At 62.5% G+C, this 55,501-nt stretch carries 54 protein-coding genes (2 of these 54 cut by a window edge); 32 read left to right on the top strand and 22 right to left on the bottom strand.

Going from position 1 to position 55,501, the window contains the following annotated elements; genetic code table 11:
- The 3 genes in view from yjgA to AC1D0O_RS18175 are tightly spaced (each overlapping or abutting the next) and all read left to right on the top strand, a layout consistent with a single transcriptional unit that may run on beyond the window.
- Positions 1 to 550 carry the 3' portion of a ribosome biogenesis factor YjgA gene (gene yjgA / locus AC1D0O_RS18185; protein ID WP_477654905.1) on the top strand. The gene continues 59 nt to the left of window position 1, outside the view, so only the last 550 of its 609 coding nucleotides appear in the window; its start codon lies off the left edge, out of view; the stop codon is at positions 548 to 550.
- On the top strand, positions 547 to 1,143 hold the full coding sequence (mog, locus tag AC1D0O_RS18180; RefSeq protein ID WP_477654904.1) for a molybdopterin adenylyltransferase: 597 nt from the start codon (positions 547 to 549) through the stop codon (positions 1,141 to 1,143). Before yjgA ends, mog begins: the two co-directional genes overlap by 4 nt.
- The gene (locus tag AC1D0O_RS18175; protein WP_477654903.1) at positions 1,140 to 2,411 is read left to right on the top strand and encodes an amidase; all 1,272 of its coding nucleotides are present in this window, start codon (positions 1,140 to 1,142) and stop codon (positions 2,409 to 2,411) included. Before mog ends, AC1D0O_RS18175 begins: the two co-directional genes overlap by 4 nt.
- A gap of 125 nt (positions 2,412 to 2,536) precedes the next feature.
- Here the strand turns inward: AC1D0O_RS18175 and cysE are convergent, their stop codons facing one another.
- From cysE to AC1D0O_RS18160, 3 genes are read right to left on the bottom strand one after another with little or no spacing between them, the layout of a single operon-like run.
- Entirely contained in the window at positions 2,537 to 3,313 is a 777-nt protein-coding gene (gene cysE, locus AC1D0O_RS18170) for a serine O-acetyltransferase (protein WP_477654902.1), read from the bottom strand.
- A gap of 9 nt (positions 3,314 to 3,322) precedes the next feature.
- Entirely contained in the window at positions 3,323 to 4,114 is a 792-nt protein-coding gene (locus AC1D0O_RS18165) for an RNA methyltransferase (protein ID WP_477654901.1), read from the bottom strand.
- A gap of 14 nt (positions 4,115 to 4,128) precedes the next feature.
- Positions 4,129 to 4,989, bottom strand: coding sequence for a LysR substrate-binding domain-containing protein (locus AC1D0O_RS18160; protein WP_477654900.1), 861 nt, complete (start codon positions 4,987 to 4,989; stop codon positions 4,129 to 4,131).
- A 102-nt stretch (positions 4,990 to 5,091) separates the two neighbouring features.
- Here AC1D0O_RS18160 and AC1D0O_RS18155 point away from each other — a divergent pair, with 102 nt between their 5' ends.
- The 5 genes from AC1D0O_RS18155 to AC1D0O_RS18135 all read left to right on the top strand — a co-directional run bounded on the left by AC1D0O_RS18155 (position 5,092) and on the right by AC1D0O_RS18135 (position 11,890).
- Positions 5,092 to 5,379 (top strand): DUF1330 domain-containing protein, encoded by a 288-nt coding sequence (locus AC1D0O_RS18155; RefSeq protein ID WP_477654899.1) that lies wholly within the window; start codon positions 5,092 to 5,094, stop codon positions 5,377 to 5,379.
- Positions 5,380 to 5,513: 134 nt separating this feature from the next.
- Positions 5,514 to 6,503, top strand: a complete 990-nt coding sequence (locus tag AC1D0O_RS18150; RefSeq protein WP_477654898.1) for an inositol monophosphatase family protein — start codon at positions 5,514 to 5,516, stop codon at positions 6,501 to 6,503.
- Positions 6,504 to 6,582: 79 nt separating this feature from the next.
- Positions 6,583 to 8,901 carry an FUSC family protein gene (locus AC1D0O_RS18145; RefSeq protein WP_477654897.1) on the top strand — a complete coding sequence of 773 codons (2,319 nt, stop codon included), beginning with the start codon at positions 6,583 to 6,585 and terminating at the stop codon, positions 8,899 to 8,901.
- A gap of 353 nt (positions 8,902 to 9,254) precedes the next feature.
- Complete coding sequence (locus tag AC1D0O_RS18140; protein WP_477654896.1) at positions 9,255 to 10,442, top strand: phospholipase D family protein; 1,188 nt, start codon at positions 9,255 to 9,257, stop codon at positions 10,440 to 10,442.
- Positions 10,443 to 10,456: 14 nt separating this feature from the next.
- Positions 10,457 to 11,890 (top strand): AbiJ-related protein, encoded by a 1,434-nt coding sequence (locus AC1D0O_RS18135; RefSeq protein ID WP_477654895.1) that lies wholly within the window; start codon positions 10,457 to 10,459, stop codon positions 11,888 to 11,890.
- Positions 11,891 to 12,661: 771 nt separating this feature from the next.
- Here AC1D0O_RS18135 and AC1D0O_RS18130 read toward each other — a convergent pair.
- Together AC1D0O_RS18130 and AC1D0O_RS18125 are read right to left on the bottom strand one after the other, a co-directional pair.
- The gene (locus AC1D0O_RS18130; RefSeq protein ID WP_477654894.1) at positions 12,662 to 13,492 is read right to left on the bottom strand and encodes a hypothetical protein; all 831 of its coding nucleotides are present in this window, start codon (positions 13,490 to 13,492) and stop codon (positions 12,662 to 12,664) included.
- Position 13,493: 1 nt separating this feature from the next.
- Positions 13,494 to 13,919: a hypothetical protein gene (locus tag AC1D0O_RS18125; protein WP_477654893.1), complete on the bottom strand. Its 426-nt coding sequence runs from the start codon at positions 13,917 to 13,919 to the stop codon at positions 13,494 to 13,496.
- 828 nt (positions 13,920 to 14,747) lie between these two features.
- Here AC1D0O_RS18125 and mutS point away from each other — a divergent pair.
- From mutS to AC1D0O_RS18110, 3 genes are read left to right on the top strand one after another with little or no spacing between them, the layout of a single operon-like run.
- Positions 14,748 to 17,330, top strand: a complete 2,583-nt coding sequence (gene mutS / locus AC1D0O_RS18120; protein ID WP_477654892.1) for a DNA mismatch repair protein MutS — start codon at positions 14,748 to 14,750, stop codon at positions 17,328 to 17,330.
- Between the two features lie 59 nt (positions 17,331 to 17,389).
- Positions 17,390 to 18,217 carry a proteasome-type protease gene (locus AC1D0O_RS18115; RefSeq protein WP_477654891.1) on the top strand — a complete coding sequence of 276 codons (828 nt, stop codon included), beginning with the start codon at positions 17,390 to 17,392 and terminating at the stop codon, positions 18,215 to 18,217.
- A gap of 3 nt (positions 18,218 to 18,220) precedes the next feature.
- Positions 18,221 to 19,063, top strand: coding sequence for an alpha/beta hydrolase (locus tag AC1D0O_RS18110; protein WP_477654890.1), 843 nt, complete (start codon positions 18,221 to 18,223; stop codon positions 19,061 to 19,063).
- A 637-nt stretch (positions 19,064 to 19,700) separates the two neighbouring features.
- On the opposite strand, the gene AC1D0O_RS18105 is transcribed toward AC1D0O_RS18110, so the two are convergent.
- From AC1D0O_RS18105 to AC1D0O_RS18085, 5 genes are all read right to left on the bottom strand, one after another.
- Positions 19,701 to 20,420 carry an SDR family NAD(P)-dependent oxidoreductase gene (locus AC1D0O_RS18105; protein WP_477654889.1) on the bottom strand — a complete coding sequence of 240 codons (720 nt, stop codon included), beginning with the start codon at positions 20,418 to 20,420 and terminating at the stop codon, positions 19,701 to 19,703.
- Between the two features lie 25 nt (positions 20,421 to 20,445).
- Positions 20,446 to 20,973, bottom strand: coding sequence for a 2,4'-dihydroxyacetophenone dioxygenase family protein (locus tag AC1D0O_RS18100; RefSeq protein ID WP_477654888.1), 528 nt, complete (start codon positions 20,971 to 20,973; stop codon positions 20,446 to 20,448).
- A 203-nt stretch (positions 20,974 to 21,176) separates the two neighbouring features.
- Positions 21,177 to 21,572, bottom strand: a complete 396-nt coding sequence (locus AC1D0O_RS18095) for a DUF3597 domain-containing protein (protein WP_477654887.1) — start codon at positions 21,570 to 21,572, stop codon at positions 21,177 to 21,179.
- Positions 21,573 to 21,671: 99 nt separating this feature from the next.
- Positions 21,672 to 22,880: a dienelactone hydrolase family protein gene (locus AC1D0O_RS18090; RefSeq protein WP_477654886.1), complete on the bottom strand. Its 1,209-nt coding sequence runs from the start codon at positions 22,878 to 22,880 to the stop codon at positions 21,672 to 21,674.
- Between the two features lie 12 nt (positions 22,881 to 22,892).
- Positions 22,893 to 23,726 carry an undecaprenyl-diphosphate phosphatase gene (locus AC1D0O_RS18085; protein ID WP_477654885.1) on the bottom strand — a complete coding sequence of 278 codons (834 nt, stop codon included), beginning with the start codon at positions 23,724 to 23,726 and terminating at the stop codon, positions 22,893 to 22,895.
- A gap of 141 nt (positions 23,727 to 23,867) precedes the next feature.
- On the opposite strand from AC1D0O_RS18085, the gene AC1D0O_RS18080 reads away from it, so the two are divergent.
- The 6 genes from AC1D0O_RS18080 (at position 23,868) to AC1D0O_RS18055 (ending at position 29,568) form a co-directional block, all read left to right on the top strand.
- The gene (locus AC1D0O_RS18080; protein WP_477654884.1) at positions 23,868 to 24,893 is read left to right on the top strand and encodes an alpha/beta hydrolase family protein; all 1,026 of its coding nucleotides are present in this window, start codon (positions 23,868 to 23,870) and stop codon (positions 24,891 to 24,893) included.
- A 230-nt stretch (positions 24,894 to 25,123) separates the two neighbouring features.
- On the top strand, positions 25,124 to 26,287 hold the full coding sequence (locus AC1D0O_RS18075; protein WP_477654883.1) for a branched-chain amino acid ABC transporter substrate-binding protein: 1,164 nt from the start codon (positions 25,124 to 25,126) through the stop codon (positions 26,285 to 26,287).
- Between the two features lie 18 nt (positions 26,288 to 26,305).
- On the top strand, positions 26,306 to 26,953 hold the full coding sequence (locus tag AC1D0O_RS18070; RefSeq protein ID WP_477654882.1) for a DUF924 family protein: 648 nt from the start codon (positions 26,306 to 26,308) through the stop codon (positions 26,951 to 26,953).
- Positions 26,954 to 27,212: 259 nt separating this feature from the next.
- Positions 27,213 to 27,764 (top strand): DUF3455 domain-containing protein, encoded by a 552-nt coding sequence (locus AC1D0O_RS18065; RefSeq protein WP_477654955.1) that lies wholly within the window; start codon positions 27,213 to 27,215, stop codon positions 27,762 to 27,764.
- 405 nt (positions 27,765 to 28,169) lie between these two features.
- Complete coding sequence (locus tag AC1D0O_RS18060) at positions 28,170 to 28,760, top strand: DUF3455 domain-containing protein (RefSeq protein ID WP_477654881.1); 591 nt, start codon at positions 28,170 to 28,172, stop codon at positions 28,758 to 28,760.
- 229 nt (positions 28,761 to 28,989) lie between these two features.
- Positions 28,990 to 29,568, top strand: coding sequence for a DUF3455 domain-containing protein (locus AC1D0O_RS18055; protein WP_477654880.1), 579 nt, complete (start codon positions 28,990 to 28,992; stop codon positions 29,566 to 29,568).
- A 68-nt stretch (positions 29,569 to 29,636) separates the two neighbouring features.
- On the opposite strand, the gene AC1D0O_RS18050 is transcribed toward AC1D0O_RS18055, so the two are convergent.
- Positions 29,637 to 30,041, bottom strand: coding sequence for a hypothetical protein (locus AC1D0O_RS18050; protein WP_477654879.1), 405 nt, complete (start codon positions 30,039 to 30,041; stop codon positions 29,637 to 29,639).
- A 132-nt stretch (positions 30,042 to 30,173) separates the two neighbouring features.
- Between AC1D0O_RS18050 and AC1D0O_RS18045 the strand changes: the two genes are divergently transcribed.
- The 5 genes from AC1D0O_RS18045 to AC1D0O_RS18025 all read left to right on the top strand — a co-directional run bounded on the left by AC1D0O_RS18045 (position 30,174) and on the right by AC1D0O_RS18025 (position 38,420).
- Positions 30,174 to 32,018 carry a glutamine--tRNA ligase/YqeY domain fusion protein gene (locus AC1D0O_RS18045; RefSeq protein WP_477654878.1) on the top strand — a complete coding sequence of 615 codons (1,845 nt, stop codon included), beginning with the start codon at positions 30,174 to 30,176 and terminating at the stop codon, positions 32,016 to 32,018.
- 67 nt (positions 32,019 to 32,085) lie between these two features.
- Positions 32,086 to 33,156, top strand: coding sequence for a GmrSD restriction endonuclease domain-containing protein (locus AC1D0O_RS18040; RefSeq protein WP_477654877.1), 1,071 nt, complete (start codon positions 32,086 to 32,088; stop codon positions 33,154 to 33,156).
- Positions 33,157 to 34,390: 1,234 nt separating this feature from the next.
- Positions 34,391 to 35,230: a hypothetical protein gene (locus tag AC1D0O_RS18035; protein ID WP_477654876.1), complete on the top strand. Its 840-nt coding sequence runs from the start codon at positions 34,391 to 34,393 to the stop codon at positions 35,228 to 35,230.
- Positions 35,231 to 35,809: 579 nt separating this feature from the next.
- On the top strand, positions 35,810 to 36,394 hold the full coding sequence (locus AC1D0O_RS18030) for a pseudouridine synthase (protein ID WP_477654875.1): 585 nt from the start codon (positions 35,810 to 35,812) through the stop codon (positions 36,392 to 36,394).
- A 154-nt stretch (positions 36,395 to 36,548) separates the two neighbouring features.
- The gene (locus AC1D0O_RS18025) at positions 36,549 to 38,420 is read left to right on the top strand and encodes a M48 family metallopeptidase (protein ID WP_477654874.1); all 1,872 of its coding nucleotides are present in this window, start codon (positions 36,549 to 36,551) and stop codon (positions 38,418 to 38,420) included.
- A gap of 53 nt (positions 38,421 to 38,473) precedes the next feature.
- Here AC1D0O_RS18025 and AC1D0O_RS18020 read toward each other — a convergent pair whose 3' ends face one another.
- The gene (locus AC1D0O_RS18020; protein ID WP_477654873.1) at positions 38,474 to 39,379 is read right to left on the bottom strand and encodes a helix-turn-helix transcriptional regulator; all 906 of its coding nucleotides are present in this window, start codon (positions 39,377 to 39,379) and stop codon (positions 38,474 to 38,476) included.
- Positions 39,380 to 39,456: 77 nt separating this feature from the next.
- On the opposite strand from AC1D0O_RS18020, the gene AC1D0O_RS18015 reads away from it, so the two are divergent.
- Both AC1D0O_RS18015 and AC1D0O_RS18010 read left to right on the top strand, forming a co-directional pair.
- Positions 39,457 to 40,347: an SDR family oxidoreductase gene (locus AC1D0O_RS18015; protein ID WP_477654872.1), complete on the top strand. Its 891-nt coding sequence runs from the start codon at positions 39,457 to 39,459 to the stop codon at positions 40,345 to 40,347.
- A 73-nt stretch (positions 40,348 to 40,420) separates the two neighbouring features.
- On the top strand, positions 40,421 to 41,026 hold the full coding sequence (locus tag AC1D0O_RS18010; RefSeq protein ID WP_477654871.1) for a DUF938 domain-containing protein: 606 nt from the start codon (positions 40,421 to 40,423) through the stop codon (positions 41,024 to 41,026).
- Here the strand turns inward: AC1D0O_RS18010 and AC1D0O_RS18005 are convergent.
- Genes AC1D0O_RS18005 through AC1D0O_RS17995 form a run of 3 tightly spaced genes read right to left on the bottom strand, consistent with a single transcriptional unit; the run spans position 41,023 to position 42,206 of the window.
- On the bottom strand, positions 41,023 to 41,373 hold the full coding sequence (locus AC1D0O_RS18005) for a DUF2200 domain-containing protein (protein WP_477654870.1): 351 nt from the start codon (positions 41,371 to 41,373) through the stop codon (positions 41,023 to 41,025). The two genes, AC1D0O_RS18010 and AC1D0O_RS18005, sit on opposite strands and share 4 nt — an antisense overlap.
- Before the next feature lie 22 nt (positions 41,374 to 41,395).
- On the bottom strand, positions 41,396 to 41,752 hold the full coding sequence (locus AC1D0O_RS18000) for an ArsR/SmtB family transcription factor (RefSeq protein ID WP_477654869.1): 357 nt from the start codon (positions 41,750 to 41,752) through the stop codon (positions 41,396 to 41,398).
- Complete coding sequence (locus AC1D0O_RS17995) at positions 41,733 to 42,206, bottom strand: SRPBCC family protein (RefSeq protein ID WP_477654868.1); 474 nt, start codon at positions 42,204 to 42,206, stop codon at positions 41,733 to 41,735. The genes AC1D0O_RS18000 and AC1D0O_RS17995 overlap by 20 nt, the downstream gene beginning before the upstream one ends.
- Positions 42,207 to 42,497: 291 nt before the next feature.
- Here AC1D0O_RS17995 and AC1D0O_RS17990 point away from each other — a divergent pair, with 291 nt between their 5' ends.
- From AC1D0O_RS17990 to AC1D0O_RS17980, 3 genes are all read left to right on the top strand, one after another.
- On the top strand, positions 42,498 to 42,716 hold the full coding sequence (locus AC1D0O_RS17990; RefSeq protein WP_477654867.1) for a hypothetical protein: 219 nt from the start codon (positions 42,498 to 42,500) through the stop codon (positions 42,714 to 42,716).
- Positions 42,717 to 42,723: 7 nt separating this feature from the next.
- Positions 42,724 to 43,605 (top strand): peptidoglycan DD-metalloendopeptidase family protein, encoded by an 882-nt coding sequence (locus tag AC1D0O_RS17985; RefSeq protein WP_477654866.1) that lies wholly within the window; start codon positions 42,724 to 42,726, stop codon positions 43,603 to 43,605.
- A gap of 742 nt (positions 43,606 to 44,347) precedes the next feature.
- A complete protein-coding gene (locus AC1D0O_RS17980; RefSeq protein ID WP_477654865.1) occupies positions 44,348 to 44,860 on the top strand; it encodes a hypothetical protein in 513 nt (170 codons plus the stop codon).
- 88 nt (positions 44,861 to 44,948) lie between these two features.
- On the opposite strand, the gene AC1D0O_RS17975 is transcribed toward AC1D0O_RS17980, so the two are convergent.
- Positions 44,949 to 45,593: a hypothetical protein gene (locus tag AC1D0O_RS17975; protein WP_477654864.1), complete on the bottom strand. Its 645-nt coding sequence runs from the start codon at positions 45,591 to 45,593 to the stop codon at positions 44,949 to 44,951.
- 237 nt (positions 45,594 to 45,830) lie between these two features.
- The gene (locus AC1D0O_RS17970; protein ID WP_477654954.1) at positions 45,831 to 46,400 is read right to left on the bottom strand and encodes a DUF2242 domain-containing protein; all 570 of its coding nucleotides are present in this window, start codon (positions 46,398 to 46,400) and stop codon (positions 45,831 to 45,833) included.
- Positions 46,401 to 46,522: 122 nt separating this feature from the next.
- Here AC1D0O_RS17970 and trxC point away from each other — a divergent pair, with 122 nt between their 5' ends.
- The 3 genes from trxC to AC1D0O_RS17955 all read left to right on the top strand — a co-directional run bounded on the left by trxC (position 46,523) and on the right by AC1D0O_RS17955 (position 49,123).
- Positions 46,523 to 46,960 carry a thioredoxin TrxC gene (gene trxC, locus AC1D0O_RS17965; RefSeq protein ID WP_477654863.1) on the top strand — a complete coding sequence of 146 codons (438 nt, stop codon included), beginning with the start codon at positions 46,523 to 46,525 and terminating at the stop codon, positions 46,958 to 46,960.
- 85 nt (positions 46,961 to 47,045) lie between these two features.
- Entirely contained in the window at positions 47,046 to 48,413 is a 1,368-nt protein-coding gene (locus AC1D0O_RS17960; protein WP_477654862.1) for a TAXI family TRAP transporter solute-binding subunit, read from the top strand.
- Positions 48,414 to 48,463: 50 nt separating this feature from the next.
- Positions 48,464 to 49,123, top strand: a complete 660-nt coding sequence (locus AC1D0O_RS17955) for a GDSL-type esterase/lipase family protein (protein ID WP_477654861.1) — start codon at positions 48,464 to 48,466, stop codon at positions 49,121 to 49,123.
- Between the two features lie 649 nt (positions 49,124 to 49,772).
- Here AC1D0O_RS17955 and AC1D0O_RS17950 read toward each other — a convergent pair.
- The 4 genes from AC1D0O_RS17950 to ylqF form a co-directional block, all read right to left on the bottom strand.
- Positions 49,773 to 50,342 carry a hemerythrin domain-containing protein gene (locus AC1D0O_RS17950; RefSeq protein WP_477654860.1) on the bottom strand — a complete coding sequence of 190 codons (570 nt, stop codon included), beginning with the start codon at positions 50,340 to 50,342 and terminating at the stop codon, positions 49,773 to 49,775.
- 146 nt (positions 50,343 to 50,488) lie between these two features.
- Positions 50,489 to 51,061: a ferritin-like domain-containing protein gene (locus AC1D0O_RS17945; RefSeq protein ID WP_477654859.1), complete on the bottom strand. Its 573-nt coding sequence runs from the start codon at positions 51,059 to 51,061 to the stop codon at positions 50,489 to 50,491.
- Between the two features lie 50 nt (positions 51,062 to 51,111).
- Entirely contained in the window at positions 51,112 to 51,828 is a 717-nt protein-coding gene (locus AC1D0O_RS17940; protein WP_477654858.1) for an RNA polymerase sigma factor, read from the bottom strand.
- Positions 51,829 to 51,985: 157 nt separating this feature from the next.
- Positions 51,986 to 52,951, bottom strand: coding sequence for a ribosome biogenesis GTPase YlqF (gene ylqF / locus AC1D0O_RS17935; RefSeq protein WP_477654857.1), 966 nt, complete (start codon positions 52,949 to 52,951; stop codon positions 51,986 to 51,988).
- Between the two features lie 229 nt (positions 52,952 to 53,180).
- Between ylqF and AC1D0O_RS17930 the strand changes: the two genes are divergently transcribed.
- Together AC1D0O_RS17930 and AC1D0O_RS17925 are read left to right on the top strand one after the other, a co-directional pair.
- Entirely contained in the window at positions 53,181 to 53,846 is a 666-nt protein-coding gene (locus AC1D0O_RS17930) for a response regulator transcription factor (RefSeq protein WP_477654856.1), read from the top strand.
- Entirely contained in the window at positions 53,843 to 55,264 is a 1,422-nt protein-coding gene (locus tag AC1D0O_RS17925) for an ATP-binding protein (protein ID WP_477654855.1), read from the top strand. The genes AC1D0O_RS17930 and AC1D0O_RS17925 overlap by 4 nt, the downstream gene beginning before the upstream one ends.
- Before the next feature lie 147 nt (positions 55,265 to 55,411).
- Here the strand turns inward: AC1D0O_RS17925 and AC1D0O_RS17920 are convergent, their stop codons facing one another.
- Positions 55,412 to 55,501 carry the final stretch of a MipA/OmpV family protein gene (locus tag AC1D0O_RS17920; protein WP_477654854.1) on the bottom strand. It continues 780 nt past the right edge of the window, so 90 of the gene's 870 nt are visible here — the last part of the coding sequence; the start codon falls outside the window, past its right edge; it ends in the stop codon at positions 55,412 to 55,414.

The following is a 55,501-nucleotide window of genomic DNA, read 5'->3' as shown; positions in this document are numbered from 1 at the left end:
ACCCGAGGAAATCGCGCTTGAAGAAGTCGGCCCGCCCAGTAAAACCCAACTCAAGGCCGAGGCCGATGAAAAACAGGCGCTCGGTGAAGCGCTGCTGACCCTGCGCGCCGACCTGATGGCGCGCCTGGACCTGCCCGACAAGCTGCGCGACGCCATCGCCGACGCCAAAAAAATCACCAACTTCGAGGGCAGACGCCGCCAGATGCAGTTCATCGGCAAGCTGATGCGCCCGCTGGACCCTGAGCCCATCCGCGAAGCCATCAACGAACAGCTCAACGGCTCGGCCGACCTGACGCTGGCGCTGCACTTAGCCGAGCAGTGGCGCGACAAGCTGATCGCCGACGACGGCGCGCTGGGCACCTGGCTGGAAGAACACCCCAGCACCGATTCGCAACAGCTGCGCGCCCTGGTCCGCCAGGCCCGCAAGGATGCAAAACCTGAAAAGCCCGGCGAAGCGCCGCGCCACGGCAAGTCCTACCGCGAAATCTTCCAGCTGGTGCGGCAAACCCTGGCGAAAGGCCCGGACGAGGCCGAGGAACCCCAGGCATGAGCCAGGCTTTTGAGGCGGTCAGGATCGGCATTGTCTCGGTCAGCGACCGCGCCTCGGCCGGCGTCTACGTCGACAAAGGCCTGCCCGCGCTCAAGGACTGGCTCACCCGCGCGCTGCGCAACCCCATCACTTTTGACGAACGCCTGATTCCCGACGAGCAGGCCGGCATCAGCGCCGCGCTGATCTCGCTGGTCGACGCCGGCTGCTCGCTGGTGCTGACGACTGGCGGCACAGGCCCGGCGCCGCGCGACGTGACGCCCGAGGCCACCTTGGCCGTCGCCCACAAGGAAATGCCCGGTTTCGGCGAGCAGATGCGGCAGATCAGCCTCAAATTTGTGCCCACGGCCATCCTGTCGCGTCAGTGCGCGGTGATACGCGACAAAAGCCTGATCCTCAACCTGCCCGGCCAGCCCAAGTCCATCCAGGAAACGCTGGAAGGCCTCAAAAACGAGGCCGGCGAAGCTGTGGTGCCCGGCATCTTTGCCGCCGTGCCCTATTGCATAGACCTGATAGGCGGCCCCTACCTCGAAACCGACCCGGCCGTCTGCAAGGCCTTCCGGCCCAAATCGGCCATCCGCACACCGGCCCCATGAAGCCGCCAGCGCCGTCCGCGATCGAGACGGCCGCCGGGCTGGCTGCCGGCACGCTGGACGCGGCGAGCCTGCTCACAGAAACCTTTACACGCATAGACGCGACAGACGCCACGCTGCGCGCCTTCACCACCCGCCTGGACCTGCCCACGGCGCTGGCCCAACTCCCTGCCCTCACAGGCCCGCTGCAGGGCTTGCCCGCGGCCCTCAAGGACATCTTCGACACCCGCGACTTCCCCACGCGCTACGGTTCGGCGCTCTACCCGGCTGAACCGGCACGCGCCGACGCGGCCATGGTCGGTGTGATCCGCCGCGCGGGCGGGCTGCTGATCGGCAAATCCAGCACCACCGAATTCGCTTTCCTCAAGCCCACGGCCACGCTGAACCCGAATGCACCGGGCCGCACGCCGGGCGGCTCCTCGGCCGGCTCGGCGGCGGCGGTCGCGGCGGGCTTGGTGCCTTTTGCCATCGGCACGCAGACTGGCGGCTCAGTGATACGCCCGGCGTCCTACTGCGGTGTCACCGGCTTCAAACCCAGCTTCGGCCTGCTGCCCACGGGCGGGCTCAAATGTTTTTCCTGGTCGCTGGACACCGTCGGCCTGTTCGCCGCCAGCGTGCCCGAAGTGGCCTGGTTTGCCCAGGCGCTCAGCGGACGTGCGCTGGCGCTCGATGCCCAGCCATCCCCGAAACCCTGGGTGATTGGCGTGCCCGAGGCCTATCCCTGGGCCGAACTGTCCCCAAGCGCCCGGCAGGCACTGGAAGCCGGCAGCAATGCATTGAAGGCAGCCGGCGCGGACGTGAGGCGCATCACCCTGCCCGCCTGGATCAAGGACGTGTTCGACGCGCAGGACATCATCCAGGGCTACGAGGTCTGGCGCAGCCTGGCCCATGAAGTCGACCGGCACCCTGAAGCCCTGTCGGACATCCTGCGCAACTACCTGCTGGCGGCCCGCAGCATCACGCCGGCCGCCTATGAGGCCGCGCAACGCACTGCATCAGAAGGCCGCAAAACCTGCGCGGACTGGTTTGAAGGCTTCGACGTGCTGATGACACCCAGCGCGCCCGATGAAGCGCCCGCGGGGTATGGCAGCACCAGTGCGGCGATCTTCAACCGCGCCTGGACGCTGCTCGGTGTGCCCTGCGTGAACGTGGCCGGCGCCACGGGGGTGAACGGCTTTCCCATGGGCCTGCAAATCATTGGCGCGCCGTATGCGGACCGGGCCTGCCTGCAGGCCGCCGCTTTCCTGGAACGCGCCCTCAAGCCTGCCTGAAAGGCCTGTAGCCAGAGACACTCAGAAAACCCAGCGCAGCGGTCCTGGCTAGGCGCGTCGCCGCAGACAGTGCTACAGCACGGCAAGGCGGCGCAACAACGCCAGGAGGGTTTTATGAGTGGCTCTTATTTGCCGACCAGCTGGTTGAGCTTCTCGGCTTCAAAGGTTTCCGTGAGCGCCGCGTCCTTGGGCACGCAGTCCTTGTTCATGGCCGTTTGCGAGCCTGAGAGCTTTTCAATCGCCTGCCACAGCAGGGCGATCTGATGCTCCTGGGACGACGCGTTGTCGATCAGCCCTTTCATGGCCTGCCCGAGCGGGTCGTCGTCCAGGGTTATGCCGTAGGCGGAGAACTTGGGCGAGGTCGTGACGTCGGCGCTTTCACCCACTTTGGACGGGATGATGCGCGCGGGAATGCCCACCGCCGTGGCCCCTGCCGGTACGGGCTTGATCACCACCGCATTGCTGCCGATCTTGGCGCCGTCGCCGACCACAAAACCGCCCAGCACCTTGGCCCCCGCGCTGACCACCACGTCGCGGCCCAGCGTCGGATGCCGTTTGGCGCCCTTGTAGAGCGAAGTTCCGCCCAGCGTCACGCCCTGGTAAATCGTGCAGCCGTCGCCGATCTCGGCGGTTTCACCGACCACCACGCCCATGGCATGGTCGAAAAACACCCGCTCGCCGATCTTGGCGCCGGGGTGGATTTCAATGCCGGTCATCCAGCGCGAAATATGCGAGATGAAGCGGCCCAGCCATTTGAAGCCGTGGTTCCAGCACCAGTGCGCGCGGCGGTGCAGCACCAAGGCGTGCAGGCCGGGGTAGCAGGTCAGCGCTTCCCAGGCCGTACGGGCGGCGGGATCGCGATCGAGGATGCACTGGATGTCGGAGCGGAGTCGGGAAAACATAGGCGAAGTCTACTGAGGGCGCGGGATGGCTGCCGGAGCGGCGTTTTTGCCCCCGGCTTCGGAGGCCTTTTGCAGCATGGCCTTGGCCACGCCGCGCAGGATGTGGATTTCCTCGGGGCTGAGCTGCGCGCGGTTGAACAGCTGGTTGAGCCGCGGCATCAGTTTTTTGGGCGAAGCCGGGTCCAGGAAGCCTATGCCGGCCAGCGCCTCTTCCCAATGCCTGAGCATGCCGGCCACCGCCGCCGCGTCGGCCTGCGCGGGCTCGGTCGTCGCCGGCTGCACGCTGAAGCCGCCCAGCGCCTGGCGCCAGTCATAGGCGATCAGTTGCACCGCCGCACCCAGGTTCAGCGAGCCGAATTTCGGGTCGGTCGGGATGCTGAGCGCCACATGGCAGCGGTAGACGTCCTCGTTCTGCATGCCGAATCGCTCTGAGCCGAACAAAAAGGCCACCGACTCAGGCGCGGCAGGCAGCGCTCCAGACGGCTCGCCCTGCCCCAGCAAACCCGCAAAGTGCTCACGCGGCGCGCGTGTGGGCGGGCCGAAGTCGCGCGGCGTCATGGCCGTGGCGCACAGGTGGGCCATGCCGTCCAGCGCCTCGTCCAGCGTTTCCACGATGCGGGCGTTTTTGAGCACGTCGAGCGCGCCGCTGGCCCGCTGTATGGTTTCTTCGCGGTTCAGCACATTGGCCCAGCGCGGCGCGACCAGCACCAGGTCCTCAAAACCCATGGTTTTCATGGCGCGGGCGGTGGCGCCGACATTGCCGGCGTGGCTGGTGTTGATCAGGATGAATCGGGTACGCATGGGACAGGATTGTCCTATGCGGACGGCTTCAGGACCTGGACCAGCGCCTTGATCTTCGGTGACATCGCGCCTTTGCGCCAGATCAGGTCGGTTTGCGCGCAGTCGCTGCCGGGCGGCAAGGCATGCACGCTCAGGCGCGCGCGCTCGGGAAAGGTTGCCAGCACACTGAGCGGCACCAGCGAGATGCCCATGCCCACCACCACGCAGCCCAGCATCGCGTGGTAGGAGGTGATTTCGATGGTCTGCACCGGCATGCTGTTTTTCCCGGCGTACCATTGCTCGAGCCGGGCCCGGTGCGGGCAGCCTTGCTCAAAGGCGACGATGCTGCGCGGCGGCTCGGCGCCCCGGGTGGTGATGGCGGCATGGCCGGCCGCCGCCACGATCACCAGTTCCTCGCGATAAACCGGCTCGCGCTCGAAGGGGCCGTCGACGATGGGACCGGTCACCAGTGCGGCATCGATGGTGCCGGCCAGCACCGCCGCCGCCAGCTGCTGCGGGTTGCCGGTTTTGAGCGTCAATTTGACCTCGGGATGCAAGCGCACAAAGTCGCTGAGCGGCCCGGGCAGGCGTACCGCCGAGGTGCTTTCCATGGCGCCCAGCACCAGGGCGCCGCGCGGGCTGCCGTCCCGCACCGCATCGCGCGCCTCATCGGCCAGGGCCAGCAGGCGCTGCGCGTAGTCCAGCAACACCTGCCCGGCCGGCGACAGGTGCAGCCGCTTGCCTTCGCGGATAAACAGCGGCGTTCCCAGTTTTTCCTCGAGCTGGCGTAGACGCGTCGTGACATTGGACTGCACCCGGTGCAGGCGCTCGGCCGCACGCGTCACGCCGCCCGCCTCCACCACGGCCCGAAAAATCACCAGATCACTGAGCTCCATGAATCTCTCTTGAAGATACAAACAATCCTTATTATTCATTTTTCAGAATTGAATGTCACGCGTATCGTCCAGCCTTCAACACTTCAAAACACAAGGAACACCATGGCAAAGGCTTACTGGATCGTGCACGTATCGGTGCGGAACATCGACGAATACCCGCGTTACCTGACGGCGGCACGACCCGCTTTCGAGAAGTTCGGGGCGAACTTCCTGGTGCGCGGCGGGGCTTACGAAAGCATGGAAGGCAGCTCCCGCGAGCGCAACGTCGTCGTGGAATTCGCTGACATGGCGACCGCGCGGGCCTGTTACGCCAGCCCCGAATACCAGGCGGCGCGGGCCATACGCCAGCAGCATGCCGACGCGGACTTCCTGATCGCGGAAGGCGCCTAGCCGCGGTTCCCGGGGCCGCCTGGACGCGGTATCGCCCTCCGGAGGGGGCTGTATCGCGGGTTTATGGGAAAATACCGGCATTGCCCGCCGCCCGCATCGCCAGCGCCGGATTTTCCCGTTCTTCCCTACAAATTATGTCCAGCAACCTCCATCCCATGCTCAACGTGGCCATCAAGGCTGCGCGCGCTGCCGGCGCCATCATCAACCGCGCGGCGCTTGACGTCGAAGCCGTCCGCGTTTCGGTCAAGCAGACCAACGACTTCGTCACCGAGATCGACCAAGCCGCCGAGGCCGCGATCATCGAAACCCTGGTGACGGCCTATCCCGGCCACGGCATCCTGGCCGAAGAATCGGGCAGCGAGCATGGCGCCAAGGACTCCGACTTCGTCTGGATCATCGATCCGCTGGACGGCACCACCAACTTCATCCACGGCTTCCCGGTCTATTGCGTCAGCATCGCGCTGGCCGTCAAGGGCAAGGTCGAACAGGCCGTGGTCTACGACCCCACCCGCAACGACATTTTCTGCGCCACCAAAGGCCGCGGCGCCTACATGAACGACCGCCGCATCCGCGTGGCCAAGCGCACCCGCCTGCAGGAATGCCTGATCTCCACCGGCTTTCCCTACCGCCCCGGCGACAAGCTCAAGACCTACCTCAACATGCTGGGCGAAGTCATGAGCCAGTGCGCCGGCGTGCGCCGCCCCGGTGCCGCCGCGCTGGACCTGGCCTATGTGGCCGCCGGTTTCAGCGACGGCTTTTTTGAATCCAACCTCAAGCCCTGGGACGTGGCGGCCGGTTCGCTGCTGGTGACCGAGGCCGGCGGCCTGATCGGCAATTTCACCGGCGAAGCCGACTTCATGGACCACGGCGAATGCGTGGCCGGCAACCCGCGCATCTACGGCCAGCTGGTGGGCACCCTGGGCAAGTACAGCAAGTTCGCCGGCGCCGGCGACAAGGCCGCCGTGCGCCAGGCCCTCAAGGACACGAGCGCCGCGCAAGACCCTGAAGAAGGCGCCGAAGAAAGCGCGGCGCCCGCCGCCGCCCCGGCCGAAAAGCCGACGCTCAAGGCCAAGCGCATCAAGGCCGCGGACAGCGCGGCCGCCAAGCCGGACGCCCCGTTCTAAAGAAAACTGCAAAGCCCGCCACGCGGGCTTTTTTTACGTCCGCGCGTTTCGGTAAAGGTAAAGTGTGTCCAGGCACACCATGAACCGGTCCGACCCTGCCCTTTCTCCCGCGCTGGCAATCCGCCTGCAGCGCCGGGCGCAGGGCTGGCTGCAAAAAAGCCTGTACGTGCTGCTGAGCCAGTACGTCGCCAACGGGCTGACGGTCTCGCTGGGCCTGGTGCTCATCATGCTGGCCATCTTCGAGGCCGCCGGGCTGGCCGCCGCCTCCACGGCCGCGGTGGGCGTGTTGATCACCAGCCTGCCCGACGTGCCCGCGCCGCGCCGGCGCAAGATCATGCAGATGCTGCCCGCGCCGCTGCTGGGCGCGCCGCTCTTCATGCTGGTGCAGCTGGTGCGCCACGACGAGTTGCTGCTGGGCATCGTGGTCACGGCCGCCACCTTCCTGGCCGTGATGATGATGGCCTGGGGCAAGCGCGGCGGGCCCATCTGTTTTTCGCTGCTGTTTTCCACCCTGTTTTCCATGGCCGCGCCGCCGGTGGCCACGCTGGGGCAGATCGCGCTGCACGGCGCCTGGTTCCTGGCCGGCGCCGGGCTGTACCTGCTGTGGGCGGTGCTGACCACCCACCTGCTGAACCAGCGCTTTCGTGCGCAGCTGCTGGCCGAATGCCTGCACAGCTTCGCGCAGATCCTGCGCACCCAGTCCCAGCGCTTCGGCCCGCGGCCCGATCATCCCGCGCTGCTGGCGCGCATGCTGCAGCAGCAGGCCGCGCTGGCCGACCACCTGCAGAACACGCGCGACGTGGTGCTGGAATCGCCCACCACGCCGGAGCGCCAGCGCCTGGCGGCCATGCTGCTGAGCCTGCTGGAGGCGCGCGACCACCAGCTCGCCTGCGACCTGGACCTGGATTTCCTGCTGGAGCACAGCGCCAGCGTGGCCGTGCTGCCCGCCCTGCAGCTGGCGCTGGACAGCACCGCCGCGCGCCTCGAGGCGCTGGGCATGGACTTGCTGCTGGGCCGGCACGGCGCGGTGATCATCGCCATCACCGACCTGCGGCCGCAGCTTGCCGGCGCGCTGCCGCCGCGCACCAAGCGCATCGACCCGCTGGCGCCCGACCCGCTGCGCATAGACACCACCGACCCGCTCGCTTTGCTGCACAACATGGCCGACCGCATAGGCCACATCAACGACGAAGCCGTGAAACTGGCGGCGCTGGCGCGCGGCGACATCCCGCCCGGGCTGTCGGCCGTGCGCACCCAGTGGCAGCTCTTCGTCAGCACCACCCACTGGTCCTGGAAGCCGCTGCTGGGCCAGCTCGGCTGGAGTGCGCCCATCCTGCGCTACGCCCTGCGCTGCGCGCTGGCCGTGGCGGCCGGCTATGCGGTGTCGCTGCGCCTGCCCTGGGTGGCGCACGAATACTGGATTCTGCTGACCATCGTGGTCGTGATGCGCGGCAACCTGGCGCAAACCGTGCAGCGCCGCAACGCCCGCGTCGTCGGCACGCTGCTGGGCTGCGCGCTGGTCATGTTGGTGCTGGCCGCGCACCCGGGCGCCCGGGCCATCTTCGGCGTGATCGCGCTCAGCATGGGGCTGGCGCATGCCTTTGCGCTGCGGCGCTACCTATTTACCTCGATCGCGGCCACCGTGGCCGGCCTGCTGCAGGCGCATCTGCTGCTGGCGGGCGCGCAGCCCGGCTTCGCCATGGTCGAGCGCCTGGCCGACACCCTGCTGGGCGCGCTGATCGCCTGGCTGTTCAGCTATGTGCTGCCGGCCTGGGAGCGCAACCAGATTCCGGCGCTGGCGCTGCGCAGCGCGCGCGCCCAGGCCCGGCATGCGCAGCTCGCGCTTGCATTGCTGGACGAGGCCCGGGCGTCCGACCTGCCCTGGCGGCTGGCCCGGCGCGAGGCCTACAACAGCCTGTCCGACCTCACGCTGGCCGCCCAGCGCAGCCTGGCCGAGCCGCAGAAAGTGCGCCCGCCGCTAGAGCCCCTCGAGGCCCTGCAGGCGCGCAGCTACCAGTTGCTGGCCCAGCTCACGGCCGTCAAATCCCTGCTGCTGCTGCACCGCGCCCAACTCGACCTTGCCGTCGCCAGGCCGGCGCTGGCGCGGGCCGCCAAGCGCATCGAAGCCGAACTGTCGGACACCGGGGCCGCGCCGCCCCCAGCCGGCCCGGCCATCGCCGGCCAGCCCTTCCAGCCCCGGCCCGACCCGCTGATGATCACCGACCTCACGCCCTGGCTGCTGCGCCGGCTGGAGCTGGCCTGCGCGATGGCGCGGGAACTGCGGCAGGCCCAGGCGCGCGTGCTGGCCGAACCTGCCAAACCGGCCAGGCCGGCGCCCATCGATAATGCGGGATTGGCCCCGGCGCCCGCCGCTTCTTCCCACCCAACGCATGAGTGACAACCTCCCCGTGAGACCCGAACTAGCCAGTACCGCCAGCCCCGTGAACTCAGGCATGCCGCCGCTGGCCGCTCACACGCCCATGATGCAGCAACATTGCCGTATCCGCATGGATAAAGGCTCTCAGGAGCATTTAGCATTTTTTGGCGGTGAATTGGCGGCAGTTCTCTAACTGCTGATAGAGAAGCGTTAGAGATCACCAGGGAGCGGCAGGCGACCTTGGCACGACGGTGAAAGCATTCATGACATTCAATGTTGTTGTCCGCTAAGGCAGAGCGAGCGCTGCCAAGAAGAACATTAGCCCTGCCTGGTGGTGCTGCCATCTATGATGGAAGAAAACACTAGGGACAGACGTGCAGCTCATCTCCAATGGCACCGCCTTCAAGGCGCATCTCACGAGGCTTTTCACCAAATATCAGCATGTGAGTCTGGCAGTTGCATGGGCATCTGCCGGCACGGAGGCCTTTAAAAGCCTGCTCTCTCATCGCACCAAGGTGAAGCATGCCGTCATTGGCACACATTTTTATCAAACCCACCCGGACGTGCTCGATGCCTTCGTGGGGTCTGCAACAACTCGGTTCATGCTCCAGCCCGCTGGCGTATTCCACCCCAAGGTCTACTGCTTTCACGATGGCACCGGCACAGAGTTCGAAATAATTATCGGAAGTGCCAACTTTACCGAGGGTGCAATGACCGTGAATACCGAGCTATCAACACTCATCAGTCATAAGGACGGTCAGCCCGAAGTATTGGACCAGGCGCTCGCATTCATCGAGGCCCAATTCAAGGAAGCGAGAGCGGTGAGCCATGAGGAAGCGGATAACTACCGCAAACTGTGGAAACTCAGGCAACCCGAACTCAAGCGGCTTGAAGGCCAATATGGGGAAACCAAAAGTGGCACCGCTCCGGTGTATATGCCATTGATGACGATGGACTGGGCGCAGTATCTGGGCCTTGTAAAGGCAGACAAGATCCACAATTTCAACGATCGCCTGGAACTGCTCTCGATTGTTCGAAAGCTCTTCACAAGGTCTCCACGCTTTTCAGACATGAGTCAGGAGGAGCGCAAGGCTGTGGCTGGCATGGACTCCAAGATTGCCAAAGATGCCAAGTGGTTTGGCTCCATGATGGGTGTGGGCTACTTTCAGCAGGCCATCAACAATAACAATGTCCACCTCTCTCACGCCTTGGACCGAATTCCCCTCACGGGAGAGGTGAGCAAGCCCCAATACGATGCATTCATCGAGGAATACGTGAAAGCATTCCCCAACGGCCGAGACGGTATTGGCACATCGTCGCGCCTACTCGCACTGAAGCGACCCGACTATTTCCTCTGTGTAGACAGCAAGAACCGCGACAAGCTAACTGATGAATTTGATATCCGAAAGAGCGGACTGAACTACGACCGCTACTGGTATGAAATTATTGGGCGCCTGATCGACACTCCCTGGTGGAAGTCCCCTCCTCCTTCTGATCCAGTGGACCTCGAAGCCTGGCAAGGACGAGCTGCGATGCTGGACGCCTTGTTTTACGTCGAGTAACCGCGAGCGGCGTTATGGCAACCAAACTGGCATTCGACCCTGAGCAACTTCGACAAGAGATTGCCGAGGTGATCGCCCATGAAGTCAAATCCTATAACGTCCCGTCGATCTGCGTTCGCTTTTCAATTCAGGAATCGGTTGATGAAGCTGATTCACACGAGGCGCATTCGAGCAAAAGGTCTTACGTCAAAGCAAGGCTCTCAGCCTTCGGACCTGGTGAGCTTCTGAAAATCGCTCAAGAAGTTCACGAGGTGTATCCCAGTCCTGGCATTGACGACATCATCAGTGCGGTGAAGTATGCCGACAGACCAGTGTCCGAAATCGTCAGACGAGACACCCTCAAGACGCTAAATTCCGTTGACACCCTATTTGGAGAGCGTGACCTCTTCGAGGTGCTGGAAGCGGTGTTCGGGAACATTTTTCAAGAGGTCTTTGGCTTCACCACTCGAATCCGCGGTTCTCTCAGGGATGACATTGAGCAGCACTACCTGAGAAATCCCGAAGACATGTCGAGCGAGGCGATGCTCATCAGGTGTGGTGTACTCACTTGCAGCCAAGCGCGCTTTTTCAGTTTGATCAAAGAGGTTCTCCACCCCGCGAGTCGCCGAGACGAGACCCAGGAACGGTTAGCCACGCATATTTCAGCTGCTCTGGCACGCTCGGGCTACCTCGTATCCGCCACAGGCTCAGACTCAGGGTATCCCGTATATGAGGTTGTGGAGCAACGATCGTTGGTAAGCGGCGCGATGAAGAACCTCATCTTCGCTTCGACTGGCCCCAAGCCGGAGCTTGTGTTCCGCGACGCTATAAATAATGACGTGGAGATCACCAAAAATGCTGAGCACGTCCTGATCTACGACATCCCCCTGCCGCCACAGGGAGCTCTTGAATGGAAGCATTTGAGAGACTGGTGGGCCACAGGCCACTCAGTCAGTGAAGAAGAAGCAAAGACTCAGCTCTATCAACGCCTTAGCCAGTCCGTGCGCTCAGCACGGTCACCAGGTGAATACGCCATCTTTCGCAGCTACTACAAGCTATACGCACCGGTCCTGGCCGACAAGCTGCCGGCATTGCTTCCACAAGTCTTCCTCCACTACGACCCATACACAAAGCGCCAAAGGGGCGATGAGCAGTTCCTCGCTCGGCAGAGAATGGACTTCCTCTTAATGCTAGAGCACGGTGTGCGCATCGTGATTGAGGTCGACGGTCGGCAGCATTACGCAAATGAAGAAGCCCTCGGAAAGTGGACAGCTGATGCACAGCGATACGCAGAGATGGCCAGTGAAGATCGAAGACTTCGGTTATCTGGCTACGAGGTGTATCGATTTGGCGGCGCCGAATTTTCAGACGTAGCTATAGACACCTGGACTGTCGGAGAACGTTCAGAGACGATGCTCAAAAGCTTTTTCGATGGACTGCTCAAGAAGCACCGCATCCTGCAGCCGTAGGACTTGACGAATCTCCGAGGAAGAATTTGGATGTTCAAGCAAACCGTGAAGATTGTCCGAAGCAAGACTGGGGGCAAGTGTCGCCCAACAGCATCGAAGCCAATGCCTTGGCAGGCGTCTCGACTACTGCGGCCATAGTTTCTAGGAAAGTTCCACCAAATCCCTCTGTGAAAGTTGCCGCACTGTCCGGTGACGAGCGCTTTCGCGCAGGTAGCGTTTGCCGCCAGACTCTTGATTAAAAAACATGGCAAAACGACAGAGACCAGCTCTTGGCCCCCACCACCAAGCTCAACGACGAGTTCACTACTGACTGCCTGATCTGGAGCCTTTTTCATGGCAACAATTTGACTGCCGGCGCAAACGGCATCGATTGGGATGGGCGCAAATGGAATCTAGTTACGTGTTGGCAGAACTAATAAATCGCGCGAACTTGCCGCGCATTTGATAACCTAGACTATGTCGACAGGTGACACCCCTCAACTGCGTTTCTTTAGCCCGTAGCTCGCCACTAGCACATATGTATCTGTGTCATTGACACCACGTTATTCTTGTTGTAAACTAGCTACTTCATCTACTGACCAGATGTCCAGTTCGTGAATTCAAGAAATTGACACTGACTTGGCGATTTGGTGCAGGATGATAGCGCGGAAGCTCTCCAGAAACTTAAGTGTTTTAGCGAGACATGTCTTCGATATTGCCTGCCGCATCTGGTAACACAGCTAGATACCCCAAATAGCGGTAATTAACTTTATGTTGATTGCCGCTTATTTCTTAGTGGTAGTCGTTACTGAACATGTTGATGTGTCGCCGCTCCGGGACAACGACGAGAGCGCCGTGGCAATCAGGGAAGCTGCCAGAGATGCTGGTTTGCTCTTTCACCTCTTTGAACACATTGAAGTGCCGCTCAGGGGCGAATCGTTTTCCAAAACGAAAATTGCCTGCGATGTCGCACGACGCCGCATGCGGAGTTCCAGTGGCATGCCTGGAATGGTCCTCGTGCCCATATTCAAAAAGCTTTTCCTGATCGTCCACAAAGTGCATTCTTTTCGAATTCGATCGTCTCTGGGGTCGTCTCCTCCCTTTTAATGAGCTCGTCAACGTTTTGACGTTATCTTTGAATGGTCCGATCGTGAAGTTGTCGCGGCAAAGAACCGCCAACGATTGACGATCGTTTGCTGCGAAATTTCGCAGCGGAAGAAGCATCGCCTGCTCATTCGCTGACTCCGACATGATTTCCCACAAATTGAGAAAATTTTTAAGCAGCTTCGCAAAAATTGCTGCGAAAAAATTTTGCGGGCTGGGAATGGGTTCCGCGATGGGAACGATAGCGCTGAAGAAGGCGTCTCTTACCGCAGACGCAACATATTCCTGGCCTTGCTCAATGACAAGAATCGCGGCGTCGAAAGTCTTGACTTCAGAGAGCAGAAACTCGTCGAGGGAAGTCCCTTTAGTCGGATTGAACGACTTCATCTCAATGTGCAGCTCAGCGCCGTTGAGAATTGGACTTTTCCAGAATTCTTTTGGAATTAATGCCCGATTGGCCTTGCCATAGATGGCGTTGATTTTCTCGTTTGAAGAAATCAAGCAAATAAAAATTTTCATCTCACCGTAGCAGTTTGATCAAAACCGAAACGGGAATAGCGATCTTTGCTTGATCTTCTTCGGAGAGGGTCTCCAATGCTTTTAAGAAAGCTAGCGTGGCGCGAGCAGAGCTCTTAACGTTGGCAGTTTTGCTAGCGCGCGCCGCAGCATCCACATCATCGAACTCAAAATTGACATTCAAAGGCGCGATTGCCACTTTAGCGCTCTTAATTGGATGTTCAATAAGTTGATAACCCGCTTCCTCGCCGGTGGCCTTTATAAAAGACTTCAGAGAAGTGCTTCCCAAAAGCTTCTTGTAATCTGGATCCGTGATCGCTTCATGGAGCATCGGCGGGATGTTGCTGAGCAGCACAGGTTGCGAGTCTGCGGCCCAGCCGTCCTCGGCCAATTTTTTCAGCACGGATTTAAGTTGCTCTTTGTCGCTCATAAAGTCCTTTTTTCTGCCATGTCACACCGGGTGGAGACAATTCGTCTTATGAAAACAACGCGTATCGCACCCTGATAGCAAATTCTACGGGCGAACAGCCCCCAAATCTCGAGCCCTGCCCGTACTGATATGCAGACAACCCTTGGCGCAGCATTGCTACAGAGCTTGCGCTCCTGATGGTTAACCTCTCTCAGCCGTCTTGATCGCGCCGCGCAGTGTCCGCGCTCTCAACTGCTGAACGCCTCCCCCATTTGGGTCCCCGAGCTCGACTTTTTGGTAAAAGCGGGCTTACCGTCTTCGGCGGAGGATCTGGGCGCCACCCGGATCGACTTGTTCGACAAGCTGATCGTGAGGCCGGCCACCATATTCGTAATGCGCGTCAGCAGCTCCTCAATGATCGCCTACAAATCTTTGATGGTGACGTGATCGTCATCGAAAGAGGGGTGAAAGCCGGGCACGGGCACATCGTCCTCGCGCACTTTCACACCCGAAAAGACTCCCCCATGCACAGAATAGCGTCGTGTAGCCTCTAAATGGTCCCTAACGCCGGTTCCGCCAAAACCACTATTAGGCTAGGACGCGAGCTAAATTTGGCGGCGTTTTGGCGGAATTTTTTTGGCGCGATGACCGTTTATGACCCCTGATCGGAAGCCATAAGAATCGTCGTCGTAGCGTAAGCTGTTGATTTCTAATAACTTTTTTCTTCTCTCAGTGAGGTCAGGAAGTTCCAGAGCCGCACCCTCTATGATTGAGCACTATCGGGGCACGAAGACCGAAAAATAATGCGTAAGCTATTGATTTTTAAATGATTTTTGAGTACCCCGGACAATGCAAGATAGCTCAAAAAACCACACGCCCATGATGCAGCAGTACCTCGGCATCAAGGCCGAGTACCCGGACACGCTGGTGTTCTACCGCATGGGCGACTTTTATGAAGTCTTTTTCGCCGATGCCGAGAAAGCCGCGCGCCTGCTCGACATCACGCTGACGCGGCGCGGCCAGTCGGCCGGCGAGCCGGTCGTGATGGCCGGCGTCCCCTTCCATGCGCTCGAAGGCTACCTGGCCAAGCTGATCAAGCTCGGTGAATCGGTGGCGATCTGCGAGCAGGTCGGCGACGTCGCCACCAGCAAGGGCCCGGTCGAGCGCAAAGTGGTGCGCGTGGTGACACCCGGCACGCTGACCGACACCGAGCTTCTCAACGACAAGAACGAATCCATCCTGCTGGCCGTGCACCAGGGCGCGCGCAACACCTGCGGCCTGGCCTGGCTCAGCGTGACGCAAGGCGAAATCCACCTGGCACACTGCGCCAACGACGAGCTCGAAGCCTGGCTGGCCCGCGTGGCGCCCAGCGAGCTGCTTTACAACATCGACGTGACGCCGGCCTTCGAGCAGCGCCTCAAAGCCCAGCGCTGCGCCTCCACCGCGCGCCCGGCCTGGCAGTTCGACACCGCCCTGGGCGCGCGCCGCCTGCTGGACCAGCTCAAGGTCGCCTCGCTCGCGTCGTGGAATGCCGAGGCCTTGAACGAAGCGCATGCCGCCGCCTCGGCGCTGCTCGGTTATGCCGAACACACACAGGGCCGGGCGCTGTCGCATGTGCAAGGCCTGCAGGTGGTGCGATCCGGCGAGCTGATCGAGTTGCCGCAAACCACGCGCCGTAACCTCGAACTCACGCAGACGCTGCGTGGCGAAGATTCGCCTACGCTGTTTTCGCTGCTGGACACCTGCACCACCGGCATGGGCAGCCGCGCGCTCAAAAGCTGGCTGCTCACGCCGCGCCGCGACCGCGCGCAGGCGGCGGCGCGCCTGGACGCCATCACACATTTGCGCGGCGGCCCGCAGCAGACCCTGCGCGCCAAGCTCAAAGGCTGCAGCGATGTAGAACGCATCACCGCCCGCATCGCGCTGCGCCAGGTTCGGCCGCGCGAACTGGTCGCGCTGAAAGACACGCTGCAAAAAGCCGAGTTGGCAGCGCCCGCGGGCAGCGATTTTCCGGAACTGCTGACCCGCATCTTTGAAGACCTGCAGCCGCCGGCCGGCTGCGCCGCCCTGCTGGGCCGCTATGTGCTCGACGAACCGGCCGCGCTGATACGCGACGGCGGCGTCATCAACCACGGCTGCGACGCCGACCTCGACGAGCTGCGCGCCATCCAGACCAATTGCGACGGCTTCCTGCTGGACCTCGAAGTCCGCGAAAAAGCCCGCACCGGTATCGCCAACCTGCGCGTGCAGTTCAACAAGGTGCACGGCTTCTACATCGAAGTCACGCAAGGCCAGCTCGACAAGGTGCCCGACGACTACCGCCGCCGCCAGACATTAAAAAACGCCGAGCGCTACATCACGCCCGAACTCAAGGCTTTTGAAGACAAGGCCCTGTCGGCGCAGGAACGCGCCCTGGCGCGCGAGAAGTGGCTGTATGAACAATTGCTCGACCAGCTGCAGGACTTCATCCCCGCGCTGAGCCGCCTGGCGCGCGCGCTGGCCTCGCTGGACGCGCTCTGCGCGCTGGCCGAGCGCTCGCTCACACTGAACTGGGCCGCGCCGGTGTTTGTGCGCGAGCCCTGCATAGATATCGTGCAGGGCCGGCACCCGGTGGTGGAGGCGCGCCTGGCAGAGACGGGTGGCGGCTCCTTTATCGCGAATGACTCGGCCATGAGCGGCAAGCACCGCATGCAGGTCATCACCGGCCCCAACATGGGCGGCAAATCGACCTATATGCGCCAGGTGGCGCTCATCGTGCTGCTGGCCAGCGTGGGCTCTTATGTGCCGGCGGCCAGTTGCCGGCTCGGGCCCATAGACGCGATCCACACGCGCATAGGCGCGGCCGACGACGTGGCCAACGCGCAATCGACCTTCATGCTCGAGATGACCGAAGCCGCGCAAATCCTGCACGCCGCCACGCCACATTCGCTGGTGCTGATGGACGAGATAGGCCGCGGCACCTCCACCTTCGACGGCCTGGCGCTGGCAGGCGGCATTGCCGCCTACCTGCACAACAAGACGCAGGCCTTCACCCTGTTCGCCACGCATTACTTCGAGCTCACCGAATTCCCGGCCCAACACCACGGCGCCATCAATGTGCACGTCAGCGCGGTCGAGTCCGGCGCCGACATCGTGTTCCTGCACCACATCGAACCCGGCCCCGCCAGCAAGAGCTACGGTATTGCCGTGGCCAAGCTGGCCGGTGTGCCCGCCGCCGTCGTCAACCACGCCCGCCATGCGCTCACGGCTCTCGAAGCCCACCAGACCGAAGCGCGCGCCCAGGTCGACCTGTTCGCCGCGCCGCCTGAGTCGGCCGCCGCCGAGCAAAGCGCCGTCGACAAGGCATTGGGTACCATAGACCCCGATGCGCTGACGCCTCGCGAGGCGCTTGACGTCCTGTACCGCCTCAAAAAGATTTCCGTCTCCCCGTGACCCAGCGCAACCCGACACCCTCCACGCCTTCCACGTCCCCCACACTCCCAGACCACCTCATGACCTACTGCGTCGCCGCCAAACTCAACGCCGGGCTGGTGTTTTTGTCAGACTCCCGCACCAACGCGGGCCTGGACCACATCAGCACCTTCCGCAAGATGATCGTCTACGAAAAGGCCGGCGACCGCTTCATGGTGCTGCTGTCGGCCGGCAACCTGTCGATCTCGCAGTCCATCCGCGAGATCCTGCAGGTCGAGCAGCTCAAGGACCACGACGGCGGCGAGCCCATCACCATCTGGAACGCCAAGAGCATGTTCGACGCCGCCCGCGTGCTGGGCTCGGCGATACGCCGCGTCTACGACCGCGACGCCGAGTCGCTCAAAAACGCGGATGTCGACTTCAACGTCTCGCTGGTCTTCGGCGGGCAGATTCGCGGCGAGAACATGCGCCTGTTCCAGATGTACTCGGCCGGCAACTTCATTGAAGCCACCGACGAGACGCCTTACTTCCAGGTCGGTGAGTCCAAATACGGCAAGCCCGTGCTGGACCGTGTCCTGACCCCCGCCACCCCGCTGGCCGAAGCCGCCAAATGCGTGCTGGTGTCCATGGACTCGACCATGAAGTCCAACCTCTCGGTCGGCCTGCCGCTGGACCTGGTGGTCTACGAAGCCGACACCTACAAGAGCGACAAGATCGTCTGCATCGACAACGACAACCCTTATTACCGCATGATGCACAGCAGCTGGGGCCAGAAGCTGCGCGAGGTCTTCGACAGCATCGAAGACCCGGTCTGGGACGACGCGCACACCGACATCCCGCTGAAGATGCCGGCCACGCGCCACGAGCCGCTGAAGAAGATCAGCACGCCGGATGAAAAATTAATCTAAGCCGTGCCCTCCTCTTCAAAACCGCTGGTCATTTTTTCCCACGGCAACAGTTTTCCGGGCGCTACCTACAGCGCGGTCTTCCAGAGCCTGAAAGCCCGCGGCTTCCAGGTCAAGGCCGTCGACAAGTTCGGCCACGACCCGCGCTATCCCGTCACCAGCAACTGGCCGCACCTTGTGCAGCAGCTCGCCGACTTCACGGCTCGTGAAGTTGAAAAGTGCGGCCAGCCGGCCTTCCTGGTCGGCCATTCGCTAGGCGGTTTCCTGAGCTTGATGTGCGCCGCGCGCAACCCCGTGCTGGGCGGCCAGCCTGTCAAGGGCGTGGTGCTGGTCGACTCCCCCATCCTGGGCGGCTGGCGCGCCCGAGCCTTGAGCGTCGCCAAACGCGCGCAGCTGGTCGGTGCCATCTCACCCGGCGCCATCAGCCGCAAGCGCAAAAACCAGTGGCTGGGCAAGGACGAAGTGTTCGAGCACTTCCGAAGCAAAAAAGCTTTTGCCGCCTGGGACGAGCAGGTGCTACGCGACTACATCGAGCACGGCACTTATGAAGGCACAGGCGAGGACGAAGGCAAGCAGTTGCTCAGCTTCGACCGCGACGTCGAAACCGCGATTTACAACACCCTGCCTGACAACCTCGAGGGCCTGCTGAAACGCCATCCCCTCAAATGCCCTGTTGCGTTTATTGGCGGGCGGCAGTCGGCTGAGATGAAGCAGGTTGGGATGGCGATGACTGAGAAGGTCACCAAAGGACGGATCATGATGCTGGATGGGAGTCATCTGTTTCCGATGGAGAAGCCTTTGATGACGGCTGCTGCCGTCGAAGCTGCTTTGAGGAACTTCCTCGATTAGTTTTTCTTGCTCCGGCTTGCGCTCTCTGCTGAGGGTTGCTGACCGGGGGTTGCCCGGCGGCAACTCACTTTTCTTTTGCTTCGCCAAAAGAAAAGTAAGCAAAAGAAAAGGCGACCCTGGTTGCTGCGTCCCTCCGCTTCGCTGCGGGCAACCTGCGGTGCTCGGTCCAGACGGGGTCTCGCTAAACTCGCTACGCTGCGCTTCGCTCAAACAACGCGATCCCTGATCCGTCTGGACCTCCGCTCCTCAGCGCATCCACAAGGGGTGGGGAATGAATACCAAATTCAAATACTGGAAACCACAAGGACTCGCCTTGGCGAGTCCTTGTTGTATTTGGTTTTCTTTGTCTTTTGTCYCCGCTCCCGATTGCCCCGTCCTGGCTGGGCCGAGGAGCGCAGAGACAAGCGGATCAGGGCCGGCGTTGTCTGAGCGAAGCGAGTTTAGCCGGACCCCGCTTGGCTCGAGCACCGCAGGTTGCCCCGTAGCGAAGCGCAGGGGACCCAGACTGCGGGTCGCCTTTCTTTTGCTTACTTTTCTTTGGCGAAGCAAAGAAAAGTGAGTCGCCGCCGGGCGACCCCGGCCAGCAAGCCTATGCAGAGAACACAGGAGCGCGGAAGGCCGGCGCAAGACCCGGCAACTAAGCCACCATATACCCCCCATCCACCGGCAAAATCACCCCAGTCATAAACCCGGCCGCCGGCGTGCAAAGAAACATCGCCGCCTCAGCCACATCCTTGGGCGTACCCCAACGGCCCATCGGCGTGCGCGCCAGGATGGGGCCGGCGCGCGCCGGGTCGTCCTGCAGGGCCTGCGTGAGCGGCGTGGCGATCCAGCCGGGCGCGATGGCGTTGACTCTGATGCCATCGGGCGCGTAGGCAATCGCCAGCGACTTGGTGAGCTGGGCCACGCCGCCCTTGCTGGCCGCATAGCCCGGCACCAGGCCGCCGCCGAAAAAGCTCAGCATGGAAGCCGTGTTGACGATGCAGCCGCGGCTGGCCTTGAGGCGTTCGCGCGTGGCGGTGCACACGCGCATGGTGCCGCTCAGGTTGACGGCCAGCACTTTTTCGAAAACCTCGATGTCGTGCTCGGCGCCGCGCTGGATGATGCCGGCGCAGTTAAATACGATGTCCAGCGTGTCTATGCCGGCCAGCGCCGCGTCCAGGCTGGCCGCCGAGGTCACGTCGGCCCGGCGCACTTCGACGCCAGCCTCCAGCGTTCCGTCGCCGCCGCCCAGTCCCAGCGCGGTCACTTCAGCGCCCAGCGCAGCGAGGTGGTTGGCGATCACGGCGCCTATGCCCTGCGTCGCGCCGGCGACCAGCGCGCGTTTGCCTTTAAAGAGTCCGGCCTGGTAAGTCATCCATGGTTCCTTCAGAAAATTTCAGTCAGCGTATGAACTGCTTTGTGTAATCGGCACCCAGCCCGACGGCTTCGAAATGCTTGTTGCACATCTCGATCTTGGTGAACACGTCCTCGTAGCCCATGCCCTTGCCGTAGGGGTCGGTGTAATACATGACACCGTTGACCTGGAAGTAGGTGATCATTTCCTCGACGTCCTCGGGCACATAAAGCGTATGGGTTTCGCCGGGCGGCTCGAAGACATAGCTGCCTTCGGTGGCCTCCCAGTCGTGCTCGAGGTAGCGCCAGCGGCCCTTGAGCACAAAGCCATGCACCGCCTGCGGATGGCGATGCCGGCTCAGCACGCCAGACTTGCGCACGCGCAGCAGATTCATCCAGTAGCCCTGGCTGGCATTGAGGCACAGCGGGCGGAACCAGACGTTCTCGGCCTGCGGCACCCAGAGCCGCTCGTCGGTCGGTATCGCGTGCTGCACCACGATTTCCGGCCGCGCGTCCGGCGGGTTCGGGTACTGGTAAGGCATCAGGGGCGTCTGGTCGGAATTGTCTACGGGCATGGCATTTGTCCATACAGTGGATAAACGCCCATGTTATCGAGATCAAACAACGCCATGATGCCCACTTCGGCGCGCCGGTGGTGCCCGCCGGCCGCAGCGAGCCGAGCATGCCTTCGAGGCCGCCGGTATCGCTGTCAGGATGCTGGGTTATGCGGCGCTGGTGGAGAAGCTCAGGTCCGCCTGAGCGTTGTTGCCCTGAGGACCTAGTCCATCAGGTCGGCCGGCACCTTGCCCCCGTTGGCCGCCAGCTTGTTCATGACCTGCTTGTGCAGCCAGATGTTCATCGTGGCGCTGTCGTTCATGTCGCCTGTGTAACCCAGTTCCTTCGCCAGCTCCTTGCGTTCGCCGAGGCTGCTGTCCAGGTGCAAGAGCTTCATCAGGTCGACGATGGAAGTCTTCCAGTTGAGTTTTTCCGGGTTCTTGCTGGCCATGCCGTTGAGCAGGGCTTCGACGTCCACCTGCTGCATGGGCGGTGTTGCGGGTGCCGGGGCAGGTGCTGCGGGTGCTGTGCCGGCAGGCGCGGCGGCGACCGGTGGCACAGGGTCGGGCGTTTGCAGCGAAGGAAATATCTTGCCGAAAATTTTGCCGAGAATGCTCATGGTGCGCCTCTGAGGTGGAGTTGAAATATCCAGCCTAACACCGGGATGTGACAGTTCTTGTCAGACGCCACGCCAATCGCGGGCATTGCGGCGCGGCGCTCAGTGGCCTGGCGCACCCACACGCTTGAGCCCCGCTTCGCCGGCCCGCGCCGCCACGTCGGGTTGCCACACGACCTGGTCGTCCACGGCATAAAGCCAGCATTTCGATTTCGCCTTCGCGCACTGCTGGAAAACCGTGGCCATCGCCTCGGGTTCGCCGGCGTTGAAATACCAGCCGCCTTTTTCCGTCAAGGCGAAGGCCTTGGGTGAGGGCAAACCGCGAAAGTGGGCGTAGCGCGCCTTGCCGGCCTCGCTGAGCGGCACGGCGGCCATGTCGTCGGTTGCCGCGAAACCCGAGGCCGGCGGCAGCACATAGTGATGGCCCTTGAAGCGCTGGGCATGCGACAGCAGCAAGGGCTGGCCCAGTTGCGCCGAGAGAAACTCGAACATGCGCGCATGCGAGGCCTCGCGCGCCGCGGGGTTGCCGCCCACCGTGGCCTTGCCGGTCTTGGTGTTGCCCAGGCCTTCCCTCTGCTTCACCGGGCCTGTGCCGTCGAAGCCGTGGTAGCTGCCCGGGTAGACCACCAGGTCCACCGCCGCATTGGCCTTGTTCTTTCGCAGGCGTTCCTGCAGCGTGACGCACTCGTGCGCCAGCGTCCAGTCGTCGAGCTCGCCGATCATGATCAGCAGCGGCTTGTGGACTTCATAGTTCCACATCTTGTTGTTCACCAGGCAGCCCGGGTAAAAAGCCACGGCGGCGCGCGGCTGCACCGCCTGCGCCTGCACGTACTTGTCCGTCGCGTCCACCGTGCTGAGCACGGTCTGCGCGCCATGCGACCAGCCCATGACCACGATGCGCGACATATCCACCGACGGCTGTTTTGCCAGCCAGGCGATGGCGGCGAACACGTCCTCGCGACGGTCCGCTTCATGAATGGTGCGCAGCTTGTTCGGCGTTTCGCAGATCGATTTCTGGCCGCGCGGCGTGAAGCTGTCCAGCGGCAGGAAGTGGATGCGTTCCGCGTTGAAATAGCCCGCATAACGAAAAAAGCGCTCGCCGAAGTTGCCCTTGCCGTCCAGTGCGCCGCCGCAGCCGTGCAGCCCGATGATGGCGGGCCGGGGTTCGCCGTCACCCGCGTCAAACCAGTAGGCCGGAATCTGCAGCTTGCCGTCCAGCGAGGGAATGTTGACCGGGCCGGCTGCATGCGACAGCGAAGCCACCAGCAGCAGCAAGCCCGCAAGAATCTTTGAAAACCAGCGGGAGCGCATGGGTGAACCGCCTTATGCCGCCCAGACCACCAGCCCGCTCCAGGCCGTGGCCAGCACCACGATGCCGAAGGCGATGCGGTACCAGGCAAAAGGCACAAAGCTGTTGGTCGAGATATAGCGCAGCAGCCAGCGCACGCATAGCCAGGCGCTCAGGAAAGAAAACACCAGCCCGACGCCGAACAGCGGCAGGTCGCCCATCGACAGCAGCGCGCGTTCCTTGTAGAGGCTGTAGGCGCCCGCGCCTATCAGCGTGGGCATGGCCAGGAAGAAAGAAAAATCGGTGGCCGCCTTGCGTGACAGCCCCAGCAGCATGCCGCCGATGATGGTCGCGCCGCTGCGGCTGGTGCCCGGGATCATCGCCAGGCATTGCACCAGGCCCACCTTGAGCGCGTCCATCACCGTCATGGCTTCCACTTCCTGGATGCGCGCGGCGGCGGGATTGTTCTGCTGGCGCTTTTCGGCCCAGAGGATGATGAAGCCGCCGATGATGAAGGTGCTGGCCACCACAACCGGCGTGAACAGATGGGCCTTGATGGCCTTGCCGAACAGCAGGCCCAGCACCACGGCCGGTACAAAAGCCACCAGCACATTGAGCACAAACTGTTGCGCCTGTTTCTCGGTCGGCAGGGCGACAACCGTCGCGCGTATCTTCTGCCAGTAGACCAGGATGACCGCGAAGATGGCGCCGGTCTGGATCGCGATGTCGAAAACCTTGGCCTTGTCGTCGTCAAAACCGAGCAGCGCGCCAGCCAGGATGAGGTGGCCTGTCGAGGAGATAGGGAGGAATTCGGTCAGGCCCTCGACGATGCCCATGATGGCGGCTTTGATCAACAGTGCTATATCCACGCTGGCTCCAAAAAATATAGCCGCGATTATCGCCGGGCACGGCAACGGGGCGCCGCGCGAAACCGGGGAAAATGCCCCGAGCCGCGCACAGCACGCCGCCGGCCACGCCGACCGGTACCCACAATAAAGGAGGAAGCACCCATGCATCGTTACATCCTCAGCAGCCTGATGCTGCTCGCCGCCGCCGGCGCGCAGGCCGGCATGGGTTTTACCAAACTGCCAGGCCTGCAGGATGACGCCGCCATCAGCGTTTTTTATCCTTCGGCCGGCGAAGACCGCCCCATGCAGGTCGGCTCCTATTCCCTCAAAGTCGACAAAGACGGCCAGCCGGTGCGCGGCAACACGCGCCTGGTCGTCATCTCGCACGGTTCGGGCGGTTCCCCCTTGACCTATACCGATTTGGCGCGCCGCCTGGTCGAAGACGGCTTTGTCGTCGCCTTTCCCCAGCACCGCGGCGACAACGCCATGGATCCCTCCTCCCCCGGACCCGACAGCTGGAAGCTGCGGCCCGCCGAGGTCTCGCGCGCCATCGACGCGGTCGCGCGCGAACCGCGCTTCGCAGCACTGCTGTCGCTCGACAAGGTCGGCATGTACGGCATGTCGGCCGGCGGCCACACGGCGCTGACGCTGGCCGGCGGCCGCTGGTCGCCGGCCCTGTTCACCCGGCATTGCGAGGCCCACATTGCCGAGGACTTCCAGACCTGCGCCGGGTTGAGCACCCGCCTCACGGGCGGCCTGCTGGACGGCCTGAAAAAAAAAGTGGTGCTGACGGTGATCCGCCAGAGATTCAGCGATGCCAGCTGGCAAAGCCATAGCGACGCCCGCATCCAGGCCGTGGTCGCCGGCGTGCCGCTGGCCGCCGACTTCGACATGGCCTCGCTGGCTTCGCCTGCGGTGCCGCTCGCGCTGGTCACCGCGGGGCAAGACCGCTGGCTGGTGCCGCGCTTTCACAGCGGCGCGGTGCTCGCGGCCTGCAAGCGCTGCGAACACCTGGCGGACCTGCCCGACGGCGGCCATGGCGCGCTGCTGTCGCCGCCACCGCCTTCCGAGGCGATGTCCGACCTCGCCAAAGACCTGCTGCTGGATCCGCCCGGTTTTGACCGCGACCAGCTTCCGGCGCTGGACCGCAAGATCAGCGGTTTTCTGCGCAAACACCTGCTGCCCTGAAAACACGGCCATCGGCAAATCGGGCGGCTGCCGGCGCGCCCTGCGCGAGCACGCGCCAATCTGGCCAAAAATAAACCATTTCGGTGCGTTTTCAGAGAGAAACGAACCAATTCGAATCATTAGTAAAACTTATCTACTCAGACATTCATTCAAAAGTAGGTCAAACCCACTATCGCTTCGGGACGGTGAAACATACATTCAGTTACACCCACTCAACCCGAGGTTTTACGATGACCCACTCCGCCACCCGCCGCCCTACCCTGGCCGCCCTGACCGCCGCTGTTGTCGCAGGCGCTGCCTTGCTGTCCGGCTGCGACAACCCGCCCGACACCATCAAGATCGGCGTCGCCCAGCCCCTGTCCGGCAACCTCGCCGCGCTGGGCCAGGATTTACACAACGGCGTGAAGATGGCGGTGGACGAGATCAACAAGGAAGGTTTCCAGATCAAGGGCAAGACCGTCAAGATTGAAATCGTCGCCATGGACGACCGCTCCGATCCCAAGGCCGGCGTGGACGTGGCCAAACAACTGGTCGATGCCGGCGTGGTCGCCGTGATCGGTAACCTCAACTCCGGCGTCAGCATCCCGGCCGCGCCGGTCTATGCCGAAAAACACATCGCCCAGCTCGCCATCTCGACCAACCCCAAGTTCACCGAACTCGGCCTGGACACCACCTTCCGCCTGGTCGCGAATGACAACCTGCAGGCCCGCGCCATCGGCTCCTTCGCCGCCAACCAGCTCGAGGCTGCCAAGTTCGCCGTGGTCGACGACGGCACCACCTATGGCAAGGGCCTGGCCACCGGCGCGGCCGCCGAGCTCAAGAAGGCCAACAAGGAAGTGGTCGTCACCTACTCATCCGACGACAAGACCACCGCCTTTGACGACCTGGCCGCCAAGATCAAGGCCGGCAACGTCCAGGTCATCGTCTCGACGCAGGGCGACTTCCAGATCCTGGCGCTGATAGAAGCGCTCAAGAAGATCGACTACACGCAGCAGGTCAGCATCCTGGGCGGCGACACCATCAAGACCACCAACATGCTCAAGGGCAGCGACACGGTCAAGGGCATCTACGCCACCTCGCCCATCCTGGACGCCAAGGAATTCGTCAACGGCAAGGCCTTCCTGACCAAGTACCAGGAAACCTTCAAGATGGAACCGGCCTACGGCGGCCATTACACCTACGACGCCATGTACATCCTGGCCGGCGCCATGAAGCGCGCCAATTCCGTCAAACCCGAAAAAATCACCCAGACCCTGCGCACCTTCGACGGCTACGCGCCCATCACCGGCTCCATGAAGTGGGACAACGTGGGTGAGCAGCGCTACGGCGTGGTCGGTGTCTACGCCATCCGCAAGGGTGTCTGGGACCTGCAGCTGCGCTCCGACCGCTGGTAGGCTAAGCTGGCGGTCGCCATGACCGAGTCCACCTCCACCCCATCGTCCGCCGCCGCACCCACTGCAGCCACGCCCGCCCAGGTCCTTGAGTTCTGGCTCGGTGACGGCCTCGACAAGGACTGGCCCACGCAGGACCTCGGCAAGCGCTGGTTCGGCGGCGGCGCCGAGCTCGACGCCGACATCCGCGCGCGCTTCGGCGCCGCGGTGCAGGAAGCCGTCGCCGGCGGCCTGCGGGACTGGGAGCAAAAGCCCCTCACCCGCCTGGCCCTGGTGATCCTGCTGGACCAGTTCACCCGCAACGTCTTTCGCGGCAAGCCCCAGGCCTTTGCCGGCGATGCGCGCGCCCAGCAGCTGGTGCTGCGAACCATCGCGGCCGGTGAAGACCTGGCCTTGCCCTGCGTCGGGCGGGTCTTTCTCTACATGCCGCTGATGCATGCCGAAAGCCTGGCCTTGCAGGACGAATGCGTGGCGCGTTTTACCCGCCTGCAGGCCGACGCGCGCGACTCGCTCAAACAGCGCCTGCAAGGCAACTTGGACTTCGCGCGGCAGCACCGGGACATCATCGCGCGCCTCGGCCGCTTCCCCTACCGCAACGCGGCCCTGGGCCGGGCCGATACGCCCGAGGAGCAGGACTTCCTGCTCAAGGGCCCGCGCTTCGGGCAGTAGCACGCTCACCCCCTTTCAGGCTCACTTCGTGTAGCCTGCTCCTCCTCAGGGGGCGGCGCCTTGGGCCGGCAAAGCCGGACCCGCGGCCCCCACTGGCGAAATACCTTACGGTGCTTACGCCGCTTTTTTTGAATCCATCCTCGTTCGGGCCGCGTATCACCAACAGGACGCGCCGCCATACCGCTCACAACAAAGGCCGGTCGTCTCACAGCGCCGGCCCGCCTGGGCCGGTCCACAACCTTCGAGGAGTTCAAAAATGATGCTGCGTCCCTTCACAATTTCCGCTTCCGTGCTTGCCGCCACCCTGCTCACAGCCTGCGGCAGCATGTCGCCCATGCTACCGATGTATTCGCAGGCCGGCCTGCCCGCCGCCGTCCAGGTGCCCGCCGGGAACAAGGTCGCCATGGAAACCGTGGGCGTCGGCGAAATCACCTATCAGTGCAGCCCCAAAAAAGACATGGCCGGCCAGTTTGAATGGGTCTTCGCCGGCCCCGACGCCAAACTCATGGACCGCGGTGGCAAGCAGGTCGGCAAGTACTACGGCCCGCCCGCCACCTGGGAAGCCATGGACGGCTCCAGACTGACGGGCGCACAAGTCGCCGTCACCCCCAACGGCAGCGGCAACATCCCCACCCAGCTCGTCAAGGCCAACCCGGCCATGGGCAGCGGTGCCATGAGCGGCGTCAGCTACATCCAGCGCGTGGACACCCGCGGCGGTGTCGCACCCGCCATGCCCTGCGCCGCCGGCAACGCAGGCGCCAAACAGCTCGTCCAGTACCAGGCCGACTACATCTTCTACAAGGCGATGTGAGGCGCGGCCCTCCATCCTTGAATCGCCGCTTTCCCCTCCGAAGGTGAGCCACCGGCCCGAACGTCAGGCGGGACCGGTTTTCAGGCCCGCAGGCTTGCCCTGCGGGCTTTTTTGCGCCTGGCTCCGGCGAATTGTTTTGAGGCCGCTGGCCCCCATCCCAACCTTCCCCCAGCGGGGGAAGGAGTAAATCCGGCGCTCATCTTCGAACCGCTTTTGCTCCCTCCCCCGCTGGGGGAGTGCAGGGGTGGGGGCCAGCGGCGGTTGATCTGATCCACCGCGTAGAGAAGCACTTGCAGCAAGCCTGCGCGGCGTCCTACAGCGCTTTTTCATTCCCCGCGTTTTACTGGCATGCAACAACAGGCAGAAGCCAAAACAAGGTCCGAAAGGGCCAGAACCGGGGGTCTCATGAAAAGCACGCACAACGTCCTGTGGGCTTACAGCAAAAGTGCTGCCGTCACCGCAGCCATGATTACCGGCACCGCCGCGCTCATGATCGCGTGTTCCGGCGTCGCGCCGCTGCCCAAGGAATACAGCCAGGACCAGCTGGACGCACAGATCGTCGTGCCGCCCGGCCATGTCGTCGCGCTTGAAACCACCGCCAGCGGCCTGCTGTACTACGAGTGCCGCGCCAATGCCACCACCGCCGGCACCATAGGCTGGGTGCTGGTTCGGCCCGAAGCCGACTTGCTCGACCGCACCGGCAAGACCGTCGCGAAATATTCCGGCCCGCCCGCCACCTGGACCCACGTCGACGGCTCCAGCGTCGTCGGCACCCAGGTCGCCCTGGCCCCCCGCGTGGGCGCCACCAACCTGCCGCAGCAGCTGTCCACCGGCGCCCCCGGCGCCGCCCCCGGCGTGCTGCAGAACGTCAGCTACATCCAGCGCATCAAGACCAAGGGCGGGCAGGACCTCAGCAAATCCTGCACCCAGGCCGACATCGGCGACAAGCTCACCACCTCCTACCAGGCTGATTACATTTTCTGGAAACCCGCCTGAGGCGGTAGTACCGGCGCGCCCTCAAAAGCGCGTCCGTCCATGCTTGTTCAGCAGCCATGGACGCAAAGCCCGCAGGCACCTACCTGCGGGCTTTTTCTTTTTTGCAGAGCCCTGACCGAGCCTGCCGACGTTTCCCCGCACCTTGTCCCTCCGGCCACCTACAGACGGCTCTCCGCGCCAGGGATTTACTGGGGTGTGACACCACCATTCGCCGCCATTGGAACCCTTTGTGAACATCCAGACCCAAGCCTCTCGCGCCTTTCCCAGCCTGCTGCGACGCGGGCTGCTGCTGGTTGCCATGGCTGCGCTAGGCGCCTGCGGCTCGCGCCCCAACCTTCAGCCATCCCAGCAAAGCCTGCCCGAATCCCTGCGCGTTCCCCCGGGCCACCAGGTGGTGCTTGAAGCGCAGGGCCGGGGCGACCTGCTCTATGAATGCCAGGCCGTCAAACGCACCCCCTATGAATACGCCTGGCTGCTGCTGCCCCCGGGCATCAGGCTCGCCGACGGCGCGGGCAACACCGTGACCTACTACCCCGGCGCGCGTGCGCGCTGGGTGCACAGCGACGGCTCCAAAGTCAGCGCACGGGAACTTGTCGAGATGCCCGGCGACGGCCGAAGCCTGCCCTTGCTGCGCGCCATGGCGGGGCCCTCCGACACCCCAGGTGTGCTCGCCAGCATCAGCTACATCCAGGCCCGCCGCACCGTGGCCGGCATAGTGGCCAACCCGCCCTGCACCGCCGCCACCCTGGGCATGCGCGTCTCCGTACCCTATGAGGCCGACTACGTCTTCTGGCGGCCGGCCGCCTGAGTTTTTCCGGCGCCCATAAAAAAGCCCGCAAGATGCGGGCTTTTTGCTGCCTGGGCTGGTTTAGCGGCTTAGCGCTGGTAGTAAACCGGTGCCGGACGATAGCCGGGGCCGTAACCGTAGCCGGGGCGTGGGCCCTGCACGTAGTAGCCGCCATGGTGCCTGTGGCCGTGGCGCGGGCCATAGTACACGGGCTGCGGATAGTAAACCGGTGCCGGCTGCACATACACGGGGCGCGGGTAGTAGACCGGCGCCGGCTGCACGTAAACGGGGGCGGGCTGAACATACACGGGTTGCTGGTACACCGGGTAGGCGTTGGTGACACCTACCGCCACGCCCGGAGCAGCGATGCCCACGGAAAACGACACGTTGTCGCGGGCCTGGGCAGCACCTGCAAAACCCAGCGAGGCCACGGCCAGCGTGGCGGCGGCGCCTGCCAGTGCGAGGGAGCGGTTTGCTTTGATGGCTGTCTTCATATGGTTCTCCTTAACTGGGCAGGAAATGCCCATGTGCTTATTAAACGCAGGCCACCTGTAATGGCATACCGCACGCACCGTGAAGAGAGTAGCCAAACGTAACCCTCCCCGGGTAAGCCCTAAAATCAGCCCATGACCTCTCCCGCCCCTGCCTCAGCCCCCGCCGACAAAGAAACCCACAAGCCCAGCAACTTCCTGCGCCAGATCATCGAAAAAGACCTGGCCGAAGGCACTTATGCCAGCCGCCGCTGGGGCGGCAGCCCCGGGGACGCCGCCCACCACGCCGCCGGCCAGCCCGACCCCGCCAAGGTGCGCCTGCGCTTTCCGCCCGAGCCCAATGGCTACCTACATGTGGGGCACGCCAAAAGCATCTGCCTGAACTTCGGCCTGGCGCGCGACTACGGCGGCGTCTGCCACCTGCGCTTTGACGACACCAACCCCGAAAAAGAAGACACCGAATACGTTGACAGCATCATCGACGCCGTCAAATGGCTGGGCTACGACTGGGCACAGTTAGGCAACAGTAAAGGCGACGACAAGGCCTACCAGGCCAGCGACTACTTCGACTTCATGTACCGCGCCGCCGAGTACCTGATCGAAAGCGGCAACGCCTACGTCGACGAGCAAAGCGCCGAAGAAATGCGCCACAACCGCGGCGACTTCGGCCACCCCGGCACCAACAGCCCCTTCCGCGGCCGCACACCCGCCGAGAACCTGGCGCGCTTTCGCGAGATGCGCGACGGCAAGCTCGCCGACGGCGCCGCCGTGCTGCGCGCCAAAATCGACATGGCCTCGCCCAACATCAATATGCGCGACCCGGCCATCTACCGCATACGCCGCGCCCACCACCACAACACCGGCGACAAATGGTGCATCTACCCCATGTACACCTTCGCCCACCCGGTCGAAGACGCGCTCGAGCAGATCACCCACAGCATCTGCACCCTGGAGTTTGAAGACCAGCGCCCTTTTTACGACTGGCTGCTCGACCGCCTGGCAGAAGGCAAACTCATCGCCACGCCGCATCCGCGCCAATACGAATTCGCGCGCCTCAACCTCAGCTACGTGCTCACCAGCAAACGCAAGCTCGCACAGCTCGTCAATGAAAAGCGCGTCAGCGGCTGGGACGACCCCCGCATGCCCACCATCGTCGGCCTGCGCCGTCGCGGCTACACGCCCGAAGCGCTGCAGCTCTTTGCCGAACGCATAGGCGTCACCAAAAGCGACAGCTGGATCGACTACAGCACCCTCGAAGGTGCACTGCGCGACACCCTGGACCCGATTGCCCCGCGCGCCATGGCCGTGCTGGATCCCGTCAAGCTGGTGCTCACCAACTGGGACGAAGTCATGGGCGCCGGCAAGCTGGACGACTGCAGCGCCCCCGTGCACCCGCACCACGAAGAGATGGGCAAACGAAACTTCAAGATCGGCAAGGAAGTCTGGATTGAACGCACCGACTACGAAGAGACCCCACCCAAAGGTTTCTTCCGCCTGTTCCCGCCCCACGTCAACGCCAGCAAACAGGCGATTGCCGGCAGCAAGGTCCGCCTCAAATACGGCCACGTCATTGAATGCACAGGCGCCGTCAAAGATGCCGACGGCAAGGTGACAGAAGTGCACGCCACCCTGATCCCCGACACCAAGAGCGGCACCCCGGGCTCCGACAACATCAAGGTCAAGGGCGTGATCACCTGGGTCGGCGTCAACGACGCCGTTGAAGCCGAAGTGCGGCTTTACGACCGGCTGTTCACCGTTGAGCACCCCGGCACCGGCGACAAGGATTTTCTGGATGAACTGAATGCCGAGAGCCTCAAGACCGTGAGGGCTTATGTCGAGCCTTCACTAGCCAAGGTGCCTGCCGGTACGCGCTTTCAGTTTGAGCGGCATGGGTACTTTGTGACGGACAGTGTTGACCACAAGGACGGAAAAGTCGTGTTCAACCGTGTCACTGGCATGAAAGACAGCTGGGGAAAATGAACGCTGTGGAAAAAATTTCGTAGTTATTGAGTAATTCATCCGGGTGATCAAAAAAACAGAGGCAGTCATGAAAAACATCGATATCGGAAAAACCCTGTACACGGTAAGCGACTTTGTAGCTTGGGAGAAAAGCAATACCTTGGTATTGAGCCCAAGCTTTCAACGGCGCCTTGTTTGGAAGTCAGGGGCGAAGTCTTTTCTGATAGATACGATTCTCCGAGGGCTGCCTATGCCCATCATTTTTCTCCGAGATCAAAAGACCGACCTAAAAACGCTTCTAACTAAGCGCGAGGTGGTCGACGGACAACAACGCATTCGTACGATTCTTTCTTATGTGTATCCGGAAGGCCTGAGAAACTTTAATCAGCAAAAGGACGCATTCACAATCATGCGCGCTCACAGCAAAGAGTTAGCTGGATTGAATTTTTCCGAACTGAGTGAAGATTTACGCCAAAGAATTTTGGACTATCAATTCAGCGTTCATGTGCTGCCATCCAGTGTCGATGATCGCGAAGTACTGCAAATCTTTGCACGAATGAATTCAACTGGCGTGAAGTTAAATGACCAGGAGTTGCGCAACGCCGATTTTTCCGGGGAGTTCAAAACTCTCAGCTACGAAATAGCCGCAGAGTATTTGGAGGCTTGGCGTAGCTGGGGAATTTTTACGGAATACAACATAGCTCGTATGAATGAGGTTGAGCTAACAAGTGAATTATTTCTTTTAATGCTTAGAGGTATCTCTGGGAAAACGGCAACGGCGATTACTAACGTTTATTCGCAATATGATGAGAATTTTGAATCAGCGGATGAGGTCGAGAAACGATTTCGTCACGTATTTGAAATCATTGAATCCAAATTTGGGAAATCGCTCAATGTTCTCCCATATAAGCGAAAGACTCTTTTTTACTCATTGTTTGCAACGCTTTATCACTTTGCATACGGCATCGGCACACCGGTCTCCCAGAAAACGAAACCCGCAGGAATTTCCACAGCACAGATCTCGCGCATCAGAAAGTGTGCCGAGAGTATTGATGCCCGGTCGGCACCCGACAAAGTCATGGACGCGATTGCGCGTCGAACTACACATTTAAACTCTAGAAAAACAGTTGTTGAATACTTGACCAACGAAAAAATCTGACCGTATGCCAACTCCGGCCAGTGATATTTTTCTCACACTGCAACGTCGGTATATAAAGTTAGATCGAACTAGTAGTCGTGTAGGCCAACTTCATAGCGAGGGGAAAATTTCCGTCTTCGATGTGGAGCAAATTTATGCCGGCCTATACCTAGATGCTTTTGTATCTTTAGAACGATTTATTGAAGATCTATTTTTGGGGTACGTATCGGGCCTTGTCACTTCTCCTTCAACCGCTTCACATCCACTATTTCACATTAAACCTGCCTCAAAAGCTAAGGATGTGATGCTGGGGGGGAAAAGCTACATTGACTGGATTCCGTATGACTCAAACACGAAGAAGCGCGCAGGAGTTTTTTTTAAAAGAGACTCCCCTTTCGTCACTCTTTCGCGCTCAGAAGAGGCATTACTAGTCCAATTGCATCAAATTCGAAATGCGTTAGCTCATCGAAGCGCACATTCTCTAGACGTATTTAAGCGTCTTGTGATTGGAAATCTCCCAATACCGCCAAGGGATAGGCGTCCGAGTCGCTTTCTCTTAACGATATTTCGAGCAAATCCCTCCCAAACGCGGTTGCAGAACTATTTATTCGAGATGCTAACAATTGCCAGGCATTTGAGTTCCTAGTCGACTCGTATAGCGAACACCTCACCACGCCGCCGCACAATTAATCCAGTGCTGTGTACGTTCTCGCAATACCGCAAATCCAGCGACCTCAGCCGTCCCTCCCCTCTTGATTGCAACAGCTCAGCGCTGTAGCGCATGCAAATGCTTGCAATGCCTTCGTGAACTCATTTCACATAGATCGATTACCCCACAAGATACCAAGATAAAGTGGCGGGTGGCAGAGACAAGCGAGAGGGCATAGGGCTAACCATAAGTAAATCCGTCAAAGAACGAACTAGGCTAGAACTTCAGCAAATGATTCGCCCTGAGCGAGGAAGATTTTCTCTAGCGGTTGCATTTGAAATCCCGAGGATCACGATTTTTCTCTGTCGACACAACATTGATTGGCTTGTCCGCTTTGGCGCTTCCACTCTGAGCGACATGGGTATCTGGCGACGAACCTGAAAGTCATCAGATTGGAGGAGAGGGTAAATCCGACTTCAACCAAGCCCCCTGTATGAAGATAGTTGGAGTAAAAGTCCAATGTCACATTAGATAATTTCGTACCATTCAATACTAAATTGACTTGGGCCTTCAGTAGAACAAAGAATAACTAATGGGACGAAGCGCATGGCGCAATTTGAACTCTACCGATATCAATTGCTGCCAACATCTCAACAGCAACAACACCTCTTCGATTCCGAATTTTCAGTGGAAGAGATTCGCGAACAAAAAAATGAGTTCTTCTGGCGCATCCTGTTAGATTTTCGGCTCATTTCAAGCAAAGGCTATCCCATTCAGCAGAGAGTCCTACTGCAACAGGAGAACTGGTTCGTTGTAATGATTGCGCCTCCTCGAAAAATGTCGCGGGAAACACCGGATTTTCAGCGGGAGAGTCTCGATACGTGGCCTCACCTAACAGTATTTATAAATAACTCCCCCGATGTTCAGATCATAGGAATTTCTCGAAACCAAAGAGCATTTCAAACAACACACTCCGTCGTGAAATTGCTTCACCGATCCTTAGATGGTGCATTGAGACGACATGGATTAACGATTCAGGTGAAGGAGCAATTCGAAGCTACAAAATTCTGGGAATTGATGGATAGCTATCGCGGAAGAATCGGCCGAGTGAGATTTGAAATGGTTGCACCGAACATGGCAAACATTTCACATGTTCTAAAAATTGATCTCAAGAAACTGAACGCCGAATCAAACTGCCAGAAAGCAAATTTGGAATTGGAGGCTCTTCCAGGAACCTCTCTTGAAATTGATGGTCGTGATGAGATGGTTGCTAGTTGCGTTGAATACGCATCGCAGGGAGGTGGGGATATTTCAGTAAAAATTACTGGAATTAAAAAAGAAATCAGAACCTCTACACAAGTTAAAACAATCGAGATCGATGAGATGATTTTTCAAAGTACGGATGCAAAACTTCTAGAAGGACTCATCAGGAAATCGCTATCGTGATTAGGCTCTCTCGCAATTACTTTTGTTATCTCATATCCGCCATAGCGGCTGTAGCCTTGGTTTCTTGGACGGGATCAGCAATGGTGACCAAAGTTCTGCTGCCCAATCTAACCGCAATAGTTATTGGCCTTCTAGCAATTAATGTGCAGACCACCGCTGTTATCGCAGTGAAGCTACGTGAACTTCTCGACAAACACGGCGGTAGTGTTCGTGACTCAGTTAGTCAATGTCGATTGGCGTTAATAGAACAGGCGGTCTTTGTCATATTTTCATTGGTAGTGAATGTATTGGCCGACTCAACTAATCCCTTGGTTAGTCCGTATTTCGTGCAGACAGCAACCGTTTTCACTTTATTTGCTTCGCTTCATATTTTTTTAGACACTTCAGTTAGTCTCCTAGTCGCACTCTTTCCAGACTAGCAGCCTAGGTTATTTCTCACTCGCGCTTTAACCTTCATACGCCAAAATTCACCAAGAACAGCAACGTAATCCTCACGAACATACCCATGGTGAAGCTTCTCTGGAAAAAATGGGGCGCTGAACAGTAACGGATTTTGAGGCAGCCCCACACAACAACAACATGCCTCCTCCACCCACCTCCGTCGTCACCCACCGCTTGATCTGCTTCAACAAGCCGTATGGCGTGCTGAGCCAGTTCACGCCCGAAGGCCGCTGGCGCGGGCTCAAGGATTTCATTGACCTGCCCGGCGTCTATGTGGCCGGGCGGCTGGATGCCGACAGTGAAGGCCTGCTGCTACTGACCAGCGACGGCCAATTGCAGGCGCGCATCAGCGACCCGCGCTTCAAGATGCTCAAGACCTACTGGGTGCAGGTGGAGGGTGAGCCCAGCGACTCGGCGATGGCCGCGTTGCGCGGCGGCGTGCAGCTGAACGACGGCCTCACGCGGCCAGCCAACGCCGAGCGCATGGAGGCGCCGCCCGGCCTGTGGGAGCGTGAGCCGCCGGTGCGGGTGCGCAAGGCCATCCCGACCGTCTGGATCGCGCTGGGCATACGTGAAGGCCGCAACCGCCAGGTGCGGCGCATGACGGCCGCCGTGGGCCACCCGACCTTGCGGCTGATACGTTCATCCATAGGCCCCTATGCGCTGGACGGCCTGGCGCAAGGCGCCTGGCGCGAAACCGAGGAGCAGGCGGACGCCGGCTGAGCATTTCAGCAGATCGAAGGCAGGCGAGGCCATTGGAAACAAACTGAAACAGCACTCGTTTTGGTGAATTGTTGCCCTCCCATTCGACGGCCAAGCGCATGGCCGCCCGTATGATCGGCCGGTTCAAATTCAAAACTCAAAAAGGACGTTCCCCATGGCTGCTGCGCGCACGATCCACGCCGACCTCTGGCGGGTGTTTTTGCTGACCCTGGCATCGCTCTTTCTCATTCCGGCGGTCACGCTGGTTTTCACGCACTATGCGCTGCAGTCTGAGGACAAGGACTTCATTCAGCGCGTCACTTCCCAAATCAATGCCGCCAAAGACCTGACGCCGGCGCAGAAGGCGGATGAGATTGCGTTTTACGACACGCACAGGCTGTCGATGGCCTGCGCCGCCACCGGGCCGGAGAACCAGGTCTTTCACGACAAGGTGTGCAGCGCGTATTCCATGCACTGGTGGTTTCATTGGGCCGAGCGTGCCGCCTTCTGGACATTGATCCTGGGCGCCGCGCTGCTGGTGGCGGCCGGCGTGCTGGGCGCGCTGGCCTTTGTCAACCGCGGCCTGCGTTATGCGAGCTTTGTGGCGGGTTGGCGGCTCATGACCATTTCAAGCGCGGTGGAGGTCACCTTGCAAAGCGCCATGCTGGTGTGGCTTTCCTTCTGGCTCACGGCTTACTTCTGGCACAGCTACTACATCAAGCTGGTCGGCCTGGCCGGCATCATGGCGGCCCTGGCGGTTTTTTATGCCATCTACACGCTGTTCAAAAAATTGCCGTCGGGCAACACCATTGAAGGTGAGCTGCTGTCTGAAGCCGACGCCCCGCGCCTGTGGGATCGCATTCGCCAACTGGCGGGCCGCGTCAAGACATCCCCGCCGGACCAGATCATTGCGGGCATCGACAACAACTTTTTCGTGACCGAAGCACCCTGCACGGTGGCCGGCCAGACCGTGACGGGCCGCACGCTGTTTGTGAGCATCCCGCTGCTGCGGGTGCTGGACACCGCCGAGGCCGATGCCGTACTGGCGCACGAGCTGGCCCACCTGGGCGGCGGTGACACACGCAGCAGCGCGGCGCTGGGCCCCAAGCTCAACCAGTTTGACCTCTACACCTGGCAAATGCGCAGCGGCGGGCTGACCATCGTGGCCCACTACCTGCTGCGCCTGTACCGCATGGTGTTTGAGTTTGCGCTGGCACGCGACAGCCGCGAGCGCGAATACACCGCCGACCGTGTGGCCGCGAAGCTGACGGCGCCGCAGTCCATCGTGCAGTCGCTGATCAAGATCTCGGCCTACTCCAGCTACCGCAACACGGTAGAGCGCAAGCTGTTTGAGCAAGAGCAGCAACACACCGGCGCGCTGGGCATCGCCGGCTTTGTGGCTGAAGGCCTGCACCCTTATGCCAACTCAAGCGAGTTTGTGACGGCCATGAAAACCGCCGCCGTGCCGCACCCTTACGACACGCATCCGCCGCTGGTGGAACGCATGCGCAATGTGAACCACAAGGTGGCCGAAGACAGCTACGGCGCCATCGTGACCACCGTGCCCCAAGCCACCTGGGCCGATGAAATATCGACCGCCGCCGCCATCGAGCAGCGGCTGTGGACAGACTACGAGCAGCGTTTTGCCGCCGCGCATGAGCAAAGCCTGGCCTACCGCTATGAGCCGGCCAACGAAGAAGAGCGCGCCGTCGTGCTGCGCTACTTTCCGCCGGTGTCGTTTGACCTTGGCAAGGACAAGCGCATCGACATCAGCTATGAAGGCCTGCATGCCACGGCGGACGACGGCGTGCCGTTGTCATGGGACGAGGTCAAGGGCATGACCTTCAACAACAGCAGTTTTGGCAACACGCTCACCGTCACGCACTTCGACAAGGGCATGCTGGGCGCGCGCACCAGCACGATCAAGCTCAAGGGCCTGGGCAAGCAGGAAGAGCACTTCAAGGCGGTGCTGGGGAGCTACTGGCAGCGTCACCAGATCATGCGGGCGCAGCAAAAAGCCCAAGCCGCTGAAACCGAAACGGCCTGAAACACGCCTGAGATTGAAGAGCCGGCGAAAGCCGGCTGGCACTTCACTGGCTTTCAGCGCTTTTCTTTTTTCAAGCGCCCGGCCTTGTTCGCCATCAACAAGGCCACCCCCTCCACATCCGCCGCCGTCACCGGCGTGAACACAATCATGCTGAGCCCGGCCGCACTGTCGACCGGGAAGGACTGGTACTCGAGCGTGATGGGCCCGGCCGGCGCGCGCTCGATTTTCTTGACGCCGACGTAGTGGCTGCTGGTTTCGTTGTCGGCCCACAGCCGGCGAAAGTCTTTGCTGCCGGCCTGCAGTTCCTCGGCCAGCGCGGCCGCTTCGGGGCTGTCGCCGGCCCGCGCCGCGTCCACGCGAAAGGCGGCAATGGCAAAGCGCGCATTGGCCTCCCAGTCGGGCATGCCGCGCATAACCGGGTCGGTGAACAGGCGCCTGAGCAGGTTGCGCCCGCCGGGCGGCTGCGCGGCGTAGTCGCTCAGCACCGCTGCCGCCGCGGCATTCCAGGCCACGATGTCCCAGGTCAGTGTCTTCACGACGGCGGGGTGGGTGGGCATGCCATCGAGCACGCGCTGCAGGGCGGGCGGGACGGCCGCTGAAGCTGTGGGCTTGAGCGGCGGCGGCCGTTGCTGGGCCAGCAAAAACATGAACTCGCGGTCGGCCCGGTCCAGCGCCAGCGCGCCGGCCAGCCGTTCGAGCACCTCGTCCGACGGCGGGCCGCCGCGGCCCTGCTCCAGCCAGGTGTACCAGGTGACGCTCACATGGGCGCGCGTGGCCACTTCTTCACGCCGCAAGCCGGGTGTGCGGCGGCGGCTGTCCGCGCCCGGCGCGGGCGGCAGGCGCGCGCGGCGGTCGCGCAGGAAAGCGCCCAGCGTGAGGGGTGTCGCTTGTGCCGTCTGCGCCGCTTGCGCAGGCTGTGCCGACTGGGTTGCGGGGGTCGTCAGGGTGTTAGTGCTCATACCTGTATACGCTCACGGCTTTTTTAAATAGGGGTGGCGACGCAAGATGCGGGCTCATTGATTTTCAGGAGTTCAGTATGCGTGTTTTCTTGACCGGAGCCACAGGCTTCATCGGCTCAGCCATTGTGCAGGAGCTGCTTTCCGCGGGCCACGAGGTGCTGGGCCTGGCGCGCAGCGATGCGGCGGCCGACACACTGGCGCGGCTCGGTGCGCAGGCCCATCGCGGTGAACTGGCGGACACCGCCGGCCTGGCCGCCGCGGCCAGGGCCTGCGATGGTGTGATCCACACCGCTTTCATTCATGACTTTTCGGCACACGCCGCCGCCGCCGAGACCGACCGCCAGGCCGTCACGGCCATGCTGGACGCGCTTGAAGGTTCGGGTAAACCGTTGGTAGCGACATCGGTCACCGTGCTTGCGGCGCACGCCCACCCGGCGACGGAGGACATACCCGTGCCTGAAGCCTCGCCCAACCCGCGTGCGAAAGCAGAGGCCATGGTGCTGGCCGCTGCCGGCCGGGGGGTGCGCGCCAGCGTGGTGCGGCTGCCGCCCTCGGTGCACGGCGCGGGCGACTATGGTTTTGTGCCCATGCTGGTGCGTATTGCGCGCAGCAAGGGTGTGTCGGCCTTTATCGGCGAGGGCATGAACCGCTGGCCGGCGGTGCACCGGCTGGACGCGGCGCGCCTCTTCAGGCTGGCGCTGGAAAGCGCCCTGCCCGGCGGGCGCCTGCATGCGGTTGCCGAGGAAGGCCTGGCGCTGCGCACGATTGCCGAGGCCATAGGCGCGGGGCTGGGTGTTCCTGCGCGCGGCATCACGGCCGATGAAGCGCAAGGCCATTTCGACTGGCTGGCGCGCTTTGTGGCCACCGACAACCCGAGCTCAAGCGCCCTCACCCGCGCTTCTTTGGGATGGCAGCCACGGGAAGCGGACTTGCTGGCGGACATGCGGGACGGTGGCTATTTCAGCTGACGTCAGCTGAGAGTCAGTTGTGATTAGTTGAAACCAGTTGAGATCGGCAGGGGTGTGCGGTTTAATCACACCCATGCCAAGCCCGAACTTCAGCCCCGCGGCGGACCGCAACAAACAAGCCATCTTCGACGTCCTGCGCAAGGTCTTGCCGGGGCAAGGCAGCGCACTCGAAATCGCCTCCGGTACAGGCCAGCACGTCGCCTGGTTTGCGGCGGGCCTGCCGCAATGGACCTGGCAACCCACCGATGCGATACCGGCCGCACTGGGCTCGATCTCGGCCTGGGTGGCCGAGCAGGGATTGCCCAATGTGCGCACTCCCCGGGTGCTCGACGTCATGGCGCCCGAGTGGCTTCCGGGCACTGAAAAATTCGACCTGATTTACTGCGCCAATATGCTGCATATCTCGCCCTGGGCGACCTGCGCCGCGCTGATGCAAGGCAGCGCGCGCCACCTGGCGGCCAGCGGTGTGCTGGTGACCTATGGGCCTTACCTGGAAGACGACGTGCCGACTTCGGAAGGCAACCTGTCGTTTGACCAAAGCCTGCGCGCGCAGGACCCGGCCTGGGGCATCCGCCGCAGGGAAGAGGTGGAACAGGAGGCGGCACGGGCCGGCCTGCGCTTGAAAGCGCGGCATGCGATGCCGGCCAACAACCTGTTGCTGGTGTGGGGCCGGGCTTAGGTCCGCAGGATTTTTTCCATCGCTTTGCCTTTTGCAAGCTCATCAATGAGCTTGTCCAGGTAGCGTATTTTCTGCATCAGCGGGTCTTCGACCTCTTCGACACGGACGCCGCAGACCACGCCCTTGATCAGCGAAGCATTCGGGTGCATGGCCGGAGCCTGGGCGAAGAAAGTTTCGAAGTCGTTTTGCTGCTTTATTTGCCGATCCAGTCCCTTTTGGTCATAACCCGTCAGCCAGCAAATGATCTGGTCGACTTCTTCTTTGCTGCGGCCTTTGCGTTCGGCTTTGTGAACCAGCATCGGATAGACCTTGGCGAATGCCATCGAGAAAATCTTGTGTGCGGCCATCGTTTTTCCTTCTGTGGATGGCCTAGGCCTCCAGCGACGCTTTCAGGCGGCCCAGCGCCTGGTCCCACTGCTGGGCGATCAGGTCCAGCGAGCGGCGGGCCTCGTCGAGTTGCTGCGGATCAAACTGCCACAGCCGCTCGCGCCCGACCTTGACGTGGTGCACAAGGCCCGCATCGGCCAGCACATGCAGGTGTTTGGTCACGGCCTGGCGGGTGATGTCGGTGGTGGACGTTAATTGGGCTATAGACACGGCCCCGCCCACGCAGAGCACGGCCACCAGGCGCAAGCGGGTTTCGTCGCCCAGGGCGGCGAAGACGCCCGCGGGGCCGGGCTGGGGGGATGGGCTTGCTTGGCTTGCTTTAGGACTGCGAGGTGACATATTTCTGGATATTGACCAGCTGGCCTTCCCAGCCGCCGGTGTTCATGCGGATCGCGTCCGCGCGGCGGGCCGCCGGTATCTTGTCAAAGCCTGATTCGACCACGGTCAACAGCGTGCCCTTGCCCGTGTCTTTGAGCGTGAACTCCACCAGCGTGGTGGGCTCTTTTGAATAGTCGACGGCCGGGTCGACCGCATAGGGGTGCCAGCGGTAAGAAAACAGTTTTTCCGGCTCCATGCGCTCAATCAAGGCGTCGAACATCACGTGCCGATAGCCCTCAATGGTGATCTGGCCTTGCACCTGCTGGCCGGCGACGAACTTTTTTCCCTTGAGCGCCGCGCCGAACCAGTTGCCGAACTCCTCGGCATTGGTCAGCGCGCGCCATACCTGTGAAACAGGGGCGTTGATCAATGTGCTGCGTTCAATACGGTCCGTGGATGAAGTGGATGAAGTCATATGCAATCTCCTTGTTGCATGAATTGTGCATGGGCAAATACCGTAGCGCAACCATTTGATTGCATTAATTTGAAACCGTTTTCAACACCGTTCCGTCAAATGCAAGCAGATGCCATGCCCTCACCACATGGCGAAAATTGCATGCTAAATGCCTCATCGGCGCCTGCGCCAAGCCCTCTTCAAAGTGGTGTTCGCCTACACGGCTTGGCCCGCGCTGCGTGTCAAATAGAGGTGTCCGGCGTTTACCGCCCATCGCCCTTCGCCCTTCGCCTAACCCTGCAGGAGACAGCCATGCCCCAGTTCGCCATGATTACCGGTGACGTGACTTACACACCGGGTGACGGTACGCCGATTGAAATCCCGCGCGTGCGGGTGGAAGTCGCACTGGAGCCCGACAGCGCCACGCTGAGCTGGGACGCCGGCGACGGCGTGCGCGCCGTGACGGCCATTCCGCGCATCCAGTTCGACGACTATGTGAACGAGGGAAAAATCACCATGACGCCGCAATAATGGCGCCATGCATTCCCTTCCTTCACGCGCCCCCATCCCTTTATCCCTGACCCGCCGCTCGGCGCTGCTCGCCACCACAGGCTGGCTGGCCTTGCCGGCCTCGGGCCTGGCCGAAACGCCCTCCTCCGCCATCTGGCCTCGCGCCTCACAGGTGCCCGGCGGCGTGGCGCTGCTGCCGCTGGGCCCGGCGGCGCTGCGGCCCACAGCGTATGCGGGCGAAGTGCCCTTGCTGGTGCTGGGCGATGCGAGGGAATGGACGGCACTGGTGGGCATCGCGCTCTCGGCCCAGCCCGGCGAGGCCAGCATCACGGTGCAGGCCGCGGACGGCAGCCGGCGCGACATCGCTTACACGATAGCGCCCAAGCACTACAGCGAGCAGCAACTCAAGGTGGAGCCGCGCACGGTGGACCTGTCGCCGGAAGACCTGGCGCGCTATGAACGCGAGCGCGCGCACCAGGAGGCTGTGATGGCGATCTTCAGCGAACCCCTGCCGCAGGGTTCCTTGCGTATGCGCGTGCCGGTGCCGGGAAGGCGCTCCAGTTCCTTCGGGCTGCGGCGCATCTTCAACGGCCAGCCACGCAACCCGCACAGCGGCATGGACATCGCGGCCGCCACCGGCACACCGGTGCTGGCGCCGTTGCTGGCGCGGGTCATTGATACCGGTGACTATTTCTTTAACGGCAACACGGTGTGGCTGGACCATGGGGGTGGGCTTTTGAGTATGGTTTGCCATTTGAGTGCGGTGGATGTGAAGGTTGGCGACCTGCTCAAGACTGGCGAGCGGCTGGGGGCGGTGGGGGCTACCGGTCGGGTGACCGGGCCTCATTTGCATTGGGGCGTGATGCTTAACCGGGCGATGGTTGATCCGGCTTTGTTCTTGGTGGGTTGAGCTTGCCACGGCGTGTGGTCTTTGCTTGGTTCTGCTGGCCGGGGGTTGCCCGGCAGCAAGTAACTTTCTTTTGCTTCGCCAAAAGAAAGTCACCAAAGAAAAGGCGACCCGCAGTCTGGGTCCCCTGCGCTTCGCTACGGGGCAACCTGCGGTGCTCGAGCCAAGCGGGGTCCGGCTAAACTCGCTTCGCTCAGACAACGCCGGCCCTGATCCGCTTGTCTCTGCGCTCCTCGGCCCAGCCAGGACGGGGCAATCGGGATCGGGAGCGGGGACAAAATACAAAGAACAAACCAAGACAAACAAGGACTCGCCAAGGCGAGTCCTTGTTTCTTCAGGTATTCGCTATTGGTATTTGGCTGTTTGGTTTTCTTGTCCCCACCCCTTGTGGATGCGCCGAGGAGCGGAGGTTCAGGCGGATTAGGGATCGCGTTGTTTGAGCCGAAGGCGAGTTTAGCGAGACCCCGCCTGAATCGAGCACCGCAGGTTGCCCGTAGCGAAGCGAAGGGACGCAGCAACCAGGGTCGCCTTTTCTTTTGCTTACTTTTCTTTTGGCGAAGCAAAAGAAAAGTGAGTAGCCGCCGGGCTACCCCCGGCCAGCAACCCTCAGCAGAGAGAACAGGAGAGCGCGCAAGGCCGGCGCAAGACCCGGCATCTGGACACCCCTCTCTAACCCGTTAGGTCGCCCTCACTAGCCAAACCCGGCAAGATAAGCCCATCGTCAAAGCCTAACAAAGGAATTCCCATGAGCGCCAAAAACCTCTCCACCGTTGCCACCGACCTGATCGAGTCCTACGGCAATACCGCCCTCAACGTCATCCAGGCCTACCGTGCCGGCGGTGAGCGTGTGGTCAGCCTGCTGGAGCAGCGCTGGAACACAGCCCTGAAACAATCGCGCACCGAACTGACGGCCGAGACCGCGAAAAACGCTTCGGCCGCGCAAGCCGCCTTCAGCGCCTACTACACCAAGGGCTTGCTGCTGACGACCAACGGCGCCGAGCAGGTGGTGAGCCAGCTCGTGAAAGTGGCAGAAGCCGGCGTCGAACGCGCCGCTGCCAACGCCAGCCTGTTTGAAGAAAAAACCGGCGTGACCGCGCTGAACACCCTGGCCCAGGCCACCGCCCCCGGCGCCCTGGCTCTGAGCAAGCTGGCCGCGCAGATCGAGCAAAAGAGCGCCGCACTGGCCGGCAAGATTGCCGGTGAGCACAAGACCGCGGCCAAGCGCAGCACGGCTTTCCGCCGCGCCAAAGCAGCCTGATTCTTTTCGCTTGAAACAAAAACCCCGGCCGGCGCCATGCGCTGACCGGGGTTTTTTTATGCCTCAAGGTTTGGTAAGCCTTTGGTGTTTAACCGCGCGGATTGATCAGGCGTTCAACCTCATCACGCAGCGCGCTCAGCTGAGCGCGCAGGTCACGGCGCTCCTGCTGCGTCACCACGCCGTCGGAACGGTAAGCGGCCTCGCGGCGTTCAATGGCCTCCTCGCGGGCCTGCAAGCGGCCGGCTTCGCGCAGGCTCAGGCGGTGGCTGCGCACGCCTTCATCAATGCGCTGGCGGATGTTGAACTCCTGGCTGTCGATGCCGCCCAGCCTGTCGGCCGGATAGCCGACGGCGACGGTGCGGTTGTTGGCGATGGCGCGTTCGACTTCGGCGCTGAGCTGGGCCATGTCGGCGCGCAGTTGCTGGCGTTCCTGCGGCGTGACGCGGCCGTCGGCCTTGTAGGCGGCCTCACGGTTCTGGATATCGTTGTCGCGGCGGTACAGCAAACGGGCTTCCGAGGGCGTGATGCGGCCGGACTGCAGGCCCTGGCGTATGCGTTCGCTGACGGCCTGCTGCGCGTTGTCTATGCCCGGCGTTTGCGGAGCAGGCGCATACACCACCTGAGGCGGATAGGAAGGTGAATAAGGACCCGGCTGCGCCATGGCCGGCGCGGCGGCGAGGCCCGCGGCCAGCGCGGTGGCCAGAAGGGATGCGGTCAAGAGTTTCGATTTCATGGGGGCTCCTTTGCTCAATGAGTGAAGCAGCAAACCGGGGGGCTTGCTTTTCCAAAGCGCCAGCCTGGAGGGGCCTGGGTGCTTCAGTGCCTTCATCGTGGAACCCCAAGGTCAACGCCGTGTAATGCGGAGGTAGGGCGGATGTAATGCGCCGCGCTTTTACCCCATGTTTACCGCGCGGCATGCCGGCGTATCAGGATGTAGCGCCGCCTTACAAAACGGGCAAATATGAGTTACCTATTGGGATTGCGGCGGCAAATCGTCCACCGTCGCGAGGTAGCGGCTGAGCAGCTCAAAAAAGCCGTCGTAAAACGCGTCCGACGAAATCGTGACGCTGCCGACTTTCACCATGGAGTCATTGCCGGAACTGAAAGGCAGGGACACCGAGCCCAGGGCGCCCACGCCCAGGCTGGCGGAGTTGTTGCTCTTTTTGAGCTGGTAGCTGTCCTGCAGCGCGGTGACAAAACCCAGGCTGATCTTGCCGTCGGCGCTTTCGGGCGCGCACACCACGCGTATCACCATCTGCAGGTGCGACTCGGCTTCGGGCTGGAAGCTCTTCTGGCCCTCGACCAGGTCGGCCCTGGCGATGTTGATGATGTAGCCCTGGCTCAGCAGCGCGCGGCGCGCGGCCTCGCAGGTCTGCTCGGGCCTGGCGTCGAAGAGGCGCGAATAGGTGGCGGTGGAACCGAATTTTTCCTGCAGGGGAAAGGACTTCACGCCACTGGCGCAGCCCGTGAACAGCAGTATCCCCAGCGCACCGGACAAGATGCCTGCGGCGGATGCCAGGCGACCATGCTTCCAAAACAGCTTCAAAACCGGTACCCCTTTCACAATCTGGAAATCTTCGAGCGCGCCCGCACGGAACGCAGGACGTATTTGTACACCCTGCGCCGGCTTGAAAAGCCTCCCCGGCGCCCCAGTTACAAACAATGACCGACTCGCTGCACATCGTTTGCCCCCACTGCCACACCACCAACCGCGTGCGCGCCGACCAGTTGGGCAGCGAGCCCAGCTGCGGCAGCTGCAAGAAAGCGCTGTTTGTGGCGCATTCCACCGCGCTCGACGAAGCGGCCTTTGACAAACACATCGGCCGCAACCAGATTCCGGTGCTGGTCGACTTCTGGGCGCCGTGGTGCGGACCCTGCCGGCAGATGGCGCCGGCCTACGAGCAAGCCGCCGCGCAGTTGGAGCCGCAAGTGCGCGTGGCCAAGGTCGACACCGAGGCCGTGCCCAATCTGGGCGCGCGCTTCAATATCCGCAGCATTCCGACCCTGGCGCTGTTCCAGAACGGCCGCGAAGTGGCGCGCCAGGCGGGCGCTATGGGCGCGGCGGATATTCTGCGCTGGGTGCGGGCGAATTTGCGCTGAGCGCATTGGCGGCTTGACGACACATGGCCTGGCTGGGCCATAGCGTCCGCTTTGTGGCTTGCAGGCTCTTGGTTAGACTGCACCCATGCTGATCATCCCCTCCCTGAGCCGCAAGCAGACCTTCCTGCTTGCGGTGGCCATCATCGGCGGGCTCGCGGTGCTGCTGTCGATGTTCTCGCGCTCGCTGCTGCCGGCGCCGCCGCGGCAGGTCCAGATGACGACGGGTGCGGTGGACGGCGCGGCGCACCAGTTCGCGCTGAGGTACCAAAGCTATTTAAGCGCCAACGGCGTGACGCTGGAGCTCATGCCTTCCAGCGGCGCGGTGCAAAACCTTGAGCGCCTGAACGCGGGTATGCCGGTGGGTTTTGTGCAGGGCGGCCTGGGTTTGTTGCAGCTTGATTCGCAGGAGCCGGAATCCAGCACGCCGCTGCGCTCGCTGGGAGTGGTGGGTTACGAGCCGGTCTGGATGTTCACCTCGCCGGCGCTGGCCAAAACTTTAAGCAAGGGCCTGGGCCCGCTGACGGGCAAAAAAGTCGCCATCGGCGTGGAAGGCAGCGGCACACGCAAGGTGGCGCTGGAGTTGCTGCAAGCCTATGGCGTCACGCCGGCCAACGCCACCCTGACGACCGGCGGCGGGCAGGCGGCGGCCAAGGCGCTGCTGGCACGCGAGATCGACGCGCTCTTCCTGATTGGCGCGCCGCAAACGCCGGCAGTGCAGATGCTGTTGAGCAAGCAGGACGAGGCGCACCTGGTGTCGATTGAACACGCCGAGGGGCTGACGCGGCGCCTGCCTTATCTCTCGCTGGTCACGCTCAAGGCCGGCTCGGTCGACCCGGCGCAGGACCGCCCGCGCCAGGACATCACCTTGCTGGCCACCACGGCCAACCTGGTGATCCACAAGGACCTGCACCCGGCCCTGGCCTATCTGCTGCTGGAGGCCGCGCGCGAAGTGCACCGGGGCGCCACGCTGCTGAACAGGCCGGGCGAGTTCCCGAACGGGGCCGCGACGGAATTTCCGCTGGCCGATGAGGCGGCGCGCTATTACAAGGACGGACGGCCGTTTCTGCAGCGCTACCTGCCCTACTGGGCAGCCAACGCCCTGCAGCGCCTGCTGCTGGTGCTGCTGCCGCTGGTGGCGATCGCGATCCCGGTGTTCCGCATCGTGCCCAGGCTGTTCGAGTTCAAGGAAAAGAACCGGCTCTACCGCCGCTACGGCGCGCTGCTGGAGATGGAGCGCGACATCGGTGCGCGGCGGCTCGATGCGCGGGAGGTCGCCGAGGCCACCGCGCGGCTCGACAAGATAGAACACGACGTGAGTCACATGAAGTTCGCGCTGGACTTTTCAGACCGGGTTTACACGCTGCGCCAGCATGTGGACTATGTGAGAAAGCAGCTGCATGCGCAGGCGCCGGAGGCACCGATGGCGCCGCCGCAAGCCGCCCATCCTTCATGAACCTCAACAGCATCTGACCCACTCCACTCCACCACACTTCGCTTCACACCATGCCCTTCTCCACCTCCAGCTTTCGCCGCCATTTGCTGCTGGGCGGCGCCGCCTCCGCCCTGCTGCTGGCCGCGGGCTGCTCCAAAAAAGCCAAGCCGCAGGGCAAGACACTGCCCAAGGAAGCCGTGCTGCTGTGCCTGGGCGATTCGCTGACCTTCGGCTACGGCGCCGTGGCAGGCGCCGGCTACCCGCAACAGCTGGAGCAACTGACGGGCTACGTCACCAAAAACGCGGGCCTCAACGGCGACACGGCCGAGGGCGCGTTGGCGCGGCTGCCCTCGCTGCTGCAGGAAAACACGCCGGGACTGGTGCTGGTGTCGATAGGCGGCAACGACTTCCTGCGCGGCTTGCCGCTGGACCGCACGCGCGCCGCGCTCAAAAGCCTGGTGCAAACCGCTTCGGCCGGCGCCCAGGTGGTGCTGATCGCGCAGCCCAAGCCGGTGTTCATTGCGGCCGCGACCAATTCACTGAGCGACCATGAGGTGTATGCCGAAGTGGCGAAGGAAACCGGCACGCCCCTTTTCAGCGGCGGCTGGTCTTATGTGCTGTCGCGCAGTGAGCTGCGGTCGGACCAGATTCATGCGAATGCGGAGGGTTATAAGGTTTTTGCCGAACGCTTGGCGGCTTGGCTTAGGGATATGAAGTTTTTGGCCTCTTGAGGCCGGGGTCGAGGCCGGTTTTTGCTCCGGCGGTGCGCTCCCCTCTTAGTCTTGCTGGCCGGGGGTAGCCCGGCGGCTACTCACTTTTCTTTTGCTTCGCCAAAAGAAAAGTAAGCAAAAGAAAAGGCGACCCTGGTTGCTGCGTCCCTTCGCTTCGCTACGGGCAACCTGCGGTGCTCGGTCCAGACGGGGTCTCGCTAAACTCGCTTCGCTCAAACAACGCGATCCCTGATCCGTCTGGACCTGTGCTCCTCGGCGCATCCACAAGGGGTGGGGACTGGAAAGACAAATACCAAATACCCGAAGAAACAAGGACTCGCCGTGGCGAGTCCTTGTTTGTCCTGGTTTGTTCTTTGTCTTTTTGTCCCCGCTCCCGCTCCCGATTGCCCCGTCCTGGCTGGGCCGAGGAGCGCAGAGACAAGCGGATCAGGGCTGGCGTTGTTTGAGCCGAAGGCGAGTTTAGCCAGACCCCGCTTGGCTCGAGCACCACAGGTTGCCCGAAGCGTAGCGTAGGGACCCAGACTGCGGGTCGCCTTTTCTTTGGTGACTTTCTTTTGGCGAAGCAAAAGAAAGTTACTTGCCGCCGGGCAACCCCCGGCCAGCAACCCTATGCAAAGGGCAAGGGCGCGCAAGCCGGCGCAAGACCCGGCTAGGCGTCCCCTAACCCGATGGGAGCCGGCGCCTCTCTCACGATCCGCGAGAACAGACGGTCGTACACCGGGTCGGTCCCATGCCGGCTGGCCAGCGGATCGCGGTTCTGCAGGAAGGCCGCGTCCAGTTCCTTCCAGTCGGCCTCACCCAGCACCTTTTCCGCCTCCGGCAGGATGACCGATTCTTCCAGCCGCATGTGCTCCAGGTAGAACTCCACATAGCGTTTGCAGTGCAGCTCAAAAGCGGGCTTGCGCGGCTCGCCCAGCAGCTCCCAGGCCAGCAGCAGGTGCTGCAGTTCGCGCACGGCCTTCTCGCCGTTCATATGGTCTCGCTCCAGCCGTTCCACGATGGGCATGACCGCCGGCGCCAGGCGCACCACGCGCGGGAACAGCAGGTTCGATTCTTTGGGGTGGTGCAGGCGCTCGGGAAATTCATCGATGTAGAACAGCATGGCCCGCAGCACGTCGAAGAATCTCTGCGCATGGTCACCCGGGCCGCGCGCCACCATCATCAGCATGGAGCGCAGCATGGCGGAAAGGGATGCGTGTTCATCGAGGATGATCTGCACGCTGGCATGTTTATGGATGGCGGCCTCCGGTGGCGGTAAGGTGGTCGGTACTGCCGCCAAGAATGCCCGCAAGCGCCGCCATCGGCCTTGACGAAGATCAAGCCGGCGCATCAAACAGTTGCCAGCCAGTCCCTTCCGCACCCGAATCAAGCCACAAACGCACCAGGCACCGGCGCCTCACCCATAGCCTGGCGCAACACAGCCCAGTGCATGGCCTCGTCGCCCAGGATGCTGGCCGCCGCCCGGGAAAGGTCGCGGTTGCCGAAGAGTGGAACGGCCGCGAGGTAGGCGCTGACCGCGCCCTGCTCCAGCTGCGCGGCGAACTTGAGCACGTCGAGTTGGGTCTTGAGCTGGTCTACCGGGAAGTTGTACTGGCCCTTGGCCGTGGCCGGCTTGCCACCCAGTTTCTCGACCGTGGCGGCCAGCAGGGCGGCGTGCGCCTTGTGGTGGCCCTGGAAGGTCACGGCCAGGTCCAGCACCGGCGGGGCCAGCAGCTTGCTCTCGGCACCCAGTTGATAGGCGGCGATGGCTTCAAGTTCGGCGCCCAAGGCCTTGTTCAGGATCTGGACGTCGCCGGCCTTGGCGTCTCCGGCTTTGGCGGCCAGCGCATCGCGGCCGGCCAGCAAGGCGACGGCGGCGCCCGAAAGCACGAGGCCGCCGGAGCGGCCCAGGAACAGCCGCCTGGCGGCAAGAGGGGTGGGCATTTGAAAAAAAGACATGGCAATCTCCAGTGGGGTGGGTGAACGGGGAAACGGTGCAGTGGCCGGCATCACGGGCGGGAAGATTCCCGCTCCCGGGCGATCAGGGCCAACACGCCTTCGACCACGCGGTCGCAGCGCTCGCCGGCAAAGGAAAACGCGTCCGCGATGGCCATGTCGATATCGCGCGACAGGCCTTCGCGCAACAGGCTACGGGCCCGGAAGAAGCGGGAGCGCACCGTGGCCTCGGGAATGCCCAGCGCGGCGGCGGCTTCTTCCACGCTCATTTCCTGCACGCCCCTGAGCATGAAGACGGTGCGAAACGCGTCAGGCAAGGTGTCTATGCGCGCCTCGATCTGCCGGCGCACCTGCGCGCGCATGGCGGTGGATTCGGGTTGCTCGTCGGGATTGGCTGGCATGGATGCCTCCGCGGTGTCGCCCTCTTCTTCCGTCGGAACGGCGGCATGCAGCGGCACGACCTGTGCGCCCTTGCGGCGCAAGCGGCCCAGCGCTTCATTGACGACGATGCGCACCAGCCAGGTCGACAGTTTCGCGTCGGCGCGAAAGTCCGGCAGCGCGCGCCAGGCGTGCAGATAGGCGTCCTGCAGCGCGTCCTGCGTGTCGTCGTCGCTTTTGAGGATGCTGCGCGCGGTCCGGAACAGCAGGCGGTTGTGGCGCCGCATGATCTGCGCGAATGCCAGGTCGTTGCCGCCGGCGGCCAGCTTGACGAGTTCGGCGTCGGTGCTGGCGTCCAGCGGGGCGGGGGCTAGGGTGGGAAGGGGCATCATGGCAATCCGCGTGTATGCCCATTAGATGGCGGCGCAAGCGCCGGCGTTCCGGTTTTTTTTAGGGACGGCCTGTGGCCGCCCTGCCCGGCCTCCTGTCTTGGGTGCGCATCGACCGCTGGCCGGCCGCCTGTTATGCCCGGCCGGGCGGCCGCGGCCCTCAGCCGTCCGTGTCGCCGGCTTTTTGCGGTCGCGGAATTTTCTTGAACTTGATCAGCCGATTGGTCTCAATCTTGTCTTTCTTCACCTGCCGCTCGGCATCCAGCAACCGTCCGGCGGCCAGCCATTCGGCGTACTCGGCGGGCGTCTCCAAGGTGATGCGGCCCAAAGTGGCGCCGCGGAATTCGTAGATCACGATCTCGGCGGCTTTTTGCAGGTTGACCCGGCCCTTGGACAGCACCGCGCCGCGCTTGCGGCCTATCTCTTCGAGCAGCTGCTCGTCGGTGATGCCGGGCGTCACCTCCACCTTGTAGCGCGCCTCCAGCAGGCCGGGGTAGTGCTTGATGAGGTAGTCGAGCAGCTCCAGCGCCACCTCTTCCTCGTCGAAGGCATTGCGGCCGATCGCGCCGCTGGCGGCCAGGTTGTAGCCACTCTTGGCGACGATGATGCGCGGCCACAGCATGCCGGGCGTGTCCCACAGGTAAAAACCGTCGGCCAGCACCAGGCGCTGCTCGACCTTGGTGATGCCGGCTTCGTCACCGGTCTTGGTGGCGCGCTTGCCGGTCAGGGTGTTGATGAGTGTGGACTTGCCGACGTTGGGAATGCCGCAGATCAGCACCCGCATGGGCTTGACCATGGTGCCGCGCGTGGGCGCCAGCGCGTGGCAGGCGTCGATGAGGCGGCGCGCGGGCGTGGTCTCGCTGGCGTCCAGCTCGATGGCGCGGGTGGCGGGCAGGCTGTTGTAGTGGTCCAGCCACAGCGGCGTGCGCGTGGGATCGGCCAGGTCGCGTTTGTTGAGCACCTTGAGCGCGGGCTTGCCGCTGGTGAGTTCGGCCAGCATGGGGTTGGCGCTGGAGCCGGGCAGGCGGGCGTCGAGCAGCTCTATGACCACATCAATTTCCTTGATGCGCTCGCTGATGGCTTTTTTGGTCAGGTGCATGTGACCGGGAAACCACTGGATGGCCATCTGGATCGTTTCTTTCTTGGGTTCGGGGGTTGGCGGGCATGAGCGCCGCGGCGATGCCCTATTGTCGCCGCTGCGGCCCTGCGGCCGCCATGCCGCAAAATACGCGGCGTCCTGCGCCTGATTTGCTGCCTGAACTGTTAATAAGTGATTAATCGGCCCTCGGCACGATCAGTGCCTGCCGCCCACGGCCCCGCCCCACTCCCAAGCGAACCCCGATAGAGGATTTTCCGTGCACCTGCTGCTGGTAGAAGACGACGCGATGCTGGCTGAAGCCGTATGTGACGCCGCGCGCCAGATCGCCTGGACGGTGGACCACGTCGGCGACGCCATGGCCGCCCGCCTGGCGCTGGTCGACCATGTCTATGAGGCCGTGCTGCTGGACCTGGGACTGCCCGGCGATTCGGGCCTGACGGTGCTGCGGGCCCTGCGCGGCCGCTACGACGTGACGCCGGTGCTGATCCTGACGGCGCGCGGCCAGCTCAGCGAGCGCATCCTGGGGCTGGACGCGGGCGCCGACGACTACCTCGTCAAGCCCTTCCAGGTCGACGAACTCTGGGCGCGGGTGCGCGCCGTGATACGCCGCAGCCAGGGCAAGGTGGTGCCGGTGCACACCTACGGCGACATCAGCCTGGACCGCAGCAAACGCGCGGTGACGAGGGCCGGCGCGCGCGTGGCCCTGAGCGCGCACGAATACCGCACGCTGCTGGCGCTGCTGGAGCGCCCCGGCCATGTGGTCACGCGCGACCACCTGGAAGACGTGGTCTACGGCAGCACCTCGGCGATTGAAAGCAACACGATCGCCGTGTTCATCCACCAGCTGCGCCGCAAGCTGGGCGAGCACCTGATCACCACCGTGCACGGCCAGGGTTACATGATCGGCGAGGCCAAGCCGTGAAGTGCCGCTTCGCCGCGTCGCTCAAGGGCCGCGTGCTGGCGGTGCTGGGCCTGGCCATCACGCTGTGCTGGGCGGTCGCGCTCAGCGTGCTGCTGGTGTACACCCTGCGCGGCCAGGGAAGCCATTGGGACAGCAAGCTGCAGGCCATAGGCACCAAGATACTGATGGCCATTCCCAGCGGCGCGAAGCTCAAACCCTCCTTCAGCCACGGCCTGCAATTGCGTGACGAGAACATACCGCGCGACGTCAACCTGACCTTCCAGGTCTGGACGAACCGCAAGGAGCTGATCGTGCGGGCGCCGGATTCGCCGCGCGTCCCGCTGCTGCCGTCCTTCAAGGACGGTTTTACCAGCGCCGCCGTCAACGGCGAGCGCTGGCGCATCTTCTCGGTGTCCGACAGCACCGGGGAGGTCAGCGTGCAGGTGGCCGTGCGGCACAGCGTGATCGACCAGGAAATACGCCACAAGATCTTTGCGATGATGGGCCTGACGACACTGCTGCTGACCGTGGCGGGCCTGCTGATGTGGTTCGCGGTTGGCAAGTCGCTGCGCCCCCTGACGGCGCTGGAAGCGGCCGTGCGCAGCCGCCGCAAGTTCGACCTCACACCGCTGCCGGTGGCGCAGTTGCCCACCGAGATCCGCCCGCTGGTCAAGTCCTTCAACCACCTGCTGGACCAGCTGGACCAGGCCATGCAGGGCGAGCGCCGCTTTATCGGCGACGCGGCCCATGAACTGCGCACGCCGCTGTCGGCGCTGCAGGCGCAGGCCCAGGTGGCCCTGCGCGCCGCCACGCTGGCCGGCAAGGATGCCGCCCTCGTCAAGCTGCTGGCAGTGGTTGAACGCAGCACGCGCCTGTCCGACCAGTTACTGGACCTGGCGCGCATGGACGCGGGCGTGAACGCGCCGCAGAAAAGCCCGGCCGACCTCAGCGAACTCATCCTGTACGTGAGCCAGGAGTTCGACATGCAGGCGCAGCAGCAGCGCCGCGCCATCATCCTGGCGCTGACGCCCTGCCCGATTGAATGCGACGTCGACGAGATCGGCATCCTGCTGCGCAACCTGCTGGACAACGCGCTGCGCTACACACCCGAGGGCGGTCGCGTAAGAATCAGCTGCGGCTACCGGGAAGAAGCCGGCAAACGCCGGATCTGCCTGGAGGTGGCCGATGACGGCCCGGGCGTGCCCGAAGCCGAGCACCAGGCGATCTTCCGGCGCTTCCACCGCGTCGCGGGCAACGGCGGCCGCGGCAGCGGCATAGGCCTGTCGCTGGTGGCCGGCATCGCGCAGCTGCACGAGGCCGCCATCGAGACCGGGACCGGGCTGGACGGCAAGGGCTTCAGCGTGCGGATTCTGTTTCCGCTGCCGGCAGCAACCGCCGGCTCAGGTGGGGATGGCGTGGCGCCTGCGCAACCGGCTTAGCGTTCGTATCCAGCCACGCCAGGCAATTTTCTTCACAAGGTAGAGCGTGTGGGTTTGCATGCTTCATGACTCCTTCGTACTGCGGACCTCCAAGTTGAGGTGCAGGGCCTCGGCCCGATAAAGGCCCTGCGGAATTTAGAGCTGCTCTCAGAAACGGTACAAGTAGCCCACGCGCACCCCGCTCTGGCTGGATTTGTCGACCAGCGGGCTGTCCTTGATGCTGGAACCGAGTTTGGT

It is taken from the genome of Polaromonas sp. P1_F2 (genome assembly GCF_056405735.1).
This window is presented reverse-complemented; position numbering and strand designations above follow the sequence as displayed.

Coding starts and splice junctions, on each gene's coding strand:
- mog (WP_477654904.1), top strand. CDS start 547: ATGAGCCAGGCTTTTGAGGCGGTCAGGATCGGCATTGTCTCGGTCAGC.
- AC1D0O_RS18175 (WP_477654903.1), top strand. CDS start 1,140: ATGAAGCCGCCAGCGCCGTCCGCGATCGAGACGGCCGCCGGGCTGGCT.
- cysE (WP_477654902.1), bottom strand. CDS start 3,313: ATGTTTTCCCGACTCCGCTCCGACATCCAGTGCATCCTCGATCGCGAT.
- AC1D0O_RS18165 (WP_477654901.1), bottom strand. CDS start 4,114: ATGCGTACCCGATTCATCCTGATCAACACCAGCCACGCCGGCAATGTC.
- AC1D0O_RS18160 (WP_477654900.1), bottom strand. CDS start 4,989: ATGGAGCTCAGTGATCTGGTGATTTTTCGGGCCGTGGTGGAGGCGGGC.
- AC1D0O_RS18155 (WP_477654899.1), top strand. CDS start 5,092: ATGGCAAAGGCTTACTGGATCGTGCACGTATCGGTGCGGAACATCGAC.
- AC1D0O_RS18150 (WP_477654898.1), top strand. CDS start 5,514: ATGTCCAGCAACCTCCATCCCATGCTCAACGTGGCCATCAAGGCTGCG.
- AC1D0O_RS18145 (WP_477654897.1), top strand. CDS start 6,583: ATGAACCGGTCCGACCCTGCCCTTTCTCCCGCGCTGGCAATCCGCCTG.
- AC1D0O_RS18135 (WP_477654895.1), top strand. CDS start 10,457: ATGGCAACCAAACTGGCATTCGACCCTGAGCAACTTCGACAAGAGATT.
- AC1D0O_RS18130 (WP_477654894.1), bottom strand. CDS start 13,492: ATGAAAATTTTTATTTGCTTGATTTCTTCAAACGAGAAAATCAACGCC.
- AC1D0O_RS18125 (WP_477654893.1), bottom strand. CDS start 13,919: ATGAGCGACAAAGAGCAACTTAAATCCGTGCTGAAAAAATTGGCCGAG.
- mutS (WP_477654892.1), top strand. CDS start 14,748: ATGCAAGATAGCTCAAAAAACCACACGCCCATGATGCAGCAGTACCTC.
- AC1D0O_RS18115 (WP_477654891.1), top strand. CDS start 17,390: ATGACCTACTGCGTCGCCGCCAAACTCAACGCCGGGCTGGTGTTTTTG.
- AC1D0O_RS18105 (WP_477654889.1), bottom strand. CDS start 20,420: ATGACTTACCAGGCCGGACTCTTTAAAGGCAAACGCGCGCTGGTCGCC.
- AC1D0O_RS18100 (WP_477654888.1), bottom strand. CDS start 20,973: ATGCCCGTAGACAATTCCGACCAGACGCCCCTGATGCCTTACCAGTAC.
- AC1D0O_RS18095 (WP_477654887.1), bottom strand. CDS start 21,572: ATGAGCATTCTCGGCAAAATTTTCGGCAAGATATTTCCTTCGCTGCAA.
- AC1D0O_RS18090 (WP_477654886.1), bottom strand. CDS start 22,880: ATGCGCTCCCGCTGGTTTTCAAAGATTCTTGCGGGCTTGCTGCTGCTG.
- AC1D0O_RS18080 (WP_477654884.1), top strand. CDS start 23,868: ATGCATCGTTACATCCTCAGCAGCCTGATGCTGCTCGCCGCCGCCGGC.
- AC1D0O_RS18075 (WP_477654883.1), top strand. CDS start 25,124: ATGACCCACTCCGCCACCCGCCGCCCTACCCTGGCCGCCCTGACCGCC.
- AC1D0O_RS18070 (WP_477654882.1), top strand. CDS start 26,306: ATGACCGAGTCCACCTCCACCCCATCGTCCGCCGCCGCACCCACTGCA.
- AC1D0O_RS18065 (WP_477654955.1), top strand. CDS start 27,213: ATGCTGCGTCCCTTCACAATTTCCGCTTCCGTGCTTGCCGCCACCCTG.
- AC1D0O_RS18060 (WP_477654881.1), top strand. CDS start 28,170: ATGAAAAGCACGCACAACGTCCTGTGGGCTTACAGCAAAAGTGCTGCC.
- AC1D0O_RS18050 (WP_477654879.1), bottom strand. CDS start 30,041: ATGAAGACAGCCATCAAAGCAAACCGCTCCCTCGCACTGGCAGGCGCC.
- AC1D0O_RS18045 (WP_477654878.1), top strand. CDS start 30,174: ATGACCTCTCCCGCCCCTGCCTCAGCCCCCGCCGACAAAGAAACCCAC.
- AC1D0O_RS18040 (WP_477654877.1), top strand. CDS start 32,086: ATGAAAAACATCGATATCGGAAAAACCCTGTACACGGTAAGCGACTTT.
- AC1D0O_RS18035 (WP_477654876.1), top strand. CDS start 34,391: ATGGCGCAATTTGAACTCTACCGATATCAATTGCTGCCAACATCTCAA.
- AC1D0O_RS18030 (WP_477654875.1), top strand. CDS start 35,810: ATGCCTCCTCCACCCACCTCCGTCGTCACCCACCGCTTGATCTGCTTC.
- AC1D0O_RS18025 (WP_477654874.1), top strand. CDS start 36,549: ATGGCTGCTGCGCGCACGATCCACGCCGACCTCTGGCGGGTGTTTTTG.
- AC1D0O_RS18020 (WP_477654873.1), bottom strand. CDS start 39,379: ATGAGCACTAACACCCTGACGACCCCCGCAACCCAGTCGGCACAGCCT.
- AC1D0O_RS18015 (WP_477654872.1), top strand. CDS start 39,457: ATGCGTGTTTTCTTGACCGGAGCCACAGGCTTCATCGGCTCAGCCATT.
- AC1D0O_RS18010 (WP_477654871.1), top strand. CDS start 40,421: ATGCCAAGCCCGAACTTCAGCCCCGCGGCGGACCGCAACAAACAAGCC.
- AC1D0O_RS18005 (WP_477654870.1), bottom strand. CDS start 41,373: ATGGCCGCACACAAGATTTTCTCGATGGCATTCGCCAAGGTCTATCCG.
- AC1D0O_RS18000 (WP_477654869.1), bottom strand. CDS start 41,752: ATGTCACCTCGCAGTCCTAAAGCAAGCCAAGCAAGCCCATCCCCCCAG.
- AC1D0O_RS17995 (WP_477654868.1), bottom strand. CDS start 42,206: ATGACTTCATCCACTTCATCCACGGACCGTATTGAACGCAGCACATTG.
- AC1D0O_RS17990 (WP_477654867.1), top strand. CDS start 42,498: ATGCCCCAGTTCGCCATGATTACCGGTGACGTGACTTACACACCGGGT.
- AC1D0O_RS17985 (WP_477654866.1), top strand. CDS start 42,724: ATGCATTCCCTTCCTTCACGCGCCCCCATCCCTTTATCCCTGACCCGC.
- AC1D0O_RS17980 (WP_477654865.1), top strand. CDS start 44,348: ATGAGCGCCAAAAACCTCTCCACCGTTGCCACCGACCTGATCGAGTCC.
- AC1D0O_RS17975 (WP_477654864.1), bottom strand. CDS start 45,593: ATGAAATCGAAACTCTTGACCGCATCCCTTCTGGCCACCGCGCTGGCC.
- trxC (WP_477654863.1), top strand. CDS start 46,523: ATGACCGACTCGCTGCACATCGTTTGCCCCCACTGCCACACCACCAAC.
- AC1D0O_RS17960 (WP_477654862.1), top strand. CDS start 47,046: ATGCTGATCATCCCCTCCCTGAGCCGCAAGCAGACCTTCCTGCTTGCG.
- AC1D0O_RS17955 (WP_477654861.1), top strand. CDS start 48,464: ATGCCCTTCTCCACCTCCAGCTTTCGCCGCCATTTGCTGCTGGGCGGC.
- AC1D0O_RS17945 (WP_477654859.1), bottom strand. CDS start 51,061: ATGTCTTTTTTTCAAATGCCCACCCCTCTTGCCGCCAGGCGGCTGTTC.
- AC1D0O_RS17940 (WP_477654858.1), bottom strand. CDS start 51,828: ATGATGCCCCTTCCCACCCTAGCCCCCGCCCCGCTGGACGCCAGCACC.
- ylqF (WP_477654857.1), bottom strand. CDS start 52,951: ATGGCCATCCAGTGGTTTCCCGGTCACATGCACCTGACCAAAAAAGCC.